The sequence below is a fragment of the Micromonospora sp. M42 genome (genome assembly GCF_000568915.1).
Taxonomy (GTDB): Bacteria; Actinomycetota; Actinomycetes; order Mycobacteriales; family Micromonosporaceae; genus Micromonospora; species Micromonospora chalcea.
Map to the genome: position 1 here is coordinate 1,278,220 of NZ_KK037233.1, position 40,934 is coordinate 1,319,153.

Consider the following 40,934-nt stretch of genomic DNA (forward strand, 5'->3'; position numbering starts at 1 on the left):
CCAGACCACCGCGCCGATGTCGTGGAAGACGGTACGCAGCGTGGCCTCTCGCAGGTCGACGACGTTCAGCCCGGCGGCCCGCGCGTCGGCGACCGCCACCTCCGGGTGGCGGTGCTCCGGCGGCGGCAGCGGCCCGAGGATCGCCTCGCTCAGCTCCCGCACCGTGCCGGGGCCGATCTGCTGGGACAGGTAGGCGCCGCCGGGCCGCAGCACCCGGGCCACCTCGTCCCACCAGGTGTGCACCGGGTGACGGCTCACCACCAGGTCGAAGGCGGCGTCCCGGAACGGCAGCGGCGGGCGGTCGCCCACCCGCACCACTGTCGCGCCGAGCGGGCGAAGGTTGCGCCGAGCCACCGGCACGTTCGGCGGCCACGCCTCGGTGGCGACCAGCAGCGGCGGCGGCGCGGGCACCTCGGCCAGCACCTCTCCCCCGCCGGTGTCGATGTCCAGCGCCGCCTTCACGGCGGCCATCCGCTCGCCGACCAGTCGCGCGTACCCCCAGGGCGGGCGCTCCTCGGTGGCGCGGCCGCGCAGCCAGTCGAAGCCCCAGCCCTCGACCGGCGCCGCCTCGGCTTCGGCTACCAGTTCCTCAAACGTCCCGACCATGCCCGCGAGCCTGCCGCTCCGCGCCGACCGCGGCAACGGAATTCGGCCGGCGTCAGTACGGGCGCGGGCGGGCGATCTCGACTGTGGAACCGGCGGGCACGTCGGCGAACGGCTCAAACCCGGCCGGCTCGGTGACCCGGTCGAACTGCTGCATCAGCCGCGCGCCCAGGGCCACGCCGACCGCGCCGACGGCGAGCGCCACGAGTTCCGCGGCGAGCAGGACACCGGTCGCGCCCCGCTGCGGCGCGCTCGCCCGGATCAGGCAGGAGAGCAGGAACAGCGCCGCCATCACGGCGTTGACGAGGTTGAACATCAGCACCGTCCGGCTGGTCCGGCCGGCCCGCACGTCCCACAGGTCGACCATTCCGGCGACGGTGGTGAGCCCGGCCGCGACGAGCGCGGCCACCGCGGTCCAGTAGCCCACCTCACCGAGGAACGCCGGACCGCCCGCCACGTCGGCCAGGTCGAAGACCGCGGCACAGACGAACAGGCCGAACGGGAACGTCACCAGCATCGGTTGGATGGGGTGCCCCTGCACCCGTAGACGGCTCTGCATCGCTTCCTCCCCAGGTCCGCGCAGCTCACCAGTCCAGAGTGCTACCCGAGGCGCCGCGGGGTGAAACGACTGTCGCTCAGTTGTCCCGGGGCCGGGAGACGGTCAGCACGAGCCGCTCGGCGACCTCGCGCAGCGGGATGTCCAGCGAGGACGCCGCGCTGCGCAGCACCCGCAGGGCCTCCGGGGCGGGACAGCCGCGCTGTGTCATGATCACGCCGACGGCCTGCCCGACCACCCCCTCGGCCAGCAGCGTGTCGTCGAGCTGACCGGCGCGGGTGGCCGCCCGCTCGCGGTCGCGCGCGGCGGCCAGCAGCAGCCCGGCGTGCTCGGCCAGGAGCATCGCGGTGAGCTGGTGCCGGGGCGTCAGCGCGTCGGGCGAGTCGGCGTAGAGGTTGATCGCGCCGATGACCTGTTCGTCGATGTCGACCGGCGCGGAGATCACCCCGTGCACCCCCAGGGCGCGGGCCCGCTCGTTCCAGACCGGCCAGCGCGGGTCGCCGGACAGCCCGCCCGCGGTGATCATCTCCCGGCGGCGGATCGCGGTCATCGCGGGCGTGTCCGGGCCGTGCCGCAGGTCGTCCAGCTCGGCCCGCTCCGGATCGGAGGCGGCCACGCCGGCGGGCTCACCGGCGCGCAGCGCGGTGAAGCCGCAGCTGTCCACGGCCGGTACGGCGTCGCGGGCGATGCGGACCAGGCGGTCCAGCGCCTCGTCGAACCCGGCCGCGCCGATCAGTCCGGCGGTCAGCTCGCGCAGCAGCGCGGCGGTCTCCAGCACACCAAGGTTGTCGATCATGGGTTGGCGCGTGTCGAGGTTCACCGGGCCGTGGCCTCCACCGTCCACCCGATGTCCCCGCTCGGCGCCGTTGCCTGTCCCATGTCCGTCCCTCCTGTGGCCGGGCCTCGGCCTACTACCCTCCCAGACCGCGGGCGAAACCGCGCAAAAAGGCCCCTCCCGGTCGCGCCGGGAAGGGCCTTTCCGCGCGGGTCAGCGCGACCCGGAGATGAGCCGCCGGCCCACCGAGGCGATCAGCCGGTCCAGCTCCGAGCCGAACGGGTTGTCGTGCACGAGGTACGTCCAGGTGGCGCTCGGCCGCACCAGCTTCGACGAGTCCGGCTCCCAGCCCTCGTCGAACTCGGTCTCCTCGAACGTGGCCACGGTCCGCGTCTCGATCTCGGGCACCAGCGCGTTGAACGCCGGCACCGCGCTGCGGTGGAACTCGTCGAGCGGGTCGAGGCGGCCCAGCGCCCGCAGGTGCACGCCCTCGCGGACCTCGGACAGCTCGGCCAGGTGGTCGGCCCAGAGCCGGTCCAGGTGGTAGAGGGCGATCTTGCGGGCCACGTCGGCAAGCAGGTCCTCGTCCATCTCGCCGGCCTTCTCCGGCACCCGCTCCAGCAGCATCAGCGCGGCGATGTCGCTGGTCAGCAGCCGCTCGCGGCGCTCGGCGAGCGCCTTGCGCTGCTGCTCGATCACCTGGCTGTAGCGCCACGTGTTGCGGTGGATCTCGTGGTTGACGCCCTCGGCGACGCGCTGGGCGTGCTCCACCGCGTAGTCGACCTGCGGGTCGGTGACCAGGCCGTCGGCGTTCATCCGGGGCGAGGCCGGCACGGTGTCGCCGGCGTGCCGGACCACCAGGTCGTCCTCCAGGCTGACGAAGAACACCGACCCGCCCGGGTCGCCCTGCCGCCCGGCCCGGCCGCGGAGCTGGTCGTCGACCCGGCGGCTGTCGTGCCGGCCGCTGCCGATCACGTAGAGACCGCCCAGCTCGGCCACCCGGTCCCGGTCGGCCTGGTCGCTGCCGCCCAGCCGGATGTCGACGCCCCGGCCGGCCATCTGCGTGGAGACCGTCACCGCGCCGTACGCGCCGGCCTCCGCGATGATCCCGGCCTCCTCGTCGTCGTTCTTGGCGTTGAGCACCACGCACGACACGCCGGCGGCGTTCAGCGCGGCGGCCAGCCCCTCGGACTCCTTGACGTCGAGCGTGCCGACCAGCACCGGCCGCCCCGCCTCGTGGCAGCGCGTGATCTCGTCGACCAGCGCCTCCTCCTTCTCGGCGCGGGTGGCGTAGATGCGGTCCGGCTCGTCCTCGCGGACGCAGGGGGTGTTCGGCGGGATCACCGCGACCTCGAGGCCGAAGAACTCCCGGAGCTGGTCGCCGACGAGCACCGCGGTCGCTGTCATCCCGCAGACCGTCGGGTAGAGCGCGATGTACGCCTGCACGGTGATCGTGCCCAGCACCTCGCCCTCGGCGGTGGCGTCCAGGCCCTCCTTCGCCTCGACCGCGGCCTGCAGCCCGTCGGGCCAGCGGCGGCGCTGGGCGACCCGGCCGCGCATCTCGTCGATCAGCTCGACCGAGTCGTCCCGGACGATGTAGTCCACGTCGCGGTGCAGCAGGGCGTGCGCGTGCAGCGCCACGTTCACCGCGGAGAGCTGCCCGACGTGCTCCTCGTCGTACAGGTCGATGCCGCCGAGCTTGGCCTCGACGGTGGCCAGGCCGACCGAGGTGAAGGCGACGCTGCGGCCGTCCTCGGCGACCGTGTAGTGCTTGCCCTTGCGCAGCCCGCGTACGAGCGCGGCGGCGGCGTGCACCGGGTCCTGCTCGCCGCCGACCGCCCCGGCCAGCACCATCGGCACCCGGGCCTCGTCGATCAGGATCGAGTCGGCCTCGTCCACGATCGCGGTCTTCAGCGGCGGCTGCACCCGGTCGGCCAGGTCGGTGACGAGCTGGTCGCGCAGGAAGTCGAAGCCGGCCTCGCTGACCGAGACGTAGGTGACGTCGCAGGCGTACGCGGCGCGCCGCTCGTCGGGCGTGGACGCCTCGTTGACCCAGCCGACGCTGAGCCCGAGCAGGTCGTAGACCGGCGTCATCCACTCGGCGTCGCGGCGGGCCAGGTAGTCGTTGACGGTGAGCACGTGCACCGGGCCGTTGCCCAGCCGCACGTGGCCGTACGCGGCGACGGTCGCGGTGAGCGTCTTGCCCTCACCGGTGGCCATCTCGGCGACCTTGCCGGACAGCAGCGCCATCGCGCCGAGCAGCTGCACGTCGTAGGGGCGCTGGTCGAGCCCGCGCCGGGCCGCCTCGCGCCCGATCGCGCAGATCTCCTCGTACCCCGACGCCTGGCCGGCGGCCTCGGTCAGCTCGGCGTCGGAGAGCTTCTCCAGGTCAGCCTCGCGCGCCTCGATCGCCGGCAGCAGCTTCTCCAGCGGAGCCAGGTCGACAGTCGTCCCCGGGCGCTGGAGGAACCGGCGGAACCTGGTCTTCAACCGTTGCGACACACCCATGAGCGGCAACGGTACGCGAACCGGAGCCGATTGTGACCCCCGCCCGCCGCGCGCCGGGTTCCGCCCGCCCCGTCCGCTTCCGTCGATCATGAGGTTGGCGGCGTCCGGCGCCCGTTTTGTCGCCGCCAACCTCATGATCGACGCCCTGAAAAGGGGGGGTTAGGGGGTCAGGATTGCCTGGAGTTCCGTGCGGCGGCGTTGGGCCAGGTCGGTCAGCAGGGCGGGGGCCTCGTCCAGGGGGACCACTGCCGAGATCAGGTGCTTGCGGATCATGTCGCCGTACTGGCGCAGCAGCTCCACCGTCTCCGCGGACAACCGCTCGCGGTCCCAGGTGGGGGCCAGGCCGCGCGGCACCCGGCCGATCTGCGCGCACCGCAGCGACAGCCCGTTGTGGTGGAACTCCTCGCCGAGGCGGACCGCGTCCGCGCCGGCCTGGTAGAACGCCAGGTCGACCACCGTGCCCTGCGGTCGCAGCAGGCGCAGCGCGAGTTGCAGCGCCCAGTCCTGGCCGCGGCACTGGAAGACCACGTCCGCGCCCCGGTCCCCGGCCGCGTGGTTCCACCGGGTCTTGAGCACCACCGCCGGGTCGTCCGCGTCCGGGTCGAGCGTGTCCAGGCCGAGCGCCTCGGCCACCTGCCGCCGGGCCGGCGTCGGGTCGACCACGACCACCGAGGCGGCGCCGTGGCGGCGGGCGAACAGCGCGGTCAGCAGCGCTACCACGCCGCCGCCGACCACCGCCACCCGGCGACCGCGTACGCCGTCGCCGAGCGTGCGCACGTCGGCGCCGCACAGGTCGGCGGCGGCGTGCAGCAGCCCGTTGGCGCAGATCGGGCCCATGTGCGCGACGTACACGCCGAGCAGCGGGTCCAGGTCGTCGGGCAGCGGCACGAACCGCTCGGTGAGCGGGTCGGCGACCCAGCCGCTGCGGTGCCCGTACGTCATGGCCCCGACCTCACCCACCGCGACGGCCGGGGTACGGCTCTCCACCACCCGCCCGACCTGCATGTAGCCGAGCCGGGTCACCGGGTACGGCGTGCTCGCCCCGCCGGGCCGGAACAGTCCGAGCGCGGCGTCCCAGGTGACGTGCAGGTACGGGTTGGTGCCCTTGACGAAGCTCAGCTCGGTGCCGGCGGACACGCCGCTGTAGAGCGTCTCCACCCGGAACGTGCCCTCGCGCAGCTCCGGCGCGTCCAGTTCGGCCAGCTCGACCCGGCCCGGGCCGCCGACCACCACCACCCGGTCACGCATCGACGCCCACCCCCGCGTCCACGACCGGCGCGGTCAGCCGCGACGCCGGGCCGGTGGGCAGCGCCACCGGCCGGCCGGTACGCGCCGACTCGGCCACCGCGAGCGCCAGCCGGTGGGTGCGCAGCGCCTCGGCGTACGGCACCCGGACGTCGTCGCCGAGACCACGAACGGCGTCGACGAAGGCCCGGTCGACGGCGATCCGTGCGCCGTCCGGGTCGGCGGGCAGGTGCCGCTCGCCGTCGCCGTCCCGGACGGTCAGGCCGTCCTCGGCCAGCCACAGCGCCAGCCCGTCGGCGAGGATCTCCACGCCGGCCCGGTGCTTCCAGCCCAGCACGCACGACGCGGCGAGCGTGCCGACCGCGCCGGAGCCGAAGCGCAGCGTGGCCGCGGTCACCGAGTCGATGTCGGCGCCGTCGACCGGCGGCGGGCTGCCGTCGCCGTACGCGCTCACCTCGACCGCCTCGCCGGCCAGCAGCCGGACCAGGTCCAGCACGTGCGCGGCCTGCTCGACCACCGGGCCGCCGGAGCGGTCCCGCCGCGCCCACCAGGCCACCGGCGGCACCTTGTCCAGCCAGGCGCCGTTGACCATCCGCACCGGGCGGCCGGCGAGCAGCCGCCGCGCCTCCGCCACCACGTGCAGGTAGCGCCAGTGGTGCCCGACGCCGGTGAGCAGCCCGCGCTGCTCCACCAGCGTCGCGACCCGCTCGGCGGTCTCCAGGTCCAGCGCCACCGGCTTCTCCACGAACATCGGCACCCCGGCGGCGACCACCGCCTCCTCGACCGGGCCGTGGGCGAACGGCGGCACGCACACGTACACCGCGTCCGGTCCGGCCGCGAGCAGCTCGTCCACGTCGCGGAACACCCGGCCGCCGTACGTGCCGGCGAGCGCCTCCGCCGCGTCCGGCGCGACGTCGGTGACGCCGAGCAGCTCCACGTCCTCGAAGCCGGTGAGCACCCGGGCGTGGCGTTGCGCCACCCCGCCGGCTCCGACCAGTCCCACCCGGCAGGTACGCATCCGACCAACCCTCTCGCCACGACTGGAAGACTGCGGTCACCACTCCCCGCGGCGGCCGCGCCCGAAACGTCGCCGAGGGGCGCAACGCAACGTTCATCTGCCCGGAACCGCCCGGTACGCACCTGGTGATCAGGTTGTCAGGCAAGATCCGGTTAGCGCGGATGCGGGATTGGGAAAACCATGGTTCGCGATTCCACCACTAATGGGGGTGCCCGTGCGGGAATCAGATTCGACCGTCTCACCTGTGGTGGAGGCGTGGGCCACGTACCGCACCAGCACCGCCGCCGACTGGCCGGCGCAGCGACTGGTCCGGGCAAAGGGAAACAGCCGGGTCAGCGTGGTGCTGCCGGCACGCAACGAGGAGGCCACAGTCGGCGCGATCGTGGCGACGGTCCGGGAGCACCTGATGGACCGGGTGCAGCTGGTCGACGAACTGATCGTGGTCGACTCCCGGTCCACCGACCGGACCGCGCAGGTGGCGCGCGCGGCCGGCGCCGAGGTGGTCAGCCAGGACGCGATGACGCGCGGGCTGCCCCGGCTGACCGGCAAGGGCGACGCGCTCTGGGCCGGGCTGGCGGCGGCCGAGGGGGACGTGGTCGCGTTCGTCGACGCCGACCTGCGCGAGTTCCGGCCGCACTTCGTGACCGGGCTGCTCGGGCCGTTGCTCACCGATCCGAGCGTGGACTTCGTCAAGGGCTTCTACCACCGGCCGCTGGTCGGCGCGACGAGCGTGGAGCCCGACGGCGGCGGCCGGGTGACGGAGCTGATGGCCCGGCCGCTGCTCAACCTGTTCTGGCCGGAGCTGGCCGGCTTCGTGCAGCCGCTCGCGGGCGAGTACGCCGGTCGCCGCCGGGTGCTGGAGCGGGTGCCGTTCGTCACCGGGTACGGGGTGGAGACGGCCATGCTCATCGACCTGCTGGAGCTGGTCGGGCTGGACGCGCTGGCCCAGGTCGACCTGGGCGAGCGCAAGCACCGGCACCAGGACACCGCGGCGCTGGGCCGGATGTCCGCGCAGATCATGCTGACCGCCTGGTCGCGGCTGCAACGGCGCGGCTGGGCGGCGCCCGGGGTGATGCCGGGCGCGCTGCTGACCCAGTTCCGCCGCGGCGGCTCGGAGGCGCTGCCCAACCTGGACCGCGAGGTCGTGGTCAACGACGTGTCGGTGCAGGAGCGCCCGCCGCTGGCGCAACTGCGGCACCGCATCCCGCGCCGCCGCCGGGTCGCGGCCGCGTGAGCGCGAGGAGGAGCAAGCCGTGACGCTCACCGTGCTGATGAACGCCGGTCCGTGGCTGTCCGTGCCGCCGCCCGGCTACGGCGGGATCGAGAACGTGGTGGCCACGCTCGTGCCGGAGCTGCGCCGGCTGGGCGTACGGGTGGTGCTGGCCTCGGTGGAGAGCAGCACGCTGCCGGTGGACGAGAAGATCGCGGTCTTCCCGGACGGCCAGTTCCACGCGCTGCAACGGCCGTACAACCAGGTGTGCGGCGTGTCCCAGGCGCACCTGTCCGGGGTGGTGCGGGCGCTGCACGCCCGCGACGACATCGACCTGGTGCACGACCACGTGGAGGCGGTCGGGCTGGCCACGCTCGCGGCGATGGGCCCGGACGCCCCGCCCGCGCTGCACACGTTGCACTGGGACCTGGCCAAGCACCCCGAGCTGTACGGCAACCTCGACGGCGGCGACCGGGTACGGGTCAACGGCGTGTCCGCGTCGCAGCTGGCCCGCGCGCCGGAGGCGCTGCGCGCGCACTCGGTGGGGCACGTGCACCTGTCCACCCCGCTCGCGGTGGACGCGGACCGGCAAGCCTCGGTGGCGAAGGGCGACCACGTGGTGATCCTCGGCCGGATCAACCCGGGCAAGGGGCAGGACCTGGGCGCGCGGCTCGCCCACGAGGCCGGTTTCCCGCTGGTGCTGGCCGGGCCGGTCGGGCCGTACCACCGGCCGGAGGATCTCGCCGCGGCCGGCGACGAGGCGCGGCAGAACCCCGACGTGCGCTTCTTCCACGACCACGTCGCGCCGTACGTCGACGGCGACCGGGTGCGCTGGGTCGGCACGGTGGCCGGGCGGGACCGCGACGACCTGGTCGCCTCGGCGCGGGCGTCGCTGTTCCCGCTGCGCTGGGAGGAGCCGGGCGGCACCGCTGTGGTCGAGTCGCTGGCGTTGGGCACGCCGGTGGTGGCCACCGCCCGGGGCTGTCTGCCGGAGCTGGTCGAGCACGGCCGCACCGGCCTGCTCACCGGCGTCGAGGAGGAACTGGGCGACCTGGTTCTCGCCGCCGGCGGCCTGGAGCCGGACGAGTGCCGGCGCGAGGCGGCGCGCCGGTTCACCCCGGCCCGGATGGCGCAGCGCTACCTGGAGCTGTACGAGCGGGTCCGCCAGGGCGCGGCGCAGCCGTTGCAGCCCGCCTGACGTACGCCGCCGGCCCGGCGTTTGCCCGCGCCGGGCCCGGGAAACCGTCGCTCCCCGCGTGGCGAGGAGGCCGGCGTGACGAACTCGATGGCGCACTCCCGGGCGCGCCGCAACCCGGCCGACGGCCGGGCGCCGGTGCGCCGGATCGCCTCCGGGTTCGCCGTGCTCCTGCTGCTGCTCGGCGCGCTGGGCTTCGTGCCCGGCATCACCAGCGACTACGCGGACCTGCGCTTCGCCGGCCCGGGGTCGGGCGCCCGGCTGCTGGGGCTGTTCCAGGTCTCGGTCGTGCACAACCTGGTGCACCTGGTCCTCGGGGTGGCCGGGCTGGCGCTGGCCCGTACCGTCGCCGGGGCCCGCGCGTTCCTGGTCGGCGCCGGGGCGGTGTACCTGGCGCTGTGGCTCACCGGCCTGGCGGTCGACCGGCGCGACGCGGCGAACGTGCTGGCGGTCAACCGCGCCGACGCCTGGCTGCACCTGCTGCTGGGCGCCGCCATGCTGGTCCTGGGGCTGCTCGCGTCGCGACGCGGCGACCGCCGCTGACCTGCGCCCCGGCGGCCCGGATGCCCGGTTTCGGGGGCCGGGGGCCCGGGTACGTCCGTAGTCCTCCGGCTGCGGGAGGCGGCGACCGCCGCGGCCGGGCGACCCTCCCCGACGAAACGGAAACGAGGACGGCGATGGTGACCCGGATCAGGTGCGAGGTCCGCGACGAGTCGCCGGTCACTGTCGTACGGCTGGCCGGCGCGCTCGACCTGGGCACGATGCGCGCGGTGCACGAGGTGCTGGACCGGTGCCTCGCCGCGCAGCCGGACGCCCTGGTGGTCGACCTGGAGGAGATCGAGGTCGGCGAGCCGCTGGCGCTGTCCGTCTTCGCCGCCGCCGCGCGGCGCGCAGCCGACTGGCCGGCGGTGCCGATGGTGCTCGCCGCGCCCTGCGCCGAGACGGCGGCCTGGCTGAACGAGACCACCGCCTGCCGGGTGGTGCCGGTGCGCCGGGACTGCGCCGAGGCGGCGGCGCTGGCCGGCGCGGATTCGGCGCCCCGGCTGCGGGCGCGGCTGGAGCCGGTGGCCGGGGCCTGCCGGCGGGCCCGGGAGCTGGTCACCGAGGCGTGCGGCAGGTGGAACGTGCCGGAGCTGGCCGGCCCGGCCTCGCTGGTGCTCAGCGAGCTGGTCGGCAACGTGGTGCGGCACGCCGGCACCCCGATGCAGGTGACGCTGACGCTGCGCCGGCCGTACCTGCGGGTGGCGGTGATGGACGGCAGCCCGGCCGACGCGCGCGCCGCGACCAGCCGCGACCCGCGCGCCGAGGGGGGCCGCGGGCTGATGCTGGTGCGGGAGCTGACCCAGCGCTGGGGCAGCACCCCGGTCGGCGCCGGCAAGGTCGTCTGGGCCATGCTCCCCGCTAATTGACCGAATTCTCCGCTCTCGCCTGGTTACATGGGCAGAGGGCCGGGTACGCCCGCCCGTCCTGTCTGTCGTCACACGGGGTGAGATGCCATGCCCAAGCGGGTAGTCACGGAACCGGCACGAGACCGGGGGCCCGCGATCCTCGCGCCGGCCCGGTTCGGGGGCTTCCCCGGGCCCGTACGGGAAGCGGTGAAGGGCAACGCGCTGTGGCGGTTGCTGCGCACCACCGACGCCAAGCAGATCGGCCTGCTCTATCTGATCACGTCGTTCGCGTACTTCATCGTCGGCGGGATCCTGGCGCTGGTCATCCGGGCGGAGCTGGCCCGGCCGGGGATGCAGATCGTCTCCCCCGAGCAGTACAACCAGATGTTCACCATGCACGGCACGGTCATGCTGCTGTTGTTCGCGACGCCGCTGTTCTTCGGGTTCGCCAACTACCTGGTGCCGCTGCAGATCGGCGCCGCCGACGTGGCGTTCCCCCGGCTGAACGCGTTCGCGTACTGGCTCTACTTCCTGGGCGCGCTGATGGTCGTGGGCGGGTTCGCCACCCCGGCCGGCGCGGCGGACTTCGGCTGGACCGCGTACACGCCGTTGAGCACCGCGCAGCACTCCCCCGGCGTCGGCGGGAACCTGTGGGTGGTCGGCCTGGCCGTGTCCGGCCTGGGCACGATCCTCGGCGCGGTCAACCTGATCACCACGATCGTGACGCTGCGGGCCCCGGGCATGACCATGTTCCGGATGCCGATCTTCACCTGGAACGCGCTGCTCACCAGCGTGCTGGTGATCTTCGTGTTCCCGCTGCTGGCGGCCGCGCTGATGGCGCTGGCCTCGGACCGGCTCCTGCACTCGCACGTGTACGACTCGACGACCGGCGGGCCGATGCTGTGGCAGCACCTGTTCTGGTTCTTCGGCCATCCCGAGGTCTACATCATCGCGCTGCCGTTCTTCGGCATCATCACCGAGATCATTCCGGTGTTCTCCCGCAAGCCGATCTTCGGCTACACCGGCCTGGTGCTGGCCACCATCGCCATCACGGTGCTGTCGATGACGGTCTGGGCGCACCACATGTTCGCCACCGGTCAGGTGCTGCTGCCGTTCTTCAGCATCCTGAGCTTCCTGATCGCGGTGCCGACCGGCGTGAAGTTCTTCAACTGGATCGGCACCATGTGGAAGGGACAGATCACGTTCGAGACGCCGATGCTGTTCGCCGTCGGCTTCCTGGTGACGTTCCTGCTCGGCGGCCTGACCGGGGTGCTGCTGGCCAGCCCGCCGCTGGACTGGCAGGTCACCGACAGCTACTTCGTGGTGGCGCACTTCCACTACGTGATGTTCGGGACCATCGTGTTCGCCGCGTTCGGCGGGCTCTACTTCTGGTTCCCGAAGATGACCGGGCGGCTGCTCGACGAGCGGCTGGGCAAGATGCACTTCTGGACCATGTTCGTCGGCTTCCACGCCACGTTCCTGGTGCAGCACTGGCTCGGCAACGAAGGCATGCCCCGCCGGTACGCCGACTACCTGCCCGGTGACGGCTTCACCACGCTGAACACGATCTCCAGCATCGGCTCGTTCGTCCTCGGCGCGTCCACCCTGTTCGTGATCTGGAACATCTGGAAGTCGTGGCGGTACGGCGCGATGGTCACCGTGGACGACCCGTGGGGTTTCGGCAACTCACTGGAGTGGGCCACCACGTGCCCGCCGCCGCTGCGCAACTTCGACCGGATGCCGCGCATCCGCTCCGAGCGGCCGGCGTTCGACCTCAAGTACGGCCCGCTCGTCTCCGACCTGGGCCGCGACCTGCCGCAGCGCACCACCAAGCCGCCGCAGAGCTTCCGCGAGGAGCTGCGCCACGAGCGGCACCTGCCGGAGTCCCCGTCGGCCGGCGGCGCGTACGGGGCGCCCGAGGCGGTGGACTACCAGCCCGCTCCGCAGTCCGGCGCCCGGCCGGTGGAGGTGCCGGTGCCGGAGGAGGTACGCCGGCCCAGCTTCGAGGAGACCGACGAGCCGGAGGACAGCGCGCTCAACGCCGAGCGCGACGACCAGCCCAACGACAGGTGGCGGCACCCGCGCGGGCACGGGGACACCCCGGAGAACTGAGACACCCGACGGGGGCCGGCGCCGTGCGGGTGCCGGCCCCCGTCGCGTACGCCGCGCGCCGGCTCCCGTGGTGGGAGCCGGCGCGGTACGTGCGTGCGGCGGTCAGTCGGCGGCCGGCAGTCCGGCAGCGGTCAGCGAGCGGCGCACCGCCGGCTGCACCCGGGTCAGCCGCAGCGGCACCCCGGTACGCGCGGCGGCGTCCCGCCCGGCCATCAGCGCGGCGATCCCGCCGGCGTCGAAGCCACCCGCGCCGACCAGGTCCACCACCACCTCGCGGGGCTGCCCGGTGACCGCCTTGAGCACGGCACGGCGCAGCTGGTCCGCGCCGGCCCGGTCGACCTCGCCGCCGACCTCGACCACCACCCGGTCGCCGTTCTGCTTCACCGAGATGCGGGCCTTCGCCGGCTCGGTCTCGGCGGCGCCGTTCTGCCAGGGCGGCGGCGCCTCGGCCAGCATCGCCTGGCGCAGCCAGGTCAGCGCCCGCGACAGCAGCCGGGACACGTGCATCTGCGAGATGCCGAACCGGGCGGCGATCTCCGCCTGGGTCTGGTTGCCGTAGAAGCGCATCGCCAGGATGCGGCGCTCCCGCCAGGGCAGCCGGTGCAGCAGGCCGCTGACCGTGACCCGGTCGTCCACCGACTCCAGCGCGTGGTCGGACTCGCCGACCAGGTCACCGAACTCGGCCGAGCTCTCCCCGCCGACCGGCGCGTTCAGCGACGCCGGGCTGTAGCCGGCGGCCGACTCCAGCGCGGCGAGGATCTCCTCCTCCGGCGTCTCCAGCCGGGCGGACAGCTCCGCCACCGTGGGGGCGCGGGACAGCTCGCTGGTGAGCGTCGCCGTGGCCTGCCCGACCTCGAGGATCAGGTCGCGCAACCGGCGCGGCACGTGCACGCCCCAGGTGCGGTCACGGAAGTGCCGTTTGATCTCGCCGACAATGGTGATCGCCGCGTACGCGGTGAACGAGCCCCGTTCCGGGTCGTACCTGTCGACGGCGTTGACCAGCCCGAGACGGGCCACCTGTTCCAGGTCCTCCAGCGGCTCGCCGCGTCCCCGGTAGCGCCGGGCCAGCCGGCCCGGCGAACGGCAGCGCGAACCGGACCAGGTCGTCCCGCGCCTCCTGCCGCCGTTCCGGTGGCAGTCCCTCGATCCGGGCCGCGTACGCGAGCGCCGCGGCGTCCAGGTCCTCCAGACCCCGGTCGGTGGTCGGTGGTGTGGGTGTGGTGGTCTGTCCGAACATCCGCGCCCCCCTCGCCGAAGGTCCCCGCCCGGTCGTAACCGGTCGTGCGCGTGGTCGGACCACGCACCGGGTGAGGAAGTTGGGTTACGTGACGGAGTACGTCGAAGGCGGTGGCCGTCCGCCGCACGGCGTCGTGGGCCGTTCCGCGGCGAGCGGTCTTCCCGCTCCGTAGGTACTCAATCACGGACCGCAGGATCGCGAGGAAGTTTCGCCAGGTTGCCCGGCAGCCGGTCCCGGCGGCGGTTCAGCAGACCAGCAGGCCCTGGTGCGCGCCCGCGTCACGCAGCGCGGTGAGGGCCTCGGCCGCCCGCAGCGGCGGCGGCGTGGGCAGGTCGCAGGGCTGGTTGCGCAACACCTCCGTGGCACGTCGGGTGGGTACCGAGGCGACCGGGTAGCCGCGGGCGGCACCCCGGTCCAGGGCCCGCCGCTTGCGCCCGAAACCGGCCACCGCCAGCCACTGGGGCAGGCCCGCGTGCGCGGGCGAGCGCAGGCCGGGCGGCTCGGGCAGCACGTCCACCGAGCTGAACGGCTCGCTGCCGGCCAGCCACCACTCGACGCCGGCGACCCGGCGCGCGGTGGCGTTCTCGCACCAGTAGGGCACCAGGCCGGCCCGCAGCACCTGCCCCGGATCGAGCAGCCGCCCGCACTCCACCACCAGCCGGTCCCCGGTCTTGCCGGCCCGCCGCAGCCAGCGCCGGTACAGGTCGGCGGTCACCGCGCTCAGCGCGTCCGGCTGCGGCACCACGACCCGGTGCAGCGGGTGCCCGTGCCGGTCCCCCGCAGACCGGGCGTCGTGCTCGAAACCGGACTCCACACCGTGCTCGGCGAACGCGCCCGCGACAGTGACCTCCGGCGTGACCCAGCGCGACTCGTCCCCGCCGGCGGCGCGCAGCACCTGACCCAGCGCGCGGGCGTCCGGGTGGAAGTCGACCGGGTCCAGCCCGCCGGCCGGGCAGCCGGTCTGGAAGCTGTGCCCGTCGCCGCCGTCGCGCACCGGCCAGGTGCGGGCGTCGTGCAGCAGCAGCACCGGCGCGGCCGGTTCCAGCCGGTCGGCCAGGAAACGCGCGTACGCCTTCGGCAGCGTGCGCCAGCGCACCGCGAACGTCACCACCGCGCCCGCCGCCGCGCCCCGGCTCGCCGGGCAGTGCACCTGGCGTACGTGCACGCGCGGATTGGCGTCGAGCAGCCGGGCGGCCAGCGTGGCGCCGTGCGCGTACGCGGCGTCCGGGCGGTCCACCGCCCCCCGGCTCCACCGGGCGGTGATCTCGAAGCCGGCCGGCAACCACGGCACGCCGAGCGCCACCGCGAGGTGGGCGGCGGCGCCGTGCGGTGAACCGAGCACCACGCCGGGCCAGCGCCGGTCCGGGTACTGTCCGGTGAACCATCCGGCCACGCGCTCGGCGTCCACGGCGGCGATCTGGGCGGCGGTGAGCGCGGCCCGCCCGGCGGCCCGCGACGCGGCGGCCCGGCGTACCGGCTCGGGCGCGCCGCCGAGGCGCGACAGCGCGCCCGGGTGGCCGAGGTCGCCGCAGTTGTCGCCGCGCAGCGCCCGGGCGGTCGCGGCGACCAGGGTCCGGGCGGCGCTGCCGGCCGCCACCACCCGCTCGGCGGGCAGTCCCGCGCCGCCGGCCCGTTCGACTCGTTCGCTCACCACGCGGCCCGGCTTCCCGTCCCTCTGGGGTCTAAACGGGGCATCTCCCCACGCGGCAGGACCAAGGCCCGCCCGGTGGCCGCACCGCCCGCGGCACCCAGGTACGCCGTCGCGCCGCGCGCCCGCCGTCACGGGCGGGTATGGGCCGGACCGGGACGGGCACTGCACGGCGCATGCCCGACGACGGGAGCACCCCGGCGGCGACCATCACCCCGTACCGGGACGGACCGCCGCGGGAACGCAACGACTTCGCGCTGGTCACGCCCGAGTATCGAGACGTCTCCGGGCCGCCCGGCGACCGCGAGCGCTGCCCCCCTGCCACCTCCCCCGCGATCTTGCACTTCGGTCCCCGGAAAACCGTCCTGAACCGGGCACTCGGGGGGCCGGAACTGCAAGATCGCGAGGGAAGAGAGGGTGGGCCGCCCGGATGCCGCTAGACGATCTCGTCGGCCGCGATGGCCTCGGTCTGGATCACCCGTTCCCGCACCCGGCGGGCGGCGTCACCGTCGGCGACCAGGCCGCGCAGGTCGGCCAGCGCCGGCTCGGGCACGTCGAGCGGCGTGGACGGATCCACCACCGCCTCCAGCACGGCGGGCCGGTCGGCCGCGAGCACCTCGTCCCAGGCGGCGCCGACCAGGTCCGGCCGGTCCACCCGTACGCCGTGCAGCCCGAGCAGGCGCGCCCACCCGGCGTACGGCACGTCGGAGCGTCGTCCCCCGGGCGTACGCCCGCCGCCCACACCGGACTGGTCCCGGTTGTTCAGCACCAGCACGATCAGCCGGGGATCGCGCCACCGCGTCCAGTGGTGTGCCACCGTGATCAGCTCGGCCAGGCCGTTGAGCTGCATCGCGCCGTCGCCGAGCAGCGCGATCACCGGCTCGTCCGGGCGGGCCAGCTTGGCCGCGACCGCGTACGGCAGCGCGCAGCCCATCGAGCCGAGCGTGCCGCACAGCCGCGCCTGCACCCCCGGTGGCAGCTCCAGGTGCCGGGCGTACCAGTAGACGACCGAGCCGACGTCGACGGCGACGGAGGCGTGCCGGGGCAGCCGGGCGGACAGCTCGTGGAGCACCAGCCGCGGGTTGACCGGCTCGGCGGGCGTGGCGGCCCGCTCGGCGGCGGTCTCCCGCCACCGGTCCACCATCTTCTCCACCATGCCGCGCCACTCGCGGTGGGGCTGGTCGGGCACCCGGGTCAGCAGTGCCCGCAGCGTCTCGGCGGTGTCGCCGACGAGCGGCACGTCCACCGGGTAGCGGGTGCCGACGCGCCGGCCGTCGATGTCGATCTGGATGGTGCGTACCTGGCCGGGCATCGGGAACCAGTCGGTCCACGGATCGTTGGTGCCGATCATCAGCAGCGTGTCGCAGCCGCCCATGAGTTGCGCGGCGGCGGTGGTGCCGACCTCGCCGAGCACGCCGGTGTGGAACGGCAGCCGCTCGTCCAGCACCGGCTTGCCCAGCAGCGACGTGGCCACGCCCGCGCCGAGCCGGTCGGCGAGCGCGACGATGTCCTCGGCCGCGCCGTGCGCGCCCTGGCCGACCAGCATCGCCACCCGCTAAAAAAAAAGCCCAGCAGCGAGGCGGCGGAGTCCAGGTCGGCATCGTGCGGCAGCACCCGGGCCAGCGGCTCGCCGGGCGTCGCGGTGACCACTCCGGCGGTCTGCGGCAGAAAGATCCGGTACGGCGGTGACCTGCAACGCGCGCGGCAGCACCACGCAGGTCGGGCTGCGCGTCGCGGCGGCGGTACGGAACGCCTGGTCCAGCAGCGCCGGCACCTGCTCCGGGCGGCGGCCGTAGCGGACGAACTGGTTGCACACGTAAGCAGAAGAGCCGGCTCAGCCCGATCTCCTCGTGCGCGCCGCCGAGCGGGCCGGTGACGTCCTCGCCGACGATCGCGACGACCGGCTTGCTGTCCAGCTTGGCGTCGTAGAGCCCGTTGAGCAGGTGCACCGCGCTGGGCCCCTGGGTGGCCAGGCACACCCCGACGCCGCCGGTGAACTTCGCGTGCCCGGTGGCCATGTACGAGGCGGTCTCCTCGTGCCGGGCGGGGACGAACGCCGGGTCCCCGCCCGCGTCGTCGAGCGCGCCCACGAGCGGGGCGATCGCCGCGCCCGGACAGCCGAAGACCCGCGGCACCCGCCAGGCCCGCAGGCGTTCGACCACCAGGTCGGCGACGATGCGCTCAGCCATTACCCCGCCCGGGCGTGCTCGCGTCGACGTAGCGCAGCACCGCGCCGACCCCGTCGGTCAGCTCCGGCGCCTCCTCGGGCGCGAGCACCGTCAGGTCCGCGTCGGTGCCGATCAGCGCGCGCAGCAGCGCGGCGTCGGCGCGTACCCGCTGGGGGTCGGCCACCGACATGTCCGACAGCTGGCCCGGGTCGGTGGCGATCTCGGTCGGCTCGGGGCCCACCCACAGCTCGCCGTCGGCGGACGGGTCGTCCACGATGAGCATGGTGTCGACCTGGTTGCGTTGCAGCGCGGAGACCACGGCGTCGAGGCCGGCGCCGACGTCCTCCTGCACGCCGAAGCGGTCCAGGGCGGCGGTGACGCGCCGGTCGGCGACCTCGGCGACGGTCTGCGCCGTGATGTCGTCCATCAGCGTGTCGTCCGCGCCGACGTCGCGGGCGCCGGCGTCGGTGCGGACCAGCACGTCCTGCCACCGTTCCGGCAACTGCGCGGCGATCATGCCGGTGGCGCGGATGTCCCCGGCCACCACCACGACGTCCGCGCCGACCCGCTCGGCCAGGTCCGCGGTTGCGGCGGCGGCGTCGCCGGCGTTCTGGTGCCACGCCTCCATGGCGGCGCGCTGGTAGCGGGACTGTGACCAGCCGCCCGGCTGTACGCGCCGCAGCTGCCGGCTCTGTCCGCCGGTGACGTGGGCGCGGCGCGGAACGCCGCCGGCGCTGACCGCCATCGCGTCCGCGCCGGTACGGTCGGCCAGGACCCGCACCCAGGCCACCTGTTCGCCGCGCTGGGCCACGAGCGGCATGGTGTGCGGCAGCGCCGACCAGCTCGCCAGGTCACGCAGCGGCGGCGCGGACAGGTACTCGGTGAGCACCACGCGGCCCCGGGTGGCGAACACGGCGATCCCGTAGTCGCCGGGCATCGGCTGGTGCCGGCGGACGACCTCCTCCACCGCCTCGACGGTGACCGGGTCGGCGCCCTGGCTCAGCAGGTCGCCCTTGAGGGCCCGCCAGCGCAGGTCGACCTGCGCTCGCGCGTCCTGGGTGTCGCGGGAGGCGTCCATGTACACCGAGCACCAGGGCCCGGGACGGTTGTAGAGCGGGCGCAGGAAGGACAGCTGCATGCTCGACCCCTTTCCGGCTCGGCCGCACGCATACCCGCGCCCCGGCGGAGTTCACCTGCCGGCCGCCCGGGCGTGACCGGTGTTCATTCACGTCGTTCAACTCCACGGGTCGATACCATCTGTGCACGGATCGGAACTCTCGGTGGTGAACATGGACACGGAGCTGCATACCCGTCGCGTCGTCCACCCGACGGAGCGCGTCGTCACCGGACGTCTCGTCCGGTTGATGGAGGGCTACGCCCGGGAGGTACGGGTCGGGCAGCCGGCGCTGGTCGCGGTGCTGACCGCCGCGGGGGTGGTGGGGCTGCTGCTGAAGGTGGTACGCGCGTTGCTCAGCAGCGGTGGCGGCGGGGCCCGGCGCAGCTTCAAGGAGCTGAAGAAGGGGCCGGAGTTCCTGGTCACCCCGGTCCGGGTCCGCGACGCCGCCGGCCGGCTGGTCGAGGTCGAGCTGCACGGCCACCTACCGCAGAGCGCGCTGCACCCCGGCGACCACGTCCAGCTCACGCTGCGGGCGCAGCGCGACGAGGATCTGCCGCCCCGGATCGAGCGGATCGTCAACCTGACCACCGGGCAACTGCTCACCCCGCGCACCGCCACGGTCTGGTCGCACCTGGGTCCGGCGCTGCTGCTCCAGGCCGTGCTGGGCGCCGTGCTGCTGTTCGGCGTGGCCGCCTGCTCCGCGCTGACCTAGGTTTCCCCGTCGCCGGTGGCGGGCCCCGCTGCGGCCATGTTCGCCGGATTCACGCTCACCGAGATCGACGCCGGCGCGGTGCGCCTGCGCGTACGCCACGGCGGCTCCGGGCCGCCGGTGGTGCTGCTGCACGGGCACCCGCGTACCCATGCGACCTGGCACCGGGTGGCGCCGCGGCTGGCCGCGCGGCACACGGTGATCTGCCCGGACCTGCGCGGCTACGGCGGCTCGTCGAAGCCGCCGAGCGACCCGGAGCACACCGTCTACTCCAAGCGGGCGATGGCCGCCGACGTGGTCGGGCTGCTCGACGCGCTCGGCCACCGCCGGGCCGCCGTCGTCGGGCACGACCGCGGGGCGTACGTGGCCATGCGGACCGCCCTGGACCACCCGGACCGGGTGAGCCGCCTCGGCGTGCTGGACGGGGTGCCGATCGGTGAGGCGCTGGCCCGCTGCGACGCCCGGTTCGCCGCCCGCTGGTGGCACTGGTTCTTCCTCGGCCAGCTCGCCAAACCGGCCGAGCGGGTCATAAACGCCGATCCGGACGCCTGGTACGGCGGCTCACCGGAGGAGATGGGCGAGCAGGCGTACGCCGACTACCGCCGAGCCATCCACGATCCGGCCACCGTGCACGCCATGTGTGAGGACTACCGGGCCGGGCTCGGTCCGGACCGGGCGGCGGACGACGCGGACCGCGCCGCCGGACGCCGGATCGGCTGCCCGGTGCTGTTCGCCTGGTCCGAGCGCGACGACATGGTCGACCTGTACGGCGACCCGGCCGCGATCTGGCGGGACTGGGCCGACGACGTGCGGACCGCCTCGATCCCGTCCGGGCACCACATGGCCGAGGAGGCGCCGCGGGAGCTGACCGACGTGCTGGCCGGTTTCCTCGCGGAGGACCCTGCCTCGGTCAGCGACCGGCGGGAGTGAGCGGTCGCGCGACCGGGGCCGGCGCGTCGAGCAGGCCCCGGCGGCGCGCCCAGCGCTCGAACAGCACTGTGGCGAACGGGGGCACCGCGCTGACCAGGGCCAGCCCGGTCTGCACGAGCGTCCAGCGGCGCCGCCAGGCCACCACGAGCGTCAGCAGTCCGTAGACCACGAACAACGCGCCGTGGATCGGGCCGAAGATCTTCACGCCGATCTCGTTTCCGGGCGGCCCGTACTTGACCGCCATGCCGGCCAGCAGCGCCGCCCACGAGCAGCCCTCGGCGAACGCCGCCACCACGAACGCCCGGATCCACCCGTCGCGCATCAGCCACTCCCCTTCGCCGTCGGCGGCCATGCTAGCCGCCCGGGCCGGGCTGCCCGGACGGAACCCGCTGCCCCGCGACGGGGATCACCGGGGCCGCCACGGGGTACAGAAAAGGGTCTGGCGGACCTTTCCTGACCCGCCACTCCGTGCGAGGTTGGGAAGAACCAACGGTGACAGGGTGGTGACCATGGGCGAGGACGTCGGCGTGCGTACCTTCAGCCGGGAGGACCGGGCCCGCTATCGCGAGAAGGTCCGGCGGTGCCTGGACGTGTTCGCCGAGATGCTGCGCGAGTCCCGGTTCGACGTGGAGCGGCCGATGACCGGCCTGGAGATCGAGCTGAACCTGGTCGACGACGACTTCGACCCGGCCATGCGCAACGCCGACGTGCTGGAGGCGATCGCCGACCCGGCGTTCCAGACCGAGCTGGGCCAGTTCAACGTCGAGATCAACGTCGAGCCGCGCCGGCTGGCCGGCACCGGCACCGCCGCGTTCGAGGAACACGTGCGGGCCAGCCTGAACGCCGCCGAGGAAAAGGCCCGCACGGTCGGCGCGCACATGGTGATGGTCGGCATCCTGCCGACGCTGCGCCCGGAGCACCTGACCGCCGAGACGCTGTCGGCCAATCCCCGGTACGCGCTGCTCAACGAGCAGATCTTCGCCGCCCGGGGCGAGGACCTGCCGATCGCGATCAGCGGGGTGGAGCGGCTGGCCACCACCGCCGACACGATCACCCCGGAGGCGGCCTGCACCAGCACCCAGTTCCACCTCCAGGTCAGCCCGGCGCAGTTCGCCGACTACTGGAACGCGGCCCAGGCGATCGCCGGCATCCAGGTGGCGCTCGGCGCGAACTCGCCGCTGTTCTTCGGCCGGGAGCTGTGGCGCGAGACCCGGGTGCCGCTGTTCCAACAGGCCACCGACACCCGGGCGGAGGAGATCAAGGCCCAGGGCGTACGCCCGCGGGTGTGGTTCGGGGAACGCTGGATCACCTCCGTGTTCGACCTGTTCGAGGAGAACGTGCGCTACTTCCCGGCGCTGCTGCCGGTCTGCGACCCGGAGGACCCGGCCACCACGCTGCACAGCGGCGGCGTGCCGAAACTGGCCGAGCTGCGGCTGCACAACGGCACCATCTACCGGTGGAACCGGCCGGTCTACGACGTGCTGAAGGGCCGCCCGCACCTGCGGGTGGAGAACCGGGTGCTGCCGGCCGGGCCGACGGTGCTGGACACCGTCGCCAACGGCGCGTTCTACTTCGGCCTGGTCCGGGCGCTCGCCGAGTCCGACCGTCCGCTGTGGTCGCAGATGTCGTTCAGCGCGGCCGAGGAGAACTTCAACGCCTGCGCCCGGCACGGCATCGACGCCCAGGTGTACTGGCCCGGCCTGGGCTACCTGCCGGTGACCGAGCTGGTGCTGCGCCGGCTGCTGCCGATGGCCCACCACGGGCTGGACCGGTGGGGCCTCGACCCCGCCGAGCGGGACCGGCTGCTCGGCATCGTCGAGCAGCGCTGCCTGACCAGCCGCAACGGCGCGACCTGGCAGGTGGAGACGCTGCACCGGCTGGAGTCGGCCGACCACCTGGACCGTCCGGCGGCGCTGCGCGAGGTGGTCCGCCACTACGTCGACCTGATGCACAGCAACCGGCCCGTGCACGAATGGCCCATCCCCTGAGCCGGCCTCCCGTCAGCGCAACGCGGTCACCGTCGCCCGCGCGGCCTGGGCGACCAGGGTGTCGTCGGGCTTAGCGTCGCGGCTGCCGCGACTGGACATGACCGCCAGCACGATCGGCGCGGAGTCCGGCGGCCACACCACGGCGATGTCGTTGCGGGTGCCATACCCGCCGGTGCCGGACTTGTCCGCCACCTGCCACCCGGCCGGCACGCCGGCCCGGACCAGCCCGCTGCCGGTGGTACTGGCCCGCATCCAGCTCAACAGCAGGTCCCGGTCCGCGGGCGGCAGGGCCTCACCCAACGTGTACGCCCGCAGCGAGCCGGCCAGCGCGCGGGGCGTGCTGGTGTCGCGCTCGTCGCCGGGCGTGGCCGCGTTGAGTTCCGGCTCGGTACGGACCGGCCGGGTGACCCGGTCACCGACATCCCGGAGCGCCCGCGCGAAGCCGGCCGGGCCGCCGAGCGCGTCGAACAGCAGGTTGCCGGCGGTGTTGTCGCTGTACCGCACCGCTGCCTCGGCGGCGTCCCGCAGCGTCATCCCGGTCTCCACGTGCCGTTCGGTCACCGGTGAGTGCGCCACCAGGTCGGCGCGCCGGTAGCGGACCACCCGGTCCCGGTCGGCGTCGGACGTGGCGGCCAGCATCGCGCCGGCGGCGAGCGCCTTGCACGTCGAGGCGTACGCGAACCGCTCGTCGGCCCGGTGTGCGAGGGTGCGGCCGGTGCCGGTGTCGACGGCGTAGACGCCGATCCGGGCGCCGAAGCGCCGCTCCAGCGCCGCCAGCTCGGCCGGCGCGGGCACCGGCTCGGCGTTCGGCGTCGCCGACGTGGCGGGTGCGGTCGGGGCGCTGGTGGGCGGCGCGGCTTCGGGCCGGTCCTTTGTGCAGCCGGCCACCAGGGCCGTCGCCGTGAGCATCGCCGCCGTGAGCACCTGCCGTCGGATCATCCGTTTCCTCCCCCGTCATCCGGACCACGCCGTTCTCGGGTCATTGTCGCCGATCCCGGTCGGGCCGGTGGTCCGCCGCCTCGGCCGGCGGGGTGGCCCGCATCCTCGGCCGGCGGGGTGGCCCGCATCCTCGGCCGGCGGGGTGGCCCGCATCCTCGGCCGGCGGGGTGGCCCGCATCCTCGGCCGGCGGGGTGGCTCGCAGCCTCGGCGGCGGGGCAGGTCAGGTCCCCGCGACGGCGGCGAACGTGAGCGCGCCCGCCGCAGCCAGCGGCAGCGCCACCGCGGCGGCCAGCAGCCGTACCCGGGCGGACCGGCCGATCAGCACCACGAGCAGCACGGCCAGCCCGAGGTCGATCGCCACGTTCCACCAGGCTCCGGGGTAGGACCCGGACTTCAGCGCGAACCGTAGCGCCTCCTCCACGAACACGGCCACCGGCAGCGCGGTCCCCACGACGCGCCGCCATCCGTCGGTCCGCGCCCAGATGCCGGCGACGCCGAACACCACGCCCGCCACCACGCCGAACGCCATCCAGACGAACGAGGTGAGCGCCCAGATCACGGCGAGGTCGTCGCCCTGGAGCAGCGTCGCCGCCAGGTAGTAGCTGGGCACCGCGACGATCAGCAGGACGCTGGCGGCCACGGCGGCGCGCACCGCGCCCGACCGGATCCACCAGCCCAGCGCGAACGCGGCCACCGCCCAGGTGGCTGTGGAGTTGCCCAGTTCGGCGAACGGGAACGGCACCCACTTGATCCAGACGAAGTCCAGGAAGCCGAGCAGGAAACCGGCGACGGGAACGACAAGCGCGACGGCGCGACGCGAGGGTGGCATGCGCGGAATCTTACATACTCGGTATGCTCGACCCCGTCGAGAGGGCTGCCCTACGAGGCGAGGCGCCGCTCGGACGGCGCGAGACGCGCCACCTCGTCGGAGTGGTTGATCTCCGACCAGACCGCATCCAGGGAGAGGCCGAGGACGTCGGCGATGGCGGCGATGGTGGGAAACGCCGGGGTGGCCACCCGGCCGGACTCGATCTTGCGGAGCGTCTCCGGGGAGACACCCGCGTCGAGCGCGGTGAGCAGCATGGATCGCTCACCTCGGGCGCGGCGCAGGAGCGCGCCGAGGCGCTGCCCGCGCTCGACCTCGGCGGGAGTGAGGGGCAACCGGACCATGCCGAGATTCTAATACCGGGATAACATGACCGGGATACTTATTGGTCGCGTGAGGAAGGCGCCCGCATGATCGAGATCCTGAGCCCCACCGACGTACGGCGGGCGCGGGACACCGGCGCCCTGGTCGCCCACATCCTGCAGACCCTCCGGAGCAGCACCACCGTCGGCACCAACCTGCTCGACATCGACAGGCAGGCCCAGCGCATGATCGTCGAGGCCGGGGCGCAGTCCTGCTACGTCGACTACGAGCCGTCCTTCGGGCGCGGGCCGTTCGGCCACTACATCTGCACGTCGGTGAACGACGCGGTGCTGCACGGCCTGCCGCACGACTACACGCTCGCCGACGGCGACCTGCTGAGCCTCGACCTGGCCGTCAGCCTCGGCGGAGTGGTGGCCGACTCCGCGATCAGCTTCCTCGTCGGTGACGCCCGGCCCGCGGAGAGCGTCGCGCTCATCGACGCGACCGAGCGGGCGTTGCAGGCCGGGATCGCCGCCGCCGGTCCCGGCGCCCGGATCGGCGACCTCTCGCACGCCATCGGATCGGTCCTCACCGCGGCCGGATACTCGGTGAACACCGAGTTCGGCGGGCACGGTGTCGGGTCGACGATGCACCAGGACCCGCACGTGTCGAACACCGGCCGCCCCGGACGCGGGTACAAACTGCGCCCCGGGCTGCTGCTGGCGCTGGAGCCGTGGGTGATGGCGGACACCGCCACGCTGGTCACCGACGCCGACGGGTGGACGCTGCGCAGCGCGACCGGCTGCCGCACCGCGCACAGCGAGCACACCATCGCCATCACCGACGACGGCGCGGAGATCCTGACGCTGCCGAAGCCGTGACCCGGGCACCCGCCGTGGTCACACGGGCGTGCAGCGCTCCCGCAGCGTGGGGACACCGGGCCCGGTGAGGTCGTCGCAGTACGCGGCCCGCCCGGCCATCGCCATCGTCAGCGCCAGCGTGGTGCCGCTGACCAGCGGGCCGTCGCCGGCGGTGAACGGCCCGTCGGTCGCCTCCACCCGCAGGCCGTCGATCGCGCTGCGCCCGGCCACCGTGAAGTCCCGCCCGGCGTAGAACCGGGCGACCGGCGTCACCGCCTCGACCGGGGGCGTCCGGGTCAAGCCGAGCGGCCGCCGGATGTCCTGGGCGTGCACCACCACCTCACCGAGCCACGCCTCGGTCGGGCCGAACGTCGACGTGGTGCTGCCGATGATCCGCCGGAACCGGTCGAGCGTCTCCCCCGGGTCGGCACCCCGGTGCTCGGCCAGCCGGCGGTCGTTGTGCAGATCGAAGTCGAACCGGGCGCCGAGCACGCTGGCGACCCAGCGGGCCGGGCCGACGCTTGCCGCCGCGGTCATGTGCGCGAGCGTCTCCTCAACGGTCCACCGGCCGCACAGCGAGCGCCGCGCCCACTGCGCCGCGTCGATTCCGGCGAGGTCGTCGGCCAGGGCGGCGCGCTCGGCGTGCGCGAGCGCCCACAGCTCACGGCGGGTCAGCGTGTCGGACATGAAACCTCCAGGGGCCGGGTCGTCGGAGGTAGGACCGCGCTGCCTGGACGAACTCACCGCTCCCGCCCCGCCGATCTTGGAGTTGTGGTGGTTCGCAAACCGGGCATGGGCGACCTTCGAGGCGCCACAACTCCAAGATCGGCGTTGAGGGCGGGCGGGCTGCACGTTTGCTGCACGTCCGCTGAACGCTCGCCGGTGACGCTTCTCGCACACATCAACCGCAAGGGAGAAGCGTCATGTCACACAGGTTCCTCTTCACCCCGCGTACCGTCGCTTCGGCGATCGGGGCGCTCGTCCTGGCCGCCGCGGGCCTGGCCGGCGGCGCCACCCCGGCGTCCGCGGCCTACATCGTCCCCCCCGACTGCGGCCCCTACTCCGGGGCGCCGGTGCCGGCCGGATACACCCTGAGGTTCGCCATCGCGGCCTACGTCAGCAACAACGCCAACGGTCCGGAGTTCATCGTCGGCACTAACCTTCGCGACGTGATCGTCGGAAGCGTCTACGACGACGTCATCTGCGGCCTCCCCGGCAACGACGACATCCAGGCCAACAGTGGCGACGACATCGTCTACGGCGGGCTGAACGGCGACGACATCTGGGGCGACCTGGGCAACGACAACCTCCACGGCGACGGCGGCGCCGACACCATCCACGGTGACCGCTTCATCGGACCCAGCGCCCTGGACGGCAACGACCGCGTGGACGGCGGCAGCAACGACGACCACCTCTTCGGCGACAAGGGCGCGGACACCCTGGTCGGCGGTCCCGGCTTCGACGACGGCGACGGAGGCCCGGACGTCGTGTTCGACGACTGCCGTACCAGCGTGGAAATCGTGGTCAACTGCCCGTGATCCAGTCGGCACGGCGGTCCGCGGGGCTCGGACAACGGGGCCCGCGGACCGCGCGCTGCCGCCTGTCGGATCGTCGTCACGCCCGGTCCGACCACCACCGCACGCGGCTACCGTGACACTCCGTGGCGGTGGAGTTCCGGGTGCTCGGCGACCTGGACGTCCGGATCGACGGCCGGGCGGTCCGGGTCGGTCACGCCCGTCAGCAGTGCGTCCTCGCCGCTCTACTGGTCGAGCCCAACCGGGTCGTCGCGACCGGGCAGCTGATCAGCCGGGTCTGGGGCGACGAGGTGCCGGACGGGGCCGCCGCCACGCTGCGTGGCTACCTGTCGCGGCTGCGGCACGCGCTGGCCGGCACGGACGACGTCCGCATCGTCCGGCGTCATCCCGGCTATCTGCTCGCCGTCGACCCGGACCGTGTCGACCTGCACCGCTTCCGCGCGCTGACCGAGCAGGCCCGGAGCGCCGCTGACGACGCGACGGCGATCGGCTGCCTGGAGCGGGCGCTGGGGCTGTGGCGCGGTGACGCGTTCGACGGCCTGACCACGCCGTGGCTGGCGGCGTACCGGCAGACCCTGGACCGGCAGCGGCTCGCGGCCGCGCTGGACCGCAACGACATCGCGCTGCGCCGCGGCGGGCATGTCCGTCTCCTTCCCGACGTCCTGGATCTGAGCGGCCGGTATCCGTGGGACGAGCGCCTGGCGGCGCAGGCGATGCTCGCGTTGTACCGGTGCGGGCGGCAGGCCGACGCGCTGGAGCACTTCCACCGGCTGCGCCGGAGGCTGGCCGCCGAGATCGGCGCCGACCCCAGCCCGCCGCTGGCGCAGCTCTACCAGCAGATCCTCACCGCCGACGCGGCGATCGCGCCGCCGGACCTGCCAGGCAGCGGAGAGCCGAGCGCGACGGCCACCGGCGCGGCCCGGGATGCGGGCGCCGTGCCCCGGCAGCTGCCCGCGTCACCAGGGGTCTTCGCCGGCCGGACCGCCCAGCTCGCGCGCCTCGACGAACAACTCGCCGACGCGGGCCACCCGGAGGGCGCCGGGTCACCGGTGGTGATCTCGTCCATCGGCGGCGGCGGTGGAGTCGGCAAGACCTGGCTGGCGCTGCGCTGGGCGCACGCCAACGCCGGCCGTTTCCCCGACGGGCAGCTCTACGTCAACCTGCGCGGCTTCGACCCGACAGCGGACCCGGTGACGTGGCCGGTCGCGGTGCGCGGCTTCCTCGAGGCGCTCGGCGTCGAACCGGCACGCGTACCGGCCGATCCGGAGGCCCAGGCGTCGCTGTACCGCACGCTCGTCGCCGGACGCCGGCTGCTGGTGGTCCTCGACGACGCCCGCGACGCCGCCACAGTGGTCCCGCTGCTGCCCGGCACCCCCACCAGCGCGGTCCTGGTGACCAGCCGACGGCAACTGGCCGGCCTCGTCACCACCCACGGCGCGCGGCCGCTGCCGCTGGACGTGCTGCCCGACGACGAGGCCCGCGAGCTGATCGTCCGGCAGGTGGGCGCCGCGCGGGTGGCCGGGCAGCCGGACGCCGTCGCGGCCATCCTGCGGTTCTGCGGGGGCCTGCCGCTGGCTCTCGGGATCGTGGCGGCCCGCGCCGCGCTCAACCCGGAACTTGCCCTGTCGTCAGTCGCGGCCGAGCTGACCTCAGCGGTCAGCCCGCTGGACGCGCTGACCGGCGACGAGGTGACGACGAACCTGCGGGTGGTGCTGTCCCGCTCGCTGGCGGCGCTCACGCCGGAGGCGGCGGAGGTGTTCACGCTGCTCGGCCTCGCCCCGGGCCCGGACATCGGCCGGGCCGCGGCGGCCAGCCTGACCGCCCGTACGCCGGCCGAGCTGCGCCCGCCGCTGCGCGAGCTGGTCGACGCGCACCTGGTGCAGGAACACGTCGCGGGCCGCTACCGCATGCACGACCTGGTCCGCAGCTTCGCCGTCGAACGGGCCAGCGGTGGCCCGGCCGGTTCCCGGGCCGCGTTGCGCCGGCTGGTCGACCACCGTCTGCACACCGCTCACGCGGCCGCGCTGCTGCTGTCCCCGCAGCGCGACCCGCTGACCCTGGCCCCCGCCGCGCCGGGGGTGAGTACCGAACGGCTCGACGACCTGGCGGCGGCGCTGGCCTGGTTCACCGCCGAGCACCAGGTGCTCCTCGCGACCATCGAGTACGCCGCCGGCAACGGCCTCGACGTCGCCACCGGGCAGCTCTCGTGGACCCTGGCCACGTACTTCGACAGGCAGGGCCACTGGCACGACTGGGCCGCTGTGGCCCGCCGGGCGGTCGAGGCGACCGGACGCTCGGGTGACCGGCCGGCGCAGGCGCAGGCGCACCGGCTCCTGGCCGGGGCCTGCTCCAACCTCGGCCGGTACGCCGAGGCGCAGCGCAACCTGCTCGCCGCGCTGGATCTGTTCGCCGCGCTGGGCGACGACGAGGGGCGGGCGCACACCCATTTCGACCTCAGCATGCTGCACGACCGGCAGCGGCAGCCGCGGGAGGCGCTGCCGCACGCGCGGCGCAGCCTCGCCCTCTACGAACGGGTCGGGAGCCCGCTCAAGCAGGCGGTCGCGCTCAACGCGATCGGCTGGTACCACTCGCAGCTCGGCGAGCACCACGACGCGATCACGTTCTGCCGCCGCGCCCTCGCCCTGGCCGAGCGGGCCGGGAGCGCGTACGGGCAGGCGAACACGTGGGACAGCATCGGCTTCGCCCACCACCATCTGGGTGAGTACGAGGACGCGGTGGACTGTTTCCGGCAGGCCCTCGCGCTGTTCGCCGAGATCGGTGACCGGCATGCCGAGGGCATCGTGCTGGACCACCTCGGCGACACGTGGGCCGCGGCCGGGCGGGCGGACGCGGCCCGGGACGCCTGGCGGCGGTCACTCGCGTTGTACGAGGAACTCGGTCACGCCGACGCCGAGGCGGTACGGCGCAAACTTCACCGGTGAACGGTCAGAGCGCCGCGATCGCGGCCGACTCCGGCGGCAGCTCGATCCCGTCGCGCATCACCGTGACGCCCTCGGACGTGGCGAGCAGCACCCGGCGTACCACCCCGGGCAGGTTGATCCGCTGCGCCCGGCCGGCCAGGTTCGCCACCACGAGCGTGTCGCCGCGCCGCATCACCAGGAACCGGTCGCCGTGGCGGACGTCGACCCGGTCCAGCCGGGGGTCGGACAGGTCGGCCCGGGAGCGGCGCAGCGCGATCAGCCGCCGGTAGAGGTCGTACGTCTCGCGGTGGTCGGGCTTGTCCAGCTCGGCCCAGTCCAGCCGGGACCGCAGGAACGTCTGCGGGTCCTGCGGGTCCGGCACGTCGTCGGTGGCCCAGCCGTGGTCGGCGAACTCGCGTCTGCGGCCGGTGGCGACCGCCGTCGCGAGTTCCGGCTCGGGGTGGCTGGTGAAGAACTGCCACGGCGTGGCGGCCGCCCACTCCTCCCCCATGAACAGCATCGGCGTGAACGGCGCGGTCATCAGCAGCGTCGCGCCGACGCGCAACAGGCCGGGCGACAGCGTGGCGGAGATCCGGTCGCCGGTGGCCCGGTTGCCGATCTGGTCGTGGTTCTGCAGGTACGCCACGAAGCGGTGGCCGGGCGTGCGCTGCCTGTCGACCGGGCGGCCGTGGCTGCGGCCGCGGAAGCTGGACCAGGTGCCGGCGTGGAAGAACCCGCCGGTCAGCACGTCGGTGAGGCACTCCAGCGAGCCGAAGTCGCCGTAGTAACCCTGCCGTTCGCCGGTGAGCAGCGTGTGCAGCGCGTGGTGGGCGTCGTCGTTCCACTGCGCGTGCAGGCCGTACCCGCCCGCCTCGCGCGGCGTGATCAGGCGCGGGTCGTTGAGGTCGCTCTCGGCGATCAGCGACAGCGGCCGCCCGAGGTGCGTGGACAGCGCCTCCACCTCGGCGGCGACCTCCTCCAGCCAGTGCACGGCCCGGCCGTCCGGCATGGCGTGCACGGCGTCCAGCCGCAGCCCGTCGACGTGGTAGTCGCGCAGCCAGCCCAGCACGCTGTCGGCGATGTAGCGGCGTACCCCGTCGGAGTGCGGGCCGTCCAGGTTGACGGTGCGGCCCCAGGTGTTGCTCTGCTCGGTGAGGTACGGCGCGAACCGCGGCGCGTAGGCCCCGGAGGGCCCGAAATGGTTGTAGACGACGTCGAGGATCACCCCCAGGCCCTTGGCGTGGGCGGCGTCGACGAACCGTTTCAGGCCGTCCGGGCCGCCGTACGGCTCGTGCGGCGCGAACCAGCAGACGCCGTCGTAGCCCCAGTTGTGCTCGCCGTTGAACGCGTTCACCGGCAGCAGCTCGACCATGTCCACGCCGAGGTCGACGAGGTGGTCGAGCCTGGCGATCGCCCCGTCGAACGTGCCTTCCGGGGTGAACGTGCCGATGTGCAGCTCGTACAGCACGCTGCCGGGCAGTTGCCGGCCGGTCCAGGCGGCGTCGGTCCAGGCGAACGCGGCGTGGTCGTAGAGCCGGCTGGGCCCGTGCACCCCGGCCGGCTGCCAGGCCGAGCGGGGGTCGGGCAGCGCCTGGGCGTCGTCGTCGAGCAGGAACGCGTAGTCGGTGCCGGGCCCGGCGCCGGGGACCTCGACCCGCCACCAGCCGTCCGGCGCCTGACGCATCGCGTGGTCGGCGACGCCGGGCAGGCGCAGCCGCACCCGGGCGGCCTCGGGCGCCCACACCGTGAACTCGGTCATGCGGCGGCCTCCACAGAGTCGGTGGGTGCGAGGAGGGCGACGGGGTAGGTGCTCAGCAGATCATGAAGGAGCAGCTCAGAACCACTGTAGACCCGTCCGGTGAACAAGTCGGTGCACTCGTGAACGGGAAGTGACAGCGCCGTGTCCCGCCAGCCGCCGGAGCGGGCCAGCCGCAGCGGCAGCCGGGTCGCCACCGCGACCGCCCCACCCCGGTCGAAGGCCACCGCGTGCGCGGCGGCCGGGCCGCGCGCGGGCACCGGCCGGTAGCCGCCGAACAGGTCCGGGCGGTCGCGGCGCAGCCGCAGCGTCCGGGACACCACGAGCAGCTTGGCCGCGCCGTCGGCGGCCACCGCGGGCCGCCAGCCGGCGTCGAGCCGGGCCAGCAGGTCCCGGCGTACGGCGAAGTCGACCGGCCGCCGGTTGTCCGGGTCGACGAGCGAGTTCTCCCACAGCTCGGTGCCCTGGTAGACGTCGGGCACACCGGGCATGGCGAGCTGGACCAGCTTCTGCCCGAGCGCGTTCGACCAGCCGGGCGGCGTGATCTCGGCGGCGAACGCGGTGATCTGGGCGTGCAGCTCCGGGTCGTCGTACATCCGGTCGACCAGGGCGTGCAGCTCGTGCTCGAAGCCCGGGTCCGGGTCGGCCCAGCTGGTGGTGACGGACGCCTCCCGGGCGGCCTTCTCGGCGTACCCGTGCAGTCGTTCCCGTTCGATCGGCCACGCCCCGACGGCGGTCTGCCAGAGCAGGTGGGCCAGCGCGGGGTCGGCCAGCGGCGCGCGCGACATCCAGTCGGCGACCCGTTCGGCCCAGCGGCCGGGCAGCTCGGACAGCACCGCGAGGCGGGCGCGGACGTCCTCGCCGCGCTTGGTGTCGTGGGTGGACAGCGCGGTCATGCTCGCCGGCCAGCGCACGTGCCGGGCGGCGGCGAAGCGGTGCAGCTCGGCCGCTGGCACACCGAAGTGGGCCGGGCTGCCGCCGACCTCGTTGAGCGCGACGAACCGGCTCCACCTGTAGTACGCGGTGTCCTCCACGCCCTTGGCCATCACCGCGCCGGTCAGCTGCGGGAACCGGGCGGCCAGCTCGTGGCCGGGGTCGCGCAGCCGGGCGGTGACCTGGTCGAGCACGCCGGTCAGGTCGGGACGGCGGCGGCCTGCCTCGCTGCGGGCGGCGGCCAGGTGCCGGGCGCCTTCGGGCGGGTATCCGCGGTAGACCGGGAAGCACGCGGCCAGCTCGGCCAGGGCGGCGCGGACCTGCTCGCCCGGCAGCTCCGGCACGAGCGCGGCCAGCCGGGTCAGCTCGGCGGCGAGCAGCCGGGTGGCGGCCTCCAGCTTGGTGGCGTGCGTCAGCTCCGCCCAGGAGGTGTGCCGCCCGGTGAGCCGGCCGTCGAGTGCGGTGAAGTCCGCCTCGGCGTCCGGGTCGATGAACAACCCGGACACGGCGGCCAGCGCGTCGTAGCCGGTGGTGCCGTCGACCGGCCAGTCCGGCAGGTCCTCGCCGTACTCCAGGATCTTCTCCACCACGAGCCAGCTCTGCGGCGCGGCGGCGCGCAACCGGGCCAGGTAGCCGGCCGGGTCGCGCAGCCCGTCCGGGTGGTCGACGCGGATGCCGTCGACCTCCCCGGCGTCGACCCAGCGCAGGATCTCCGCGTGGGTGGCGTCGAACACCTCCGGGTCCTCCACCCGCAGGCCGGCCAGGTCGGACACGGCGAAGAACCGGCGGTACGTCAGCTCGGCGTCGCCGCGCCGCCAGTTCACCAGCTCGTAGTGCTGCCGGTCGTGCACCTGCCGGGGCGTGCCGTCGCCGGTGCCGTCGGCGACCGGGAACCGGTGCTCGTGGTAGCGCAGTTCCCCGTCGACGAGCTTCAGGTCGTCGAGCGCGTCGGCGGTGTCGGCGAGCACCGGCAGCAACAGCCGACCGCGGTCCCAGTCGATGTCGAACCAGCGCGCGTACGCCGAGTCGCGTCCGGACCGCAGCACGTCCCACCAGGCCGGGTTGGCCTCGGGCCGGGCGACGCCGGCGTGGTTGGGCACGATGTCCACGACCAGGCCCAGCCGGGCCGCGCGCAGCGCCCGGACCAGCCGGGCCCGGGCGGGCTCGCCGCCGAGCTGCGGGTTGACCGCGCGGTGGTCCACCACGTCGTAGCCGTGCGTGGAGCCGGGCGTGGCGGTGAGCAGGGGCGCGGTGTAGAGGTGGGTGACGCCGAGCGCGGCGAGGTAGCCCGCCAGCTCGGCCGTGGCGTCCAGGTCGAAGCCGGGACGCACCTGGACCCGGTAGGTCGAGCGGGGGGTGTCGGGCATGGGTCAGGCCGTCCTCTCCAGGACCAGCAGCGAGCGGTCCGGCACGCAGACCGTGCCGCCCGCCTCGACCAGTGTCGTCTTCTCCGGGTCGGGTTCCGCGGTGCTGATCACCAACTCCCACCGGCTGCCGAACTCCTCGCCGGGCAGCGTGAAGTCCAGCGGCGCGTCGTGCGCGTTGAACAGCAGCAGGAACGAGTCGTCCCGGTGGCGCTGGCCGTACTGGCCGCGTTCCCCGATGCCGTCGCCGTTGACGAACAGGGCCACCGAGCGGCCGAAGTCGTTGCCCCAGTCCTCGCCGGTCATCTCCCGGCCGTCCGGGGTGTACCAGGCCAGGTCCGGCAGTCCGGAGCCGGCGGCCCGGCCGCCCACCGGCAGGCCGGTGAAGAACCGGCGGCGGCGGAACACCTGGTGCCGGTTGCGGAAGTCGGTGAGCCGGCGGACGAAGTCCAGCAGCTCGTCGTCGGCCCGGTCCCAGTCCACCCAGGCGATCTCGCTGTCCTGGCAGTAGGCGTTGTTGTTGCCGTGCTGGGTGCGGCCCAGCTCGTCGCCGTGGCCGAGCATCGGCACGCCCTGGGACAGCATCAGCGTGGCCAGGAAGTTGCGCCGCTGCCGGGCACGCAGCGCGCGTACGCCCGGGTCGTCGGTCTCGCCCTCGACGCCGCAGTTCCAGGACCGGTTGTGGCTCTCCCCGTCCCGGTTGTCCTCGCCGTTCGCCTCGTTGTGCTTGTCGTTGTAGGAGACCAGGTCGGCCAGCGTGAACCCGTCGTGGCAGGTGACGAAGTTGATGCTGTGGAACGGGCGGCGGCCGTCGTCCTGGTAGAGGTCGGCGGAGCCGGAGATGCGGGAGGCGAACTCGGCGAGCGTGGCCGGCTCGCCGCGCCAGAAGTCGCGTACGGTGTCGCGGTACTTGCCGTTCCACTCGGTCCACTGCGGCGGGAAGTTGCCGACCTGGTAGCCGCCCGGGCCGACGTCCCACGGCTCGGCGATGAGCTTGACCCGGCCGACCACCGGGTCCTGCTGCACCACCTCGAAGAACGTGGACAGGCGGTCCACCTCGTAGAACTCGCGGGCCAGCGTGGCCGCCAGGTCGAACCGGAAGCCGTCGACGTGCATCTCGGTCACCCAGTACCGCAGCGAATCCATGATCAGCTGGAGTGAGTGCGGGCTGCGCACGTTGAGGCTGTTGCCGGTGCCGGTGTAGTCGACGAAGTAGCGCCGGTCGTCCTCGGAGAGCCGGTAGTAGCTGGGCGTGTCGATGCCCTTGAAGCTCAGCGACGGCCCGAGGTGGTTGCCCTCGGCGGTGTGGTTGTAGACCACGTCGAGGATGACCTCGATGCCGGCGGCGTGCAGCGCCTTGACCATGCCCCGGAACTCCTGCACCTGCTGGCCCAGGCGGCCCAGCGCGGAGTAGCCGTGGTGCGGGGCGAAGAAGCCGATGGTGTTGTAGCCCCAGTAGTTGCGCAGCCCCAGGTCGGCCAGGCGGTGGTCGTGCACGAACTCGTGCACCGGCATCAGCTCCACCGCCGTGACGCCGAGCCGCTTGAAGTGCTCGATCATGACCGGCGAGGCGATCGCCGCGTACGTGCCGCGCAGCTCCTCCGGGATGCCCGGGTGGCGCATGGTCAGCCCGCGCACGTGGGCCTCGTAGATCACCGAGTGGTGGTACGGGGTGCGCGGCGGCCGGTCGTTGCCCCAGTCGAAGTACGGGTTCACCACCACCGACTTCGGCATGTACGGCGCGGAGTCCTCGGTGTTCATCCGGTCCGGGTCGCCGCCGACCTCGTAGTCGTAGACCGACGGGTGCCAGGTGATCTCCCCGTCGACCGCCTTCGCGTACGGGTCGAGCAGTAGCTTGTGCGGGTTGCAGCGCAGCCCCTCGGCCGGGTTCCACGGCCCGTGCACCCGGTAGCCGTAGCGCTGGCCGGGCTCGACGCCGGGGATGTAGGCGTGCCAGACGTACGCGTCGACCTCGCGCAGCTCCACCCGGCGCTCGGTGCCGATGTCCCACTCGTCGAACAGGCAGAGCTCGATCTTCTCCGCCACCTCGGAGAAGATCGCGAAGTTGGTGCCCATCCCGTCGTAGGTGGCGCCGAGGGGGTAGCTCTCGCCCGGCCAGACCTGCATGTCGCTCCTTCGGCCCATGATCGTGAGCGCAGCGGACAGGGGGCCGCCGATGCGCACGCCGGTGATGCCCAGTCGTACGCCTCGTCAATCCACCCGTTCGGACGGTAACCGAAATCCGCCCTCGTGGGGCCGGATGTCACGTTCGGGCCCGCCTGCGGCGATCGGGGCCACCCGTCCCGGCATTCCATAGCCGGGGTCGGCGAATAAGCAGGTCACTTCACAATAGAGGGTCGCCCGCATTCATTGACACCTTCCCCTACTTTATCTTCTCGTTACATCGGCTTCACGCGATCGGAGAAGGAGGCAATTGATGCGGTGATTCATCATTCAACCCCACCTGACCTGGGCATCTCGAATAGTGGATCCCGGAACTACGCCGCGTCACCGCCCGGAATCTTTCCGTTCCCGACCGGCCTTCACCTGCGCGAATTGACGGTTCCGCCTCGCTTTATCTCCCTGTTACATCAGCGCGGTGCGAATCCCGCCAGGACCGGCCTACGCTTCGTTCCACTGTCCACATCGATCCGAAAAGAGGATGAATCGATGGGTGAAAGCAGGAACTTGTCGATCGACCTGTCCGACCTGGACACCACAGCGGTCTCCTGGTCGGGCGCCGGCGACGAGGCGTCGGCAGGGCTGTACGCCATGCCGACGGGCGGCGGGATCACGCTGACCGACCCGTCCGCCATGGGCAAGGGCTCCTGCGGCGGCGCCGCGTGCCAGGGCCGGCCGATCCAGTGGTGCTGCGTCAACTGCCACTGATCATCGCGGAGCCGCCGGCGATCGCCGGCGGCTCCGTCCCATCGTCAGCGCGGCCGGTGGCCCGGCTCGTGGGACAAGCGGAGAGGTACGTCAGATGAGCGTTGAACCCGGTCGAGCCGTCGAGCTGAGCGTGGTGATCCCCACCCACGCGGACGCCCCCTGCCTGGAGCTCACGCTGCGGTCGCTGCGGCGTCAGACGCTGGACCCGGACCGCTTCGAGGTCATCGTCGTCCGCGACGGCGGGGACGGCAGCCAGTACTCCGGCATCGCCGACGCCGGCAAGGGGCTGCGCCTGCACTTCGTCGAACGGCCCGAGCGCGGCGGCCGGGCGGCGGCCCGCAACGAGGCCGCGCGCCGGGCGACCGCGCCGCTGCTGCTGTTCCTCGACGCCGACTCGTACGCCACGCCGGACCTGCTGCGCCGCCACCTCGACCACCACCGCGACCCGTCCGCGCCGGCGGTGCTGATGGGCCGGCGCGACGAGACCGGCATCGAGCACGTGCACGCGGCGCTGGCCGACCAGCCGACCATGCCCGTACCCCGGCTGCGTGGGCGCGGCGGCGGCGACATGCGGTTCGGGACCGAGGAGGGACCGTCCGGCGACGACTGGCTGCTGGCCGGGTGGCTGTTCTGCTTCACCCACAACGCCTCGGTGCGCCGGGACGTGTTCGAGGCGGTCGGCGGCTTCGACGAGGGCTTCGGCCTGCGCTGGGGCCTGGAGGACATGGAGCTCTTCTACCGGGTGCACGCGCACCTCGGCGTACTCAACCGCAACTTCGCCTACGACGACCTGGCCGCCGTCTACCACCTGCCGCACCACCGCAACGTCATCCAGAACTGGAACGACTTCATGGACAACCTGGATCGGGTCGCGCTCAAGTACCCGGTCGTGGAGTGGGAGTTCGCCGGGCCGGTGGACGTGGCCCGCGCGGCCGAGCGGGTGGTGCACTACCGCCGGGCGATGGACGACTGCGTACGCCGCTCCTGGTGCCGGATCGGGCCGGCGGTGCAGCGGCTCGGCGGCCGCCTGCCCGGCGACCGGGTGCTGTGGGTCGGCACCGGCAGCGCCGAGGCCGGGCTGCCCGACGGCGCGCTGACCTACGACTACGGGGCGCCGGCCGGTCCGGCCAACTTCCACCTGGTCGGGATCAGGCCACCGGTCGCCGCGGACAGCCTGGACGCCGTGGTCAGCGTCGACTTCTGGCGGTACCTCTACTGGGAGGACCTGTGCCAGTTCGTCAACGTCGCCGGTGCCCTCGCCGACGAGGTGCACCTGGTCTCCACCGGCGCGGAGCTCTCGGCGCGGTTCGACCCGGACCCGGCGAGCCTGGGCTACCTCGGCCGGGTCATGGGCGCCGCGTTCGAGACCACCCTGACCGAGGTCGACGGCCTCGGCACGGTGCTGCGGCTGCGCCCGCACCACCGTGCCGCCGTCGCGGCCGGCTGACCGGGACGACAACGCCGATGCCAGTGATCGAGGCCAGTGGCCTGACCAAGCGGTTCCGGATCGCCGACAAGCAGCCGGGCCTGCGCGGCTCGCTGCGCCACCTCGTACGGCCACGACACGTCGAGCACGTGGCGGTCGACGGCGTCGACCTGTCGATCTCCTCCGGCGAGGCGGTCGCGTACGTCGGGCCCAACGGCGCCGGGAAGTCGACGACGGTCAAGCTGCTCACCGGCATCCTGCACCCCACCGCCGGGCGGGTACGCGTCTGCGGCCTCGACCCGCACCGCGACCGGCACGCCAACGCCCGCAACATCGGCGTGCTGTTCGGCCAGCGCAGCCAGCTCTGGTGGGACCTGCAGGTCCGCGACTCCCTCGCGCTGCTGCGCGACATCCACCGCATCCCCCGGGCCCGGTACGCGGCACGCCTGGAGGAGTTCGACGCGCTGCTCGGGCTCGGCCGGCTGCTGCCGGTGGTCGCCCGGCAGCTCTCGCTCGGCCAGCGGATGCGCGCCGACCTGGCCGCCGCGCTGCTGCACGCACCGCCCGTGGTGTTCCTCGACGAGCCGACCATCGGGCTGGACATCGTCGCCCGGCAGGCCGTCCGGGACTTCCTGCGGGCCCAGCGCGCGAGCGGGACCACGGTGCTGATGACCACGCACGACATCGGTGACATCGAGCAGGTCTGCCGCCGGCTCGTGATCATCGACGGGGGCCGGATCATCTTCGACGGCTCGATCGACGCCGTCCGCCGGCTGGTCGCCGACCAGCGGACCGTGCACCTGACGCTCGGCGCCGACTGGCACGGCGACCTCGACGCCGACCTGCCGGGCGTCCGGCTGGTCCACGACGGGTCGGCACGGCAGATCGCCGTCACGTTCGACCACGGCGCGTACGGCGCGGGCGAGATCGTCTCGGTGGTCGCCCGCCGGGCGCCGGTGGTGGACATCCGGATCGACGAGCCGTCCATCGAGGACGTGGTGCGCCGGGCGTACGCCGGCGAGCTGAGCCCGTCGGTGCCGGCATGAGGGCGTACCTGACGCTGGCGCGGATGTCCTGGTCGACGCTGCTGATCTACCGGGGCGAGTTCCTCCTCCAGCTCACCGGGGTCGTGGTGCAGACAGTGGCGCTGTTCGCGGTCTGGCAGGCCGTCTTCGCCGGCGCGGCCGGCGGCGAGGTGGGCGGATTGTCCTGGGAGCAGATGAAGGGCTACCTGGTCGTGGCGTTCCTGACCGGGGGGCTGCTGTCGAGCTTCACCGACGCGCAGATCGCCGGCCCGGTGCTGCACGGCACCGTGGCGCTCGACCTGGTCCGGCCGATCGACTACCAGCTCTCGCGTTTCGCGCTGTCACTCGGATACGTCGTCGGTGAAGTGCTGACGGTGGCGGTGATGGCGGCGACGCTGGTGTCGGCGTTCGGCGGCGCCGCGCTGCCCGCCGCCGGGCAGGCCGGGCTGTTCCTGCTCAGCCTGCTGGCGGTGGTGCCGCTGAAGTTCGGCCTGGTCTACCTCGTCGGGCTGCTGTGCTTTTGGACCGGCAACTTCCACGGGCTGAGCCTGTCCCGGGTGGCGGTCACCAACATCCTCTCCGGGGCGCTGGTGCCGATCGCGTTGTTCCCCGGCTGGCTCCAGGTCGTCTGCCAGCTCTCCCCGTTCCCCGGCATCGTCTCCACCCCGGCGCTGATCTACCTGGGGCAGGCACGTGGCGCCGAGGCGGTGACGCTGATCGGCGTACAACTGCTCTGGGTTCTGGTGTTGTGGGGCGCGGCCCGGCTGCTGTGGTCCGCGGGCGTGCGGCGGCTGACCGCGCACGGCGGGTGACCGGCCGATGATGCACGAGGCACGGATCTACCGCCGGCTGCTCGGCGCGCATCTGCGGGCGGTGCTCGAGTACCGCGCCGACGCGCTCCTGACCATCGGGGCGACGGTGCTCGGTCAGCTCGCCGGGCTGGTCTTCGTGGTGATGGTGTTCCGGCAGGTGACCGCGCTCGGCGGGTGGACCCGCTGGGAGGTGCTGTACGTCTGCGCCATGGTGATGCTCGCCGAGGGCGTCGGCTCCCTGCTGTTCGAGGGGACCTGGCATCTCGGCGGCCTGGTCAACCTCGGCCTGCTGGACTACCTGCTGGTCCGGCCCTACCCGGTGGTGCTCCAGGTCACCGGCAACGCGGTCGGGTTCAACGGCCTCGGCAACGTCGGTTTCGGCGCGGCGCTGCTCGGCGCCGCGGCCGTCCACCTCGACCTGGCCTGGACGCCGCTGACGGTGCTCTGGGCGGTGGTGCTGCTCGCCAGCGGAGTCCTGGTCAAGCTGGCGGTCAACCTGGCCACCAACGCTGTCGTCTTCTGGCTGCTGAGCCCGTCCAGCTCGCTCGCGGCGAGCGTGCACACCCTGGGCGACCTGGCCCGCTATCCGCTGACCCTGTACGGCACCGGCCTGCGCTCGCTGCTGACGCTCGTACCCGTCGCGTTCGTCGGCTACTTCCCGACGGCCGCGCTGCTGGACAAGGGCGCCTCGACCACGGCGGGCGCGCTCACCCCGGTCGTCGCGGCGGCCTGCGCGGCCGGGGCGTGGGCGGTCTTCCGGGCCGGGTTGCGCCGGTACGAGAGCGCGGGCAGCTGAGATGGCAGCCACGCGGGCCGGCGTCGCCGGCCGGTACCTGGCGGCGGTGCGGGACGACACCGGGCAGCCGACGGCGTACCTGCCGCCGTGCGGCAAGCGGTACCCGGGCGCGACCCGCCGGCCGCTGCGGTGGCCCGGCCC

At 73.7% G+C, this 40,934-nt stretch carries 33 protein-coding genes and 2 pseudogenes; 16 read left to right on the forward strand and 19 right to left on the reverse strand.

Going from position 1 to position 40,934, the window contains the following annotated elements; genetic code table 11:
- From MCBG_RS05605 to MCBG_RS05630, 6 genes are all read right to left on the reverse strand, one after another.
- Nucleotides 1-606, reverse strand: a 606-nt coding sequence (locus MCBG_RS05605) for a class I SAM-dependent methyltransferase (protein WP_043324473.1), incomplete at its 3' end; no start/stop codon positions are given.
- Between the two features lie 52 nt (nt 607-658).
- Nucleotides 659-1,162, reverse strand: a complete 504-nt coding sequence (locus tag MCBG_RS05610; RefSeq protein WP_043324476.1) for a DUF2231 domain-containing protein — start codon at nt 1,160-1,162, stop codon at nt 659-661.
- A 76-nt stretch (nt 1,163-1,238) separates the two neighbouring features.
- Nucleotides 1,239-1,955 (reverse strand): GAF and ANTAR domain-containing protein, encoded by a 717-nt coding sequence (locus MCBG_RS05615; protein WP_205796412.1) that lies wholly within the window; start codon nt 1,953-1,955, stop codon nt 1,239-1,241.
- A 192-nt stretch (nt 1,956-2,147) separates the two neighbouring features.
- Nucleotides 2,148-4,442: an accessory Sec system translocase SecA2 gene (gene secA2, locus MCBG_RS05620; RefSeq protein ID WP_043324478.1), complete on the reverse strand. Its 2,295-nt coding sequence runs from the start codon at nt 4,440-4,442 to the stop codon at nt 2,148-2,150.
- 159 nt (nt 4,443-4,601) lie between these two features.
- Nucleotides 4,602-5,690 (reverse strand): zinc-dependent alcohol dehydrogenase, encoded by a 1,089-nt coding sequence (locus MCBG_RS05625; protein WP_043324481.1) that lies wholly within the window; start codon nt 5,688-5,690, stop codon nt 4,602-4,604.
- The gene (locus MCBG_RS05630; RefSeq protein ID WP_043324484.1) at nt 5,683-6,705 is read right to left on the reverse strand and encodes a Gfo/Idh/MocA family protein; all 1,023 of its coding nucleotides are present in this window, start codon (nt 6,703-6,705) and stop codon (nt 5,683-5,685) included. Before MCBG_RS05630 ends, MCBG_RS05625 begins: the two co-directional genes overlap by 8 nt.
- Nucleotides 6,706-6,907: 202 nt before the next feature.
- Here MCBG_RS05630 and MCBG_RS05635 point away from each other — a divergent pair, with 202 nt between their 5' ends.
- From MCBG_RS05635 to ctaD, 5 genes are all read left to right on the forward strand, one after another.
- On the forward strand, nt 6,908-7,939 hold the full coding sequence (locus MCBG_RS05635) for a glucosyl-3-phosphoglycerate synthase (RefSeq protein WP_181373806.1): 1,032 nt from the start codon (nt 6,908-6,910) through the stop codon (nt 7,937-7,939).
- A gap of 19 nt (nt 7,940-7,958) precedes the next feature.
- A complete protein-coding gene (locus MCBG_RS05640) occupies nt 7,959-9,113 on the forward strand; it encodes a glycosyltransferase (protein WP_043324487.1) in 1,155 nt (384 codons plus the stop codon).
- An 87-nt stretch (nt 9,114-9,200) separates the two neighbouring features.
- Complete coding sequence (locus tag MCBG_RS05645) at nt 9,201-9,653, forward strand: DUF4383 domain-containing protein (protein ID WP_043330186.1); 453 nt, start codon at nt 9,201-9,203, stop codon at nt 9,651-9,653.
- A gap of 134 nt (nt 9,654-9,787) precedes the next feature.
- Complete coding sequence (locus MCBG_RS05650) at nt 9,788-10,519, forward strand: ATP-binding protein (protein ID WP_043324490.1); 732 nt, start codon at nt 9,788-9,790, stop codon at nt 10,517-10,519.
- A gap of 87 nt (nt 10,520-10,606) precedes the next feature.
- Entirely contained in the window at nt 10,607-12,610 is a 2,004-nt protein-coding gene (ctaD, locus tag MCBG_RS05655; RefSeq protein ID WP_043324493.1) for an aa3-type cytochrome oxidase subunit I, read from the forward strand.
- Nucleotides 12,611-12,712: 102 nt separating this feature from the next.
- On the opposite strand, the pseudogene MCBG_RS05660 reads toward ctaD, so the two are convergent.
- The 5 genes and pseudogenes from MCBG_RS05660 to MCBG_RS05675 form a co-directional block, all read right to left on the reverse strand.
- Nucleotides 12,713-13,847 (reverse strand): annotated as a pseudogene (locus MCBG_RS05660) (SigB/SigF/SigG family RNA polymerase sigma factor).
- 244 nt (nt 13,848-14,091) lie between these two features.
- A complete protein-coding gene (locus tag MCBG_RS05665) occupies nt 14,092-15,501 on the reverse strand; it encodes a hypothetical protein (protein WP_043324496.1) in 1,410 nt (469 codons plus the stop codon).
- A 430-nt stretch (nt 15,502-15,931) separates the two neighbouring features.
- Nucleotides 15,932-17,041, reverse strand: a complete 1,110-nt coding sequence (locus MCBG_RS33685) for a thiamine pyrophosphate-dependent enzyme (RefSeq protein WP_223201084.1) — start codon at nt 17,039-17,041, stop codon at nt 15,932-15,934.
- Nucleotides 17,042-17,432: 391 nt separating this feature from the next.
- Nucleotides 17,433-17,684 (reverse strand): annotated as a pseudogene (locus tag MCBG_RS33690) (thiamine pyrophosphate-binding protein); the annotation flags it as partial.
- Nucleotides 17,677-18,801: a baeRF2 domain-containing protein gene (locus MCBG_RS05675; protein WP_030504049.1), complete on the reverse strand. Its 1,125-nt coding sequence runs from the start codon at nt 18,799-18,801 to the stop codon at nt 17,677-17,679. The pseudogene MCBG_RS33690 and the gene MCBG_RS05675, both read right to left, overlap by 8 nt.
- Nucleotides 18,802-18,943: 142 nt before the next feature.
- Here MCBG_RS05675 and MCBG_RS05680 point away from each other — a divergent pair, with 142 nt between their 5' ends.
- Nucleotides 18,944-19,492, forward strand: coding sequence for a hypothetical protein (locus MCBG_RS05680; protein WP_181373790.1), 549 nt, complete (start codon nt 18,944-18,946; stop codon nt 19,490-19,492).
- Between the two features lie 36 nt (nt 19,493-19,528).
- Nucleotides 19,529-20,419 carry an alpha/beta fold hydrolase gene (locus MCBG_RS05685; protein ID WP_043324501.1) on the forward strand — a complete coding sequence of 297 codons (891 nt, stop codon included), beginning with the start codon at nt 19,529-19,531 and terminating at the stop codon, nt 20,417-20,419.
- Here the strand turns inward: MCBG_RS05685 and MCBG_RS05690 are convergent.
- Nucleotides 20,400-20,771: a DUF3817 domain-containing protein gene (locus tag MCBG_RS05690; protein WP_043324503.1), complete on the reverse strand. Its 372-nt coding sequence runs from the start codon at nt 20,769-20,771 to the stop codon at nt 20,400-20,402. The genes MCBG_RS05685 and MCBG_RS05690 overlap by 20 nt on opposite strands.
- A 157-nt stretch (nt 20,772-20,928) precedes the next feature.
- Between MCBG_RS05690 and MCBG_RS05695 the strand changes: the two genes are divergently transcribed.
- Entirely contained in the window at nt 20,929-22,407 is a 1,479-nt protein-coding gene (locus MCBG_RS05695) for a glutamate--cysteine ligase family protein (RefSeq protein ID WP_030504053.1), read from the forward strand.
- A 12-nt stretch (nt 22,408-22,419) separates the two neighbouring features.
- Here the strand turns inward: MCBG_RS05695 and bla are convergent, their stop codons facing one another.
- From bla to MCBG_RS05710, 3 genes are all read right to left on the reverse strand, one after another.
- Entirely contained in the window at nt 22,420-23,346 is a 927-nt protein-coding gene (gene bla, locus MCBG_RS05700) for a class A beta-lactamase (RefSeq protein ID WP_043324505.1), read from the reverse strand.
- Between the two features lie 221 nt (nt 23,347-23,567).
- Nucleotides 23,568-24,176 (reverse strand): DUF6518 family protein, encoded by a 609-nt coding sequence (locus tag MCBG_RS05705; RefSeq protein WP_043324506.1) that lies wholly within the window; start codon nt 24,174-24,176, stop codon nt 23,568-23,570.
- Nucleotides 24,177-24,226: 50 nt separating this feature from the next.
- Entirely contained in the window at nt 24,227-24,517 is a 291-nt protein-coding gene (locus tag MCBG_RS05710) for a helix-turn-helix domain-containing protein (protein WP_043324508.1), read from the reverse strand.
- Nucleotides 24,518-24,583: 66 nt separating this feature from the next.
- Between MCBG_RS05710 and map the strand changes: the two genes are divergently transcribed.
- On the forward strand, nt 24,584-25,357 hold the full coding sequence (map, locus tag MCBG_RS05715; RefSeq protein ID WP_043324510.1) for a type I methionyl aminopeptidase: 774 nt from the start codon (nt 24,584-24,586) through the stop codon (nt 25,355-25,357).
- A gap of 18 nt (nt 25,358-25,375) precedes the next feature.
- Here the strand turns inward: map and MCBG_RS05720 are convergent, their stop codons facing one another.
- Nucleotides 25,376-26,023, reverse strand: a complete 648-nt coding sequence (locus MCBG_RS05720; protein WP_043324512.1) for a maleylpyruvate isomerase family mycothiol-dependent enzyme — start codon at nt 26,021-26,023, stop codon at nt 25,376-25,378.
- Between the two features lie 236 nt (nt 26,024-26,259).
- Between MCBG_RS05720 and MCBG_RS05725 the strand changes: the two genes are divergently transcribed.
- Together MCBG_RS05725 and MCBG_RS05730 are read left to right on the forward strand one after the other, a co-directional pair.
- Nucleotides 26,260-26,874, forward strand: a complete 615-nt coding sequence (locus MCBG_RS05725) for a calcium-binding protein (RefSeq protein ID WP_043324514.1) — start codon at nt 26,260-26,262, stop codon at nt 26,872-26,874.
- 122 nt (nt 26,875-26,996) lie between these two features.
- Nucleotides 26,997-29,813, forward strand: coding sequence for an AfsR/SARP family transcriptional regulator (locus tag MCBG_RS05730; RefSeq protein WP_043324515.1), 2,817 nt, complete (start codon nt 26,997-26,999; stop codon nt 29,811-29,813).
- Nucleotides 29,814-29,817: 4 nt separating this feature from the next.
- Here MCBG_RS05730 and treZ read toward each other — a convergent pair whose 3' ends face one another.
- The 3 genes from treZ to glgX are packed head-to-tail and all read right to left on the reverse strand — an operon-like array spanning nt 29,818 to nt 35,972.
- Complete coding sequence (treZ, locus tag MCBG_RS05735) at nt 29,818-31,551, reverse strand: malto-oligosyltrehalose trehalohydrolase (protein ID WP_043324517.1); 1,734 nt, start codon at nt 31,549-31,551, stop codon at nt 29,818-29,820.
- Nucleotides 31,548-33,848: a malto-oligosyltrehalose synthase gene (treY, locus tag MCBG_RS05740; RefSeq protein WP_043324519.1), complete on the reverse strand. Its 2,301-nt coding sequence runs from the start codon at nt 33,846-33,848 to the stop codon at nt 31,548-31,550. The genes treZ and treY overlap by 4 nt, the downstream gene beginning before the upstream one ends.
- A gap of 3 nt (nt 33,849-33,851) precedes the next feature.
- Entirely contained in the window at nt 33,852-35,972 is a 2,121-nt protein-coding gene (gene glgX, locus MCBG_RS05745; RefSeq protein ID WP_043324522.1) for a glycogen debranching protein GlgX, read from the reverse strand.
- A 543-nt stretch (nt 35,973-36,515) separates the two neighbouring features.
- Between glgX and MCBG_RS05750 the strand changes: the two genes are divergently transcribed.
- The 5 genes from MCBG_RS05750 (at nt 36,516) to MCBG_RS05770 (ending at nt 40,793) form a co-directional block, all read left to right on the forward strand.
- Nucleotides 36,516-36,734, forward strand: coding sequence for a hypothetical protein (locus MCBG_RS05750; protein WP_113973761.1), 219 nt, complete (start codon nt 36,516-36,518; stop codon nt 36,732-36,734).
- Nucleotides 36,735-36,828: 94 nt separating this feature from the next.
- Nucleotides 36,829-38,181 (forward strand): glycosyltransferase family 2 protein, encoded by a 1,353-nt coding sequence (locus tag MCBG_RS05755; RefSeq protein ID WP_084789419.1) that lies wholly within the window; start codon nt 36,829-36,831, stop codon nt 38,179-38,181.
- A 17-nt stretch (nt 38,182-38,198) separates the two neighbouring features.
- Nucleotides 38,199-39,206, forward strand: a complete 1,008-nt coding sequence (locus tag MCBG_RS05760) for an ABC transporter ATP-binding protein (protein WP_043324526.1) — start codon at nt 38,199-38,201, stop codon at nt 39,204-39,206.
- Nucleotides 39,203-39,997 (forward strand): ABC transporter permease, encoded by a 795-nt coding sequence (locus MCBG_RS05765; RefSeq protein ID WP_043324528.1) that lies wholly within the window; start codon nt 39,203-39,205, stop codon nt 39,995-39,997. The genes MCBG_RS05760 and MCBG_RS05765 overlap by 4 nt, the downstream gene beginning before the upstream one ends.
- A gap of 7 nt (nt 39,998-40,004) precedes the next feature.
- Nucleotides 40,005-40,793, forward strand: a complete 789-nt coding sequence (locus MCBG_RS05770) for an ABC transporter permease (RefSeq protein ID WP_223201086.1) — start codon at nt 40,005-40,007, stop codon at nt 40,791-40,793.
- The last annotated feature ends 141 nt before the right edge of the window (nt 40,794-40,934 follow it).

Coding starts and splice junctions, on each gene's coding strand:
- MCBG_RS05610 (WP_043324476.1), bottom strand. CDS start 1,162: ATGCAGAGCCGTCTACGGGTGCAGGGGCACCCCATCCAACCGATGCTG.
- MCBG_RS05615 (WP_205796412.1), bottom strand. CDS start 1,955: ATGATCGACAACCTTGGTGTGCTGGAGACCGCCGCGCTGCTGCGCGAG.
- secA2 (WP_043324478.1), bottom strand. CDS start 4,442: ATGGGTGTGTCGCAACGGTTGAAGACCAGGTTCCGCCGGTTCCTCCAG.
- MCBG_RS05625 (WP_043324481.1), bottom strand. CDS start 5,690: ATGCGTGACCGGGTGGTGGTGGTCGGCGGCCCGGGCCGGGTCGAGCTG.
- MCBG_RS05630 (WP_043324484.1), bottom strand. CDS start 6,705: ATGCGTACCTGCCGGGTGGGACTGGTCGGAGCCGGCGGGGTGGCGCAA.
- MCBG_RS05635 (WP_181373806.1), top strand. CDS start 6,908: ATGGGGGTGCCCGTGCGGGAATCAGATTCGACCGTCTCACCTGTGGTG.
- MCBG_RS05645 (WP_043330186.1), top strand. CDS start 9,201: ATGGCGCACTCCCGGGCGCGCCGCAACCCGGCCGACGGCCGGGCGCCG.
- MCBG_RS05650 (WP_043324490.1), top strand. CDS start 9,788: ATGGTGACCCGGATCAGGTGCGAGGTCCGCGACGAGTCGCCGGTCACT.
- ctaD (WP_043324493.1), top strand. CDS start 10,607: ATGCCCAAGCGGGTAGTCACGGAACCGGCACGAGACCGGGGGCCCGCG.
- MCBG_RS33685 (WP_223201084.1), bottom strand. CDS start 17,041: ATGCTGGTCGGCCAGGGCGCGCACGGCGCGGCCGAGGACATCGTCGCG.
- MCBG_RS05675 (WP_030504049.1), bottom strand. CDS start 18,801: ATGCAGCTGTCCTTCCTGCGCCCGCTCTACAACCGTCCCGGGCCCTGG.
- MCBG_RS05685 (WP_043324501.1), top strand. CDS start 19,529: ATGTTCGCCGGATTCACGCTCACCGAGATCGACGCCGGCGCGGTGCGC.
- MCBG_RS05690 (WP_043324503.1), bottom strand. CDS start 20,771: ATGGCCGCCGACGGCGAAGGGGAGTGGCTGATGCGCGACGGGTGGATC.
- MCBG_RS05695 (WP_030504053.1), top strand. CDS start 20,929: ATGGGCGAGGACGTCGGCGTGCGTACCTTCAGCCGGGAGGACCGGGCC.
- bla (WP_043324505.1), bottom strand. CDS start 23,346: ATGATCCGACGGCAGGTGCTCACGGCGGCGATGCTCACGGCGACGGCC.
- MCBG_RS05705 (WP_043324506.1), bottom strand. CDS start 24,176: ATGCCACCCTCGCGTCGCGCCGTCGCGCTTGTCGTTCCCGTCGCCGGT.
- MCBG_RS05710 (WP_043324508.1), bottom strand. CDS start 24,517: ATGGTCCGGTTGCCCCTCACTCCCGCCGAGGTCGAGCGCGGGCAGCGC.
- map (WP_043324510.1), top strand. CDS start 24,584: ATGATCGAGATCCTGAGCCCCACCGACGTACGGCGGGCGCGGGACACC.
- MCBG_RS05720 (WP_043324512.1), bottom strand. CDS start 26,023: ATGTCCGACACGCTGACCCGCCGTGAGCTGTGGGCGCTCGCGCACGCC.
- MCBG_RS05725 (WP_043324514.1), top strand. CDS start 26,260: ATGTCACACAGGTTCCTCTTCACCCCGCGTACCGTCGCTTCGGCGATC.
- treZ (WP_043324517.1), bottom strand. CDS start 31,551: ATGACCGAGTTCACGGTGTGGGCGCCCGAGGCCGCCCGGGTGCGGCTG.
- treY (WP_043324519.1), bottom strand. CDS start 33,848: ATGCCCGACACCCCCCGCTCGACCTACCGGGTCCAGGTGCGTCCCGGC.
- glgX (WP_043324522.1), bottom strand. CDS start 35,972: ATGCAGGTCTGGCCGGGCGAGAGCTACCCCCTCGGCGCCACCTACGAC.
- MCBG_RS05750 (WP_113973761.1), top strand. CDS start 36,516: ATGGGTGAAAGCAGGAACTTGTCGATCGACCTGTCCGACCTGGACACC.
- MCBG_RS05755 (WP_084789419.1), top strand. CDS start 36,829: ATGAGCGTTGAACCCGGTCGAGCCGTCGAGCTGAGCGTGGTGATCCCC.
- MCBG_RS05760 (WP_043324526.1), top strand. CDS start 38,199: ATGCCAGTGATCGAGGCCAGTGGCCTGACCAAGCGGTTCCGGATCGCC.
- MCBG_RS05765 (WP_043324528.1), top strand. CDS start 39,203: ATGAGGGCGTACCTGACGCTGGCGCGGATGTCCTGGTCGACGCTGCTG.
- MCBG_RS05770 (WP_223201086.1), top strand. CDS start 40,005: ATGATGCACGAGGCACGGATCTACCGCCGGCTGCTCGGCGCGCATCTG.